General features: G+C 61.2%; 56 protein-coding genes and 1 tRNA gene (1 of these 57 only partly in view). 48 read left to right on the forward strand and 9 right to left on the reverse strand.

Annotated features, from left to right (window positions below; all coding sequences use genetic code 11):
• Nucleotides 1-68 precede the first annotated feature (68 nt).
• Both FJ959_RS07295 and smc read left to right on the forward strand, forming a co-directional pair.
• The gene (locus tag FJ959_RS07295) at nt 69-812 is read left to right on the forward strand and encodes a DsbA family protein (RefSeq protein WP_140494928.1); all 744 of its coding nucleotides are present in this window, start codon (nt 69-71) and stop codon (nt 810-812) included.
• A gap of 114 nt (nt 813-926) precedes the next feature.
• Entirely contained in the window at nt 927-4,385 is a 3,459-nt protein-coding gene (gene smc, locus FJ959_RS07300; protein ID WP_140629253.1) for a chromosome segregation protein SMC, read from the forward strand.
• A 78-nt stretch (nt 4,386-4,463) separates the two neighbouring features.
• On the opposite strand, the gene FJ959_RS07305 is transcribed toward smc, so the two are convergent.
• The gene (locus tag FJ959_RS07305) at nt 4,464-4,832 is read right to left on the reverse strand and encodes a VanZ family protein (protein WP_140555925.1); all 369 of its coding nucleotides are present in this window, start codon (nt 4,830-4,832) and stop codon (nt 4,464-4,466) included.
• Between the two features lie 201 nt (nt 4,833-5,033).
• Between FJ959_RS07305 and FJ959_RS07310 the strand changes: the two genes are divergently transcribed.
• The 21 genes from FJ959_RS07310 (at nt 5,034) to FJ959_RS07410 (ending at nt 23,140) form a co-directional block, all read left to right on the forward strand.
• On the forward strand, nt 5,034-6,821 hold the full coding sequence (locus tag FJ959_RS07310) for a site-specific integrase (protein WP_140629255.1): 1,788 nt from the start codon (nt 5,034-5,036) through the stop codon (nt 6,819-6,821).
• A gap of 163 nt (nt 6,822-6,984) precedes the next feature.
• The gene (locus FJ959_RS07315) at nt 6,985-8,175 is read left to right on the forward strand and encodes a phage portal protein (RefSeq protein ID WP_246678903.1); all 1,191 of its coding nucleotides are present in this window, start codon (nt 6,985-6,987) and stop codon (nt 8,173-8,175) included.
• Entirely contained in the window at nt 8,175-8,495 is a 321-nt protein-coding gene (locus tag FJ959_RS07320; protein WP_140629260.1) for a gene transfer agent family protein, read from the forward strand. The genes FJ959_RS07315 and FJ959_RS07320 overlap by 1 nt, the downstream gene beginning before the upstream one ends.
• The gene (locus FJ959_RS07325) at nt 8,492-10,048 is read left to right on the forward strand and encodes a phage major capsid protein (protein WP_140629263.1); all 1,557 of its coding nucleotides are present in this window, start codon (nt 8,492-8,494) and stop codon (nt 10,046-10,048) included. The genes FJ959_RS07320 and FJ959_RS07325 overlap by 4 nt, the downstream gene beginning before the upstream one ends.
• 5 nt (nt 10,049-10,053) lie before the next feature.
• Nucleotides 10,054-10,686: a hypothetical protein gene (locus FJ959_RS07330; RefSeq protein ID WP_140629266.1), complete on the forward strand. Its 633-nt coding sequence runs from the start codon at nt 10,054-10,056 to the stop codon at nt 10,684-10,686.
• The gene (locus tag FJ959_RS07335) at nt 10,686-11,024 is read left to right on the forward strand and encodes an HNH endonuclease signature motif containing protein (RefSeq protein ID WP_140629268.1); all 339 of its coding nucleotides are present in this window, start codon (nt 10,686-10,688) and stop codon (nt 11,022-11,024) included. Before FJ959_RS07330 ends, FJ959_RS07335 begins: the two co-directional genes overlap by 1 nt.
• A 175-nt stretch (nt 11,025-11,199) precedes the next feature.
• Nucleotides 11,200-11,586 carry a hypothetical protein gene (locus FJ959_RS07345; protein ID WP_140629270.1) on the forward strand — a complete coding sequence of 129 codons (387 nt, stop codon included), beginning with the start codon at nt 11,200-11,202 and terminating at the stop codon, nt 11,584-11,586.
• Nucleotides 11,583-11,840: a hypothetical protein gene (locus FJ959_RS07350; protein WP_140629273.1), complete on the forward strand. Its 258-nt coding sequence runs from the start codon at nt 11,583-11,585 to the stop codon at nt 11,838-11,840. The genes FJ959_RS07345 and FJ959_RS07350 overlap by 4 nt, the downstream gene beginning before the upstream one ends.
• On the forward strand, nt 11,837-12,142 hold the full coding sequence (locus FJ959_RS07355; protein ID WP_140629275.1) for a head-tail connector protein: 306 nt from the start codon (nt 11,837-11,839) through the stop codon (nt 12,140-12,142). Before FJ959_RS07350 ends, FJ959_RS07355 begins: the two co-directional genes overlap by 4 nt.
• A complete protein-coding gene (locus tag FJ959_RS07360) occupies nt 12,132-12,560 on the forward strand; it encodes an HK97-gp10 family putative phage morphogenesis protein (protein ID WP_140629278.1) in 429 nt (142 codons plus the stop codon). Before FJ959_RS07355 ends, FJ959_RS07360 begins: the two co-directional genes overlap by 11 nt.
• Nucleotides 12,557-12,976 carry a DUF3168 domain-containing protein gene (locus tag FJ959_RS07365; protein ID WP_140629281.1) on the forward strand — a complete coding sequence of 140 codons (420 nt, stop codon included), beginning with the start codon at nt 12,557-12,559 and terminating at the stop codon, nt 12,974-12,976. The genes FJ959_RS07360 and FJ959_RS07365 overlap by 4 nt, the downstream gene beginning before the upstream one ends.
• 1 nt (nt 12,977) lies before the next feature.
• Nucleotides 12,978-13,292, forward strand: a complete 315-nt coding sequence (locus FJ959_RS07370) for a phage head closure protein (protein WP_140629284.1) — start codon at nt 12,978-12,980, stop codon at nt 13,290-13,292.
• Nucleotides 13,289-13,675 (forward strand): phage terminase small subunit P27 family, encoded by a 387-nt coding sequence (locus FJ959_RS07375; protein WP_140629286.1) that lies wholly within the window; start codon nt 13,289-13,291, stop codon nt 13,673-13,675. Before FJ959_RS07370 ends, FJ959_RS07375 begins: the two co-directional genes overlap by 4 nt.
• Nucleotides 13,675-15,294, forward strand: a complete 1,620-nt coding sequence (locus tag FJ959_RS07380; protein ID WP_181171927.1) for a terminase TerL endonuclease subunit — start codon at nt 13,675-13,677, stop codon at nt 15,292-15,294. The genes FJ959_RS07375 and FJ959_RS07380 overlap by 1 nt, the downstream gene beginning before the upstream one ends.
• Nucleotides 15,295-15,304: 10 nt before the next feature.
• Nucleotides 15,305-17,968, forward strand: a complete 2,664-nt coding sequence (locus FJ959_RS07385; protein ID WP_140629292.1) for a hypothetical protein — start codon at nt 15,305-15,307, stop codon at nt 17,966-17,968.
• Nucleotide 17,969: 1 nt separating this feature from the next.
• On the forward strand, nt 17,970-18,323 hold the full coding sequence (locus tag FJ959_RS07390; RefSeq protein ID WP_140629294.1) for a phage tail protein: 354 nt from the start codon (nt 17,970-17,972) through the stop codon (nt 18,321-18,323).
• A 449-nt stretch (nt 18,324-18,772) separates the two neighbouring features.
• Complete coding sequence (locus FJ959_RS07395; protein ID WP_140629296.1) at nt 18,773-19,390, forward strand: hypothetical protein; 618 nt, start codon at nt 18,773-18,775, stop codon at nt 19,388-19,390.
• 261 nt (nt 19,391-19,651) lie between these two features.
• The gene (locus FJ959_RS31585; RefSeq protein WP_181171928.1) at nt 19,652-19,819 is read left to right on the forward strand and encodes a hypothetical protein; all 168 of its coding nucleotides are present in this window, start codon (nt 19,652-19,654) and stop codon (nt 19,817-19,819) included.
• A gap of 179 nt (nt 19,820-19,998) precedes the next feature.
• On the forward strand, nt 19,999-20,850 hold the full coding sequence (locus tag FJ959_RS07400) for a DUF3102 domain-containing protein (RefSeq protein WP_140629298.1): 852 nt from the start codon (nt 19,999-20,001) through the stop codon (nt 20,848-20,850).
• Between the two features lie 195 nt (nt 20,851-21,045).
• Nucleotides 21,046-22,161 (forward strand): DNA cytosine methyltransferase, encoded by a 1,116-nt coding sequence (locus tag FJ959_RS07405; RefSeq protein ID WP_140629301.1) that lies wholly within the window; start codon nt 21,046-21,048, stop codon nt 22,159-22,161.
• A complete protein-coding gene (locus FJ959_RS07410; protein WP_246678904.1) occupies nt 22,154-23,140 on the forward strand; it encodes an HNH endonuclease signature motif containing protein in 987 nt (328 codons plus the stop codon). Before FJ959_RS07405 ends, FJ959_RS07410 begins: the two co-directional genes overlap by 8 nt.
• On the opposite strand, the gene FJ959_RS07415 is transcribed toward FJ959_RS07410, so the two are convergent.
• The 3 genes from FJ959_RS07415 to FJ959_RS07425 form a co-directional block, all read right to left on the reverse strand.
• Nucleotides 23,127-23,531, reverse strand: coding sequence for a very short patch repair endonuclease (locus FJ959_RS07415; protein WP_140629305.1), 405 nt, complete (start codon nt 23,529-23,531; stop codon nt 23,127-23,129). The two genes, FJ959_RS07410 and FJ959_RS07415, sit on opposite strands and share 14 nt — an antisense overlap.
• Before the next feature lie 147 nt (nt 23,532-23,678).
• Nucleotides 23,679-23,753 (reverse strand) — tRNA-Gln (locus FJ959_RS07420).
• Nucleotides 23,754-23,886: 133 nt separating this feature from the next.
• Nucleotides 23,887-24,231, reverse strand: coding sequence for a VOC family protein (locus tag FJ959_RS07425; protein WP_140494922.1), 345 nt, complete (start codon nt 24,229-24,231; stop codon nt 23,887-23,889).
• A 214-nt stretch (nt 24,232-24,445) separates the two neighbouring features.
• Between FJ959_RS07425 and ppdK the strand changes: the two genes are divergently transcribed.
• Nucleotides 24,446-27,124: a pyruvate, phosphate dikinase gene (ppdK, locus tag FJ959_RS07430; RefSeq protein WP_140629307.1), complete on the forward strand. Its 2,679-nt coding sequence runs from the start codon at nt 24,446-24,448 to the stop codon at nt 27,122-27,124.
• A gap of 144 nt (nt 27,125-27,268) precedes the next feature.
• A complete protein-coding gene (locus FJ959_RS07435; protein ID WP_140629310.1) occupies nt 27,269-28,009 on the forward strand; it encodes a polysaccharide deacetylase family protein in 741 nt (246 codons plus the stop codon).
• 38 nt (nt 28,010-28,047) lie between these two features.
• Here FJ959_RS07435 and FJ959_RS07440 read toward each other — a convergent pair whose 3' ends face one another.
• Together FJ959_RS07440 and FJ959_RS07445 are read right to left on the reverse strand one after the other, a co-directional pair.
• Entirely contained in the window at nt 28,048-28,437 is a 390-nt protein-coding gene (locus tag FJ959_RS07440) for a DUF427 domain-containing protein (protein WP_140520795.1), read from the reverse strand.
• Nucleotides 28,438-28,577: 140 nt separating this feature from the next.
• The gene (locus FJ959_RS07445; RefSeq protein ID WP_140551013.1) at nt 28,578-28,934 is read right to left on the reverse strand and encodes a hypothetical protein; all 357 of its coding nucleotides are present in this window, start codon (nt 28,932-28,934) and stop codon (nt 28,578-28,580) included.
• 305 nt (nt 28,935-29,239) lie between these two features.
• Between FJ959_RS07445 and FJ959_RS07450 the strand changes: the two genes are divergently transcribed.
• Both FJ959_RS07450 and FJ959_RS07455 read left to right on the forward strand, forming a co-directional pair.
• A complete protein-coding gene (locus FJ959_RS07450; RefSeq protein ID WP_140494909.1) occupies nt 29,240-30,868 on the forward strand; it encodes a fatty-acid--CoA ligase in 1,629 nt (542 codons plus the stop codon).
• 175 nt (nt 30,869-31,043) lie between these two features.
• Entirely contained in the window at nt 31,044-31,829 is a 786-nt protein-coding gene (locus FJ959_RS07455) for a DUF1499 domain-containing protein (RefSeq protein ID WP_140494907.1), read from the forward strand.
• Between the two features lie 10 nt (nt 31,830-31,839).
• Here FJ959_RS07455 and FJ959_RS07460 read toward each other — a convergent pair whose 3' ends face one another.
• Entirely contained in the window at nt 31,840-32,748 is a 909-nt protein-coding gene (locus FJ959_RS07460) for an MBL fold metallo-hydrolase (RefSeq protein WP_140564248.1), read from the reverse strand.
• 117 nt (nt 32,749-32,865) lie between these two features.
• Here FJ959_RS07460 and FJ959_RS07465 point away from each other — a divergent pair, with 117 nt between their 5' ends.
• The 15 genes from FJ959_RS07465 (at nt 32,866) to FJ959_RS07535 (ending at nt 50,420) form a co-directional block, all read left to right on the forward strand.
• Complete coding sequence (locus FJ959_RS07465; protein ID WP_140494902.1) at nt 32,866-33,456, forward strand: biotin transporter BioY; 591 nt, start codon at nt 32,866-32,868, stop codon at nt 33,454-33,456.
• 400 nt (nt 33,457-33,856) lie between these two features.
• A complete protein-coding gene (locus tag FJ959_RS07470) occupies nt 33,857-35,134 on the forward strand; it encodes a sugar transferase (RefSeq protein WP_140629311.1) in 1,278 nt (425 codons plus the stop codon).
• A gap of 41 nt (nt 35,135-35,175) precedes the next feature.
• Nucleotides 35,176-36,450, forward strand: coding sequence for a nucleotide sugar dehydrogenase (locus tag FJ959_RS07475; RefSeq protein ID WP_140520790.1), 1,275 nt, complete (start codon nt 35,176-35,178; stop codon nt 36,448-36,450).
• Nucleotides 36,450-37,475, forward strand: a complete 1,026-nt coding sequence (locus FJ959_RS07480) for an NAD-dependent epimerase (protein WP_140514855.1) — start codon at nt 36,450-36,452, stop codon at nt 37,473-37,475. Before FJ959_RS07475 ends, FJ959_RS07480 begins: the two co-directional genes overlap by 1 nt.
• Nucleotides 37,476-37,521: 46 nt before the next feature.
• The gene (locus tag FJ959_RS07485) at nt 37,522-38,274 is read left to right on the forward strand and encodes a methyltransferase domain-containing protein (RefSeq protein WP_181167188.1); all 753 of its coding nucleotides are present in this window, start codon (nt 37,522-37,524) and stop codon (nt 38,272-38,274) included.
• 144 nt (nt 38,275-38,418) lie between these two features.
• Complete coding sequence (locus FJ959_RS07490) at nt 38,419-39,588, forward strand: glycosyltransferase (RefSeq protein ID WP_224684500.1); 1,170 nt, start codon at nt 38,419-38,421, stop codon at nt 39,586-39,588.
• The gene (locus FJ959_RS07495; RefSeq protein ID WP_181168503.1) at nt 39,545-40,720 is read left to right on the forward strand and encodes a glycosyltransferase; all 1,176 of its coding nucleotides are present in this window, start codon (nt 39,545-39,547) and stop codon (nt 40,718-40,720) included. The genes FJ959_RS07490 and FJ959_RS07495 overlap by 44 nt, the downstream gene beginning before the upstream one ends.
• 43 nt (nt 40,721-40,763) lie before the next feature.
• On the forward strand, nt 40,764-42,008 hold the full coding sequence (locus FJ959_RS07500; protein WP_140629318.1) for a hypothetical protein: 1,245 nt from the start codon (nt 40,764-40,766) through the stop codon (nt 42,006-42,008).
• Entirely contained in the window at nt 42,001-43,332 is a 1,332-nt protein-coding gene (locus tag FJ959_RS07505) for a lipopolysaccharide biosynthesis protein (protein ID WP_140629321.1), read from the forward strand. The genes FJ959_RS07500 and FJ959_RS07505 overlap by 8 nt, the downstream gene beginning before the upstream one ends.
• A 497-nt stretch (nt 43,333-43,829) precedes the next feature.
• Nucleotides 43,830-44,468 carry a glycosyltransferase family 4 protein gene (locus FJ959_RS32080; protein WP_224617871.1) on the forward strand — a complete coding sequence of 213 codons (639 nt, stop codon included), beginning with the start codon at nt 43,830-43,832 and terminating at the stop codon, nt 44,466-44,468.
• Nucleotides 44,469-44,495: 27 nt separating this feature from the next.
• Nucleotides 44,496-45,665 (forward strand): glycosyltransferase family 4 protein, encoded by a 1,170-nt coding sequence (locus FJ959_RS07515; RefSeq protein ID WP_140629325.1) that lies wholly within the window; start codon nt 44,496-44,498, stop codon nt 45,663-45,665.
• 314 nt (nt 45,666-45,979) lie between these two features.
• The gene (locus FJ959_RS07520) at nt 45,980-46,465 is read left to right on the forward strand and encodes a hypothetical protein (protein ID WP_140514866.1); all 486 of its coding nucleotides are present in this window, start codon (nt 45,980-45,982) and stop codon (nt 46,463-46,465) included.
• Between the two features lie 236 nt (nt 46,466-46,701).
• Nucleotides 46,702-47,070 carry a hypothetical protein gene (locus FJ959_RS07525; RefSeq protein WP_140629328.1) on the forward strand — a complete coding sequence of 123 codons (369 nt, stop codon included), beginning with the start codon at nt 46,702-46,704 and terminating at the stop codon, nt 47,068-47,070.
• A gap of 21 nt (nt 47,071-47,091) precedes the next feature.
• Nucleotides 47,092-47,994 (forward strand): polysaccharide biosynthesis/export family protein, encoded by a 903-nt coding sequence (locus tag FJ959_RS07530; protein WP_246675493.1) that lies wholly within the window; start codon nt 47,092-47,094, stop codon nt 47,992-47,994.
• Between the two features lie 47 nt (nt 47,995-48,041).
• Entirely contained in the window at nt 48,042-50,420 is a 2,379-nt protein-coding gene (locus FJ959_RS07535; protein WP_140629330.1) for a polysaccharide biosynthesis tyrosine autokinase, read from the forward strand.
• Here the strand turns inward: FJ959_RS07535 and FJ959_RS32085 are convergent.
• On the reverse strand, nt 50,404-50,679 hold the full coding sequence (locus FJ959_RS32085) for a hypothetical protein (RefSeq protein ID WP_224646749.1): 276 nt from the start codon (nt 50,677-50,679) through the stop codon (nt 50,404-50,406). The two genes, FJ959_RS07535 and FJ959_RS32085, sit on opposite strands and share 17 nt — an antisense overlap.
• Nucleotides 50,680-50,733: 54 nt before the next feature.
• Here FJ959_RS32085 and FJ959_RS07540 point away from each other — a divergent pair, with 54 nt between their 5' ends.
• From FJ959_RS07540 to rfbD, 6 genes are read left to right on the forward strand one after another with little or no spacing between them, the layout of a single operon-like run.
• Complete coding sequence (locus FJ959_RS07540) at nt 50,734-51,573, forward strand: hypothetical protein (protein WP_224656113.1); 840 nt, start codon at nt 50,734-50,736, stop codon at nt 51,571-51,573.
• Nucleotides 51,570-53,024: an O-antigen ligase family protein gene (locus tag FJ959_RS07545; RefSeq protein WP_140629332.1), complete on the forward strand. Its 1,455-nt coding sequence runs from the start codon at nt 51,570-51,572 to the stop codon at nt 53,022-53,024. Before FJ959_RS07540 ends, FJ959_RS07545 begins: the two co-directional genes overlap by 4 nt.
• Nucleotides 53,025-53,043: 19 nt before the next feature.
• Complete coding sequence (gene rfbA, locus FJ959_RS07550; protein ID WP_140514965.1) at nt 53,044-53,925, forward strand: glucose-1-phosphate thymidylyltransferase RfbA; 882 nt, start codon at nt 53,044-53,046, stop codon at nt 53,923-53,925.
• A complete protein-coding gene (gene rfbC, locus FJ959_RS07555; protein WP_140564241.1) occupies nt 53,926-54,480 on the forward strand; it encodes a dTDP-4-dehydrorhamnose 3,5-epimerase in 555 nt (184 codons plus the stop codon).
• Nucleotides 54,481-54,511: 31 nt separating this feature from the next.
• Nucleotides 54,512-55,582 carry a dTDP-glucose 4,6-dehydratase gene (gene rfbB, locus FJ959_RS07560; RefSeq protein ID WP_140564240.1) on the forward strand — a complete coding sequence of 357 codons (1,071 nt, stop codon included), beginning with the start codon at nt 54,512-54,514 and terminating at the stop codon, nt 55,580-55,582.
• Nucleotides 55,579-56,457 carry a dTDP-4-dehydrorhamnose reductase gene (rfbD, locus tag FJ959_RS07565; protein ID WP_140629334.1) on the forward strand — a complete coding sequence of 293 codons (879 nt, stop codon included), beginning with the start codon at nt 55,579-55,581 and terminating at the stop codon, nt 56,455-56,457. Before rfbB ends, rfbD begins: the two co-directional genes overlap by 4 nt.
• A gap of 75 nt (nt 56,458-56,532) precedes the next feature.
• Here the strand turns inward: rfbD and FJ959_RS07570 are convergent, their stop codons facing one another.
• Nucleotides 56,533-57,226, reverse strand: partial view of a glycosyltransferase gene (locus FJ959_RS07570; RefSeq protein WP_140629337.1) — the 3' portion only. 425 nt of this gene lie beyond the right edge of the window; 694 of the gene's 1,119 nt are visible here — the last part of the coding sequence; the start codon falls outside the window, past its right edge — the gene reads right to left on this strand; its stop codon occupies nt 56,533-56,535.

A 57,226-nucleotide genomic window follows, 5' to 3' on the forward strand; every position in this document is an offset into this window, starting at 1 on the left:
AATTCGCGCCAACTCTCGCCTTTTCGTGCCTTTGCGTTGCAAAATCCAACCCCTGTCAGGTGATTCGTATGAACCGTCCTCCGTTCGGCAAAAGCTTGTCCCGCAGAAACCTGCTGTCTTCGCTGGCCGCCATTCCGGTGGTGGCCGTGCTTGCGGCATGCAGCGACTCTGGTGAGGAAGCCAAGGCGGCCGATGTGAAGCCTGCCGCTCCCGCCGCACCCGCGACATCGGCCACGCCGGCCGCCGTCAAGGCGCCGGAGGCTCAAGGCACCGTCGACATGGCCGAACTGCTTAAGCCCGGCGCATTGCCCGACAAGCAACTCGGCAAGGACGACGCCAAGGTCACGATCGTCGAATACGCCTCGATGACCTGCCCGCATTGCGCGCATTTCGCCGAAACCACCTTTCCGGAATTGAAGAAGAAATACATCGATACCGGCAAGGCGCGCTATATTCTGCGCGAATTCCCGTTCGATCCGAGCGCCGAGGCCGGTTTCATGCTGGCGCGCTGCGCCAAGGACAACTACTTCCCGATGGTGGATGTCCTGTTCAAGCAGCAGGCGAACTGGGTGGGCGTGTCCAACACCAAGGATGCGCTGCTGCAAATCTCCAAGCTCGCCGGTTTTACACAGGAGTCCTTCGAAGCCTGCTTGACGGACCAGAAACTTCTGGACGATGTGAGGGCGGTCCAGAAACGCGGCGCCGACGAATTCAAGGTCGACTCGACGCCGACCTTCTTCATCAACGGAAAGACCTACAAAGGGGCGATGTCGATTGAGGAAATGTCGGCCATCATCGACCCTCAGCTCTGACGTCCTGGCGATGCCGAAGCGGCAGCGCTTCGGCATGCGTGGCCTTTGGCCGTGCTGCGCGCCGCCGCAAACCCGCGGCGCGTTTTCGCAAAAGTCGCTTTCAGGGCGGCGTGAATGAAGTTTTCGCGCCTTCGCCTCCTCGGTTTCAAATCCTTCGTCGAACCAGGCGAGTTCGTGATCGAACGCGGCCTGACGGGCATTGTCGGGCCGAACGGCTGCGGCAAGTCTAACCTTGTCGAGGCGCTGCGCTGGGTGATGGGCGAAAGCTCCTACAAGAACATGCGCGCGTCCGGCATGGACGACGTGATCTTTTCCGGCTCGGGCACGCGCCCGGCACGCAATACCGCCGAGGTCACGTTGTTCCTCGACAACAGCGATCGCTCGGCGCCGGCAGCCTTCAACGACGCCGACGAATTGCAGGTCTCGCGCCGCATCGAGCGTGAGGCGGGCTCGCTCTACCGTATCAACGGCAAGGAAGCGCGCGCCAAGGACGTGCAGCTTCTGTTCGCCGACCAGTCGACCGGCGCGCGTTCGCCCTCGATGGTTGGCCAGGGTCGCATCGGCGAGCTGATCCAGGCCAAGCCCCAGGCGCGCCGCGCCCTGCTGGAAGAAGCGGCCGGCATTTCCGGCCTGCATACGCGCCGCCACGAGGCCGAACTCAGGCTCAAGGCCGCCGAGCAGAACCTCGAGCGCCTGGATGACGTCGTTGGCGAGCTGGAAAGCCAGATCGAAAGCCTGAAGCGCCAGGCACGCCAGGCCTCCCGCTTCAAGAACCTGTCGGCCGACATCCGCAAGGCCGAGGCGACGCTGCTCCATCTGCGCTGGACGCTGGCCAAGGCCCAGGAAGGCGAGGCACGTTCGGCGCTGGCCGTCGCCACCGCCCTGGTTGGCGACCGCGCCGCCGCCCAGATGGCGGCCGCCAGGGAGCAAGGTATCGGCGCGCATCGGCTGCCCGATTTGCGTGACGCCGAAGCTGCGGCGGCCGCGGCCTTCCAGCGCCTGTCGATCGCCAGATCGCAGATCGAGGAAGAAGCCGGCCGCATCCGCGCCCGTCAGGCGGAACTCGAGCGCCGGCTCCAGCAGCTCGACGGTGACATCGCCCGCGAGGAGCGCATGGTGCGCGACAATGCGGATATCCTCGAACGCCTGCGCGCCGAGGAAGCAGCGCTCAACTCCGAAAATGCCGGCGCGGCCGAGCGTGAAGCAACCACCCGCGCCGCCTTCGAACAGGCAGCCGCGACGCTCTCGCAGAGCGAAGCCAGGCTTGCAGCACTTACCGCCGAGCGGGCCGAGGCCGCCGCTTCGCGCAATCAGGTCGAGCGGACGCTGCGCGAGACCGCCGAGCGTCGGGACCGTTTCGCCCGCCAACTCGCCGATGTCGACCGCGAATTGTCGGAAATACTCTCCAAAGTCGCGGGCCTGCCCGACCCGGCCGAGAAGCGACTTCTGGTCGAGGACGCGCTGGCGCGGCTCGAAGAGAGCGAGGCCGGCGCGATTGCCGCCGAACAGGCGGTCGCCGAGGCGCGCGCCGCCGAAAATGCCGCCCGCCCGCCATTACAGGACGCCAGGGCCGAACTGGCGCGCATCGAAACCGAAGCCCGCACGCTGGCCAAGATCCTGAACGCAGCCAGCGGCGATCTCTTCCCGTCCGTGCTGGAACAGATCAGCGTCGAGCGCGGCTATGAGACGGCCTTGGGCGCCGCCCTCGGCGAGGACCTTGACGTGCCGCTCGACCGCAGCGCCCCGGTGCATTGGGGCGAGAGCGCGATCCAGGCCGATGACGCCGCGCTTCCCGAAGGCATCAAGAGCCTGGCCAGCGTGGTACGTGCCCCGGCGCAGCTTGCCCGCCGGCTGGCGCAGATCGGCATTGTCGAAGCCGCCGACGGCCGCCGCCTGCAAGGGCTGCTCGCGCCCGGCCAGAGGCTGGTCAGCCCTGAGGGCGCGCTGTGGCGGTGGGACGGGCTGACCGCCAGCGCCGACGCGCCGACCGCGGCCGCGCAACGCCTGGCGCAAAAGAACCGGCTGGCCGAGCTCGATGCCGAAGCGGTGCAGGCGACGCTTGTGCTGCGCGAGGCCGAGGCGGTGCTCGCACAGGCCGAACAGTCGCTTCGCGAGGCCAGCGAGGCCGAGCGCGCCGCGCGTCAGGCCGGACGCGACGCCCAGCACGGGCTGGACGCCGCCCGCAACGCGCTGGCCGAAGCCGAAAAGGCCGGCGGCGAGTTGGCGAGCCGGCGCGCCGCCCTGGACGAGGCCCGCGCCCGTATTGTCGACAGTCATGAAGAAACTTCGGCCGCCTTTGCCGAGGCGGAAATGCTGCTGCAGGACGCGCCCGATCTCGGCGACCTGCAGATACAGCTCGAGCAATCCTCGGCCAATGTCGCCCGCGACCGCGCCACGCTCGCCGATGCGCGTGCCGTCCATGAAGGGTTGCGGCGGGAGGCCGAGGCGCGGTCGCGCCGGCTCGATGCGATCGGCGCCGAGCGCAGCAACTGGCTGGAGCGCGCCGAGAACGCTTCGACGCAGATCGCCTCGCTGGGCGAACGCAAGGCAGAGGCCGAGGCCGAACGCGAGAGATTGGCCGACGCACCCGACGAGATCGATGCCAAGCGGCGCGCCTTGCTGTCACAGCTCACCGAGGCCGAGACCTTGCGCAAGGCGGCGGCCGACCGTCTGCAGGAAGCGGAGAACAGGCAGGCCGAACTGGACAAGGCGGCCACCAGCGCCATCCAGTCGCTGGCCGAGGCGCGCGAGACCCGTGTCCGCGCCGAGGAGCGCTTGACCGCGGCCGACGAGCGCCGGCTGGAGGTCGAGGCGCGCATCCAGGAGACGCTGAACACGCCGCCACATCTGGTCATCCGCCATACCGGGCTGGAGGCCGACGATCCGATGCCCGAAATGGCCGAGATCGAGCGCCAGCTCGACAGGCTGAAGATCGAGCGCGAGCGGCTCGGCGCCGTCAATTTGCGCGCCGAGGAGGAGCAGAAGGAGCTTTCGGACCGGCTGGAGACCATCGTCTCGGAGCGCGAGGACATCATCGAGGCGATCCGCAAGCTCAGGCAAGCGATCCAGAACCTCAACCGCGAAGGCCGCGAGCGGCTTCTCGCCGCTTTCGACGTGGTCAACGGTCATTTCCAGCGGCTGTTCTCGCATCTCTTCGGCGGCGGCACGGCGGAATTGCAGCTGATCGAATCCGAGGATCCGCTCGAGGCAGGACTTGAAATCCTTGCCCGTCCGCCCGGCAAGAAGCCGCAGACCATGACGCTGCTGTCCGGTGGCGAGCAGGCGCTGACGGCGATGTCGCTGATCTTCGCCGTGTTCCTCACCAACCCGGCGCCGATCTGCGTGCTCGACGAAGTCGATGCGCCGCTCGACGATCACAATGTCGAACGCTTCTGCAATCTGATGGACGAGATGGCCAAGACCACCGAGACGCGCTTCGTCATCATCACCCACAATCCCATCACCATGGCGCGCATGGACCGGCTGTTCGGGGTGACCATGGCCGAGCAGGGCGTCAGCCAGCTCGTTTCGGTCGATCTGCAGGCAGCCGAAGCCATGCGCGAGGCAAGCTGACTTCACCTTCAACGTGCCGTGCTGAAGCCTGATTTTGAGCGTTGTCTTTCGCGGTAAGGCAGTCGGTTCGGCTTCTTCTCACCTTGCGCGTTGCACGATCCAGGTCGCCCAGATCGCGGCCAGCAGACCGCATGCAATGCCAATGCAATCGGCAACCCAGTCGAGCACGTCGAAATCGCGGCCTATCGCCGTGGTGCCCTGGAGAACTTCTATGGCAGCGCCGACAAAGGCGAGGAAGACGATCAGCGCCGGCTTGTGCCGCGGCCAGCCGAGGCTGCCCAGGAAAGCCAGCACGGCGAATGCGCTGGCGTGATTGAGCTTGTCATAATGGAAGCCGATATCGATTCCGAATTGCTTGAGGCGATGTGCCGGCAGCAGCGCGAGAACGAGGACGGCCAGGAGCGTGACGACAAAGGCAATCCGCTCGGCGACGGAATAGATTCTCATTCTGCTCCAACAACATGTCTCCGGTATAAACCGTAACCTATGTGTCCGGAACGGACCCTTGCGCGCTTGGCTGGGGCGCCAGGACAGTAATCCAACTTTTTTCAAGCGCCTGAAATCAAACAAACTATTGCTTTTCAATCGGTTTTCCGTCTAAGGCTGTTCCGGTTTAGTGTTCCGGAATGATGCTACGGAAGGGCGGAAATGGCAAGGCTTACCTACCTCGAAAGGCGCGGCGCGACTTATTATGCACGGATCGACATTCCCGTTGATCTTGTGCCGCTCTACCGCACCACGACCCGGAAGAAGTCGCTGCGCACGAAGGATGAGGCCACGGCCAAGTCGCGCCTGTGGCCGGTAATTGAAGCGTGGCGGGCTGAATTCGATGACGTGCGTATCCGCCGCCAACTCACCGCCGACGACAAGGCCGACGCGGTATGGCAGCACTATACCGGCACCCTCGACCGCGATGAGCAGGCCCGGCGCTCAATCCCTACCGCTGCCGACATCGATGCCGCGACCGAACGAGCCGTCGAGCGCGTCCAGCGCGAAGGCATCGACGTGCGCGACCCGCTGGCGGCGTTGGACGCCAGCCTTGACGTGATGGTGTTAAAGCAGAGCCGCGCGCTCGACGCACAGGCCCGGCGCGTGAAGCTCGACCACATGCGCAAGCATCTAGCGGACGGTGAGGTGGCGCTGATCAACCATGAGGTTGCCGACTACATCGACGGCAACAAGCTTTTGATTGACCCGCTATCCCCGGATCGTGGCGACATCGCCCGGAAGATGATGCGCGCCGAAATCGAGGGACTGGAGCGCACCCTTGAGCGCGACCAGGGCGACTACACCGGCACCCCGCGTGACCCTGTCGTGAAGCCTGCCATCGGCACGTCGCGCGAGCAGGCCGCGCCCGGCGAAACCATCATGGAAATCTTCGAGCAATACGCCCGCGAGAATCCAAAGGCCATTACCGCCGACACACTGAATCAGGCCCGCCGCGACATTGGAACCTTTGTCGATCATGTCGGCAGCACTTGCCCGGTTCACCGGATCGATAAGAAGGCAGTCCGAGAATGGAAGGCGCTTTTGATGCGCTACCCGGTGAAGGCAACCGAAAGCAATGCGTTCGCCGGCATGAAGCTTGCGCAGATCGTCCGGCACAACGAGAAGGTCGGTAAGCCGGTGATCACGCCGCGCACCGTCAATCGCTACCTGTCAAGCCTTGGCGCTTTTTGTGATTGGCTGGTTTCGCACGGCTATCTCGACCAGAACCCGACCACCGGAATGTCGCTGGCGAAGGAAAAGAAGCGGACCACGGTTCCCTTCACCACCGACCAGATGAACACTCTATTCAAGTCGCCGCTGTTCACCGGATGCCGTAGCGCCGACGAATGGCGCAACGTCGCCAAGCCGGGCAATGTGCGAATCCGCGATCACCGCTATTGGGTTCCGCTGATCATGCTCTACAGCGGCGCTCGACCAGCCGAGATCGCGCAGCTTGCCGTCGCGGACGTGCGGCAGGAACACGGCCATTGGATCATGCACATTACTGAAGAAGGTGACGGCGACAAGAGCACGAAGAATGAAGGCTCTATGCGCGTTGTGCCTGTTCATCCTGAATTGATGCGGCTCGGATTCATCAGGTATCGCGACGGCATGGAAACGGCCGGACAGCAGCGCCTTTTCCCCGAAGCAACGCGCAACAGTCGGGGGCAGATGATTGCGGAGTTCTCTCGCGAGTTCGGCCGCTACCTCACACGGCTCGGGATGAAGGACGGGCGCGGCCTGTCCCTCTACAGCTTCCGGCACGGCGCGGCCGACGCCCTTCGCCGGGCCGGCCATCTGGACGAACAGTTCGGGTTCATCCTTGGGCATACCAGCGCGACCATGACGGGCCGCTACGGCATCATGCCTCAAGGGATGCTTCAGCAGCGTGTCGAGCTTGTGAACTCCATCGCCTATCCCGGCTTGAAGATCGATCAACTTTTCTGAATGAAAAAGGCTTATCGATCAACTTTTTTGATTTGAGGGATTCACACCAGATTCGACCTGTGAGACAATAGATTCAGGTTTTGTTCTCACAGGTAGTTTTGCGTTGCGTAATGGGTTCGGCCGCGTAGTTAAGGCCCTCGGCTTCGGATCGGAACAGAAGGCGTTGCCTCTGTCCGATCCTGCCATCTTCGAATTGTTCGGCATCGTGCCGTCCGCATCCGGCGTCACTGTGTCGGCGAGCACCGCACTGCATGTGCCGGCGGTGCTTCATGCCGTCCGCCTCATTTCCGAAAACATCGGTGATCTTCCTTGCAAGCTCTACCGCGAGGAAGGGGACAGCAAGGAATCCGCCAAGGATCACCCCGGCAATCGCCTTGTGCATAGCCGGGCAAACCCTTGGACTAGTGCCGGCGAGCTTCGGGTTGCCCTCACGATGGATGCCCTCATGCACGGCGCGGGCTATGCCGAAGTCGTGCGCGTCGGCGATGACAGGCCGTATCATCTTTTCCGCCTCACTCCCGGCACCGTGCAGCGTCGTTTCGAGGATGACGGCGAACCCTATTACCTTGTGCAGCGCGAGCGCGGCCGGCAGGCGCGCCTGTCCTACCGCGACGTGCTCTATGTGCCCGCCTTTGGTGGCGTCTCGCCGATCACGCTCGGCAAGGATGCCATCGGCGTTGCCATGGTGCTTGAGCGCCATGCATCGAAGTTCTTCGGCTCCGGCGCTCGACCGTCCGGCACCCTGACCAATGACAAGCCGCAGGCGGGCGAAACTGGCGCGAAGACCGCTGCCAATCTCCGCAAGTCGTGGCTTCGCTGGCAATCCGATGCCAGCGGCGAACCGCTCATTCTGCCCGATGGCTGGAAGTATGACGCGCAGACGATGCCTAGCACGGATGCGCAGTTCATTGAAAACCGCCTTGAGCAGATCAATGAGATTGCCCGCATCTTCGGCGTCCCGCCGCACATGCTCTATCAGCTTGAGCGCGCGACCTGGAGCAACGCCGAACAGATGGCGGCGAGCTTCCTTCAGCTTTGCCTTCGGCCTTGGCTGGACCGCTGGCAGGACGCCTATGCAACCGTCCTTCTGACCGAAGACGAGCAGGACGCCCTCTATTTCGAATTCGTCATTGACGACCTTCAGCGCGCCGACGCGGCGGGCCGCGCGGAAATCTTCGGCAAGCTGGTCGCCATGCGCGCCATGACGCCCAACGAAGTCCGCGCCGCCATGAACCTGCCGGCCATCGAAGGCGGTGACGAGCTCGCCAATCCCTACACCACGACCACGCCGCCGGCCGGGAAGATTCCGACCAGCGACAACGACAATGCCGGCCCGGCGAAGGAAGCAGCCTAGTGAAGCACACCGCCTTTTTCGGGGACGGCGAGAAGACCTTCGCCCTCCCGGCCGAACAGATTCTTGAGCTTGAGCGGAAGACTGGCAACGGCGTCGGCACGATCTATTCCCGCGTCATGACCGGACAGTTTCAGTTCGGCGACATCATCGAAGTGATCCGGCTCGGCCTGATCGGCGGCGGCACGTCGCCGAAGGAAGCACAGGCGCTTGTCGATGCCTACGCCCGGCCGACGCCGATCATCGAGGCGTTCCAGCTTGCGGCCGACATCCTTGAAGCCCGGTGGACCGGCAAGGCAGAAGCCCAGGACGTGCGGGCATGAGCGAACGTCTCGAAATCAAGGCCGCGCTCACGGTTGACGACACCGGCGAAATCACCGGCATCGCTTGGCCGTTCGGTTCCCCGGATCGCGTCGGCGACGTGATCGAAAAGGGTGCGATCACCGGCCCGGCCACGCTTCCCATGCTTTTCGCACATGACCAGTCACAGGTGATTGGCGTTTGGGACAGCATCACCGAAACGGCCAACGGCCTGACCGTCAAGGGCCGGTTGCTGGTCGATGACGTGGAACGCGCTCGCGAAGTCCGCGCCATGATCCGCAGCAAGGCCGTCACCGGCCTGTCGATTGGTTTCGTCACCAAGGCGAGCAAGCCCCGGCAGCGCGGCCGGACGATTACCGCGCTCAACCTTCACGAAATTTCCGTTGTCGCCGTCCCGAGCCATCCGGGCGCGCAAATCACGTCGATCAAAGCCGCCGATGGCACGGCAAACCACAAGGAAAACCACATGGAAGATGAACTTGAGAATGCACCGGTGGCGAACGCCGATCCGGTGATTGAGAAGAAGGACTTCGACGCACTGAAGGCCCGGCTCGACAAGATCGAGGCAAAGGCCAATCGCCCGGTTGCGGCGAACGACAACCATCGGGCCGCCGACAATGACAACGATGAGCGAAAGGCGTTCATCGAGTTTGCCCGCAAGGGCATCGAGCGCATGGACCAGAAGGCAGCGGCAACGCTGACCGTCGCCACCGATGCGAGCGCCGGCTATCTGGCGCCGGAAGCATTCGGTGCTGAAATCCTCAAGAGCATCACCGAATTCTCGCCGGTGCGCTCCTATGCCCGCGTCATGTCGATCGTCTCGCCGGAGATCAAGCTTCCGCGCAAGCTGACCGGCACCGCCGCGACGTGGGTAAGCGAAACCGACGACCGCACCCAGTCCGACATGACGTTTGAACAGGCGACGTTCACGCCCTACGAACTGGCGACCTATGTAGACGTGTCGCACCAGCTTCTGGAAGACAACGCCTACAATCTGGAAGGCGAGCTTGCTACGGATCTTGGCGAGGCGTTCGGCAAGACCGAAGCCGGCGCTTTCGTGTCCGGCAACGGCACCGGCAAGCCGAAGGGCCTTCTGGTCGCCACCGGCATTGCGGAAGTGAAGACCGGTAACGCTGCCACGCTCGGCACCGATCCGGCCGCGACCATCATCGGCATGTTCCACTCCGTTCCGTCCATCGTGGCGCAGAATGGCGTTTGGCTGATGAACCGCAAGACGCTCGGTTCGCTGCGCACCCTGAAGGACGGCACCGGCCGCTTCATCATGCTCGACCCGATCACGGCCGGCGCACCGGTGACGCTGCTTGGCCGGCCGATTGTCGAAATGGTCGATATGCCGGACGTTGCGGCGAACGCCTATCCGATCATGTTCGGCGACCTTCAGGGCTACCGGATCATTGATCGCGTCGGCCTGTCTGTTCTTCGCGACCCGTATTCGCAGGCAACGAAGGGCACCGTGCGCTTCCATGCCCGCAAGCGCGTCGGCGGTGACGTGACGAACCCCGACCGCTTCCTGAAGCTCAAGGTCGCGGCCTAATCGCCATGACCTCGCGGCCCGCATATGACGAAATCACGCTTGCGCTCGGGACTGACACCGTGCGCTTGCGCCCGTCTTTGCGGGCCGCAGCCCATTTCGTTCGCCTCGACGGCTTTGCCGATCTTCCCCGGCGCATCACCGAATTCAATCTCGGCGCCATTCGCGACCTGATCACCGTCGCCGCGACCGACCGGCAGGAAGCATCCGCCTTCCTTGCTGCCGCCGAAAGTAAACCCCTTCTTACTTTTGCCGATGCCGTCACCGTGCCCATGCTCGCCCTTGTCGCCGGTTTCGTCCCGGCGTCCGACGATGACGCCAAGCCCGATGCGAAGGCCCAGGCGAAGCCCATGCCGTGGCCGAAGGTCTATCGCGAGCTTTTCCGCACCGCGACCGGCTGGCTTGGCTGGACGCCTGAAGCAGCATGGGACGCCACGCCGACCGAAATCAATGAGGCCGTCGCCGGCCTTTACGACAAGTTGAAGGCTACTCACGGCGCACCCGACAAGGACGCCGACCAGAAGCCCGACGCCTACGGTGCCGACCAGCTTCGCCAGATCGAGGAACAGGGCTTCGACCCTGCCTTTGATCGTGACGGCCTTCGGAAGCTGAAGGTCAGCCTTGCGGGAGGGAAGCGCTAATGTCCCGCCCGCCGCACCTTTGCAACTGTGGCCGCGTCGTCGCCTATGGCGTCCGGTGTGAATGCCAGCGCACCGCAACCCGCGAGCGCAACGCCCGTCATGATGCGCGCCGACCGTCCGCCCGCGAACGCGGCTATGACGCCAAGTGGGATCGCGAGCGCGCCGCCTACCTCTATCTGCACAACACCTGTCGGAAGTGCGGCCGGGAAGCGACGACCGTTGACCATATCATTCCGCACCGTGGCGACCGTTCCCTGTTCTGGAACCGGAGTAACTGGCAGCCTCTTTGCACGTCCTGCCACAACAGCGTGAAGCAACGGCAGGAGCGCAATCGATGAGGCCCTGCACGAAAAAGGTGAGGGGCACCCGTAAGGTGCCCCTCGTGTCACCCGGTGGGACTCGAACCCACAACCTCCAGTTTGGAAGACCGGTGCTCTATCCAGTTGAGCTACGTGTGTGCGGTGCGCGGAAAGTAGCTACTGGCTTGTGGATATTCAAGCGGAGACATCGCCAATGACGCCCGCCGAACGCGCCCGCCTTATCGACAAGCAGGAATTCGAAGCAGAGTGCCGCGCCGTCCGCAAGCGTGTCTATGCTCGGCTCGGCATCAAGCGGGTTGAAGATCGCGCCCATATGCAGCGCGCCATGTCGAAGCAGGCCCAGCCCGGACAGTTCAAGCGTCCCATTGCAGCACGACCGGCCGAACCGAAGCCGAAGCCGACGCACATGCGTAGGCACGGCCCTATCAGCCGACATCATACCATCGCCGGGCGCACTCTCACGCGCCGGCAGTGGGCCGCCGAACTCGGCATAACCAGCAACGCTATGGATCAAGCAGTCTACAGGCACGGCAGCGTCGAGGCCGTCGTGATCCGCCGTTTTGGAGGCCGCGACCAATGACCCGCCTCTATGAATTCCGTGGCACCCGATACCTGCTTCGCGAGCTTTCCGAAATGTCCGGCGTCGAGCGCAACGTGATCCACGCACGTCTTCATGACGGCTGGACGCTTGAGCAGGCGCTTTGCATCCCGACCCCGAAGCAGCGCCGGGCGGGGGTGGTCTTCAACTTTGCGCCTTTCGAGGGGACCGGCGCGGGGAGCACCGCGCAAGAGATTTCCGAAATAACTTTTTCTCAAAAGACCGAAAACGCATGAGCATCGTGACCCTTTCGCTCGCCAAGGCGCACATGAATATCGATGGCACGGCCGACGATGAGCTCATCACGCTCTACATCGGCGCGGCCGAAACCTTTCTCGGCAACTACATCGGCAAGCCGCTCGCCGACCTGGACCCGTTGCCCGATGACCTGAAGCTCGCGGTGCTGAAGCTGGTCGCGTTCTATTATGAGCAGCGCGAGGCCGTCGCCTTTGGCATCACCATGCAGATTGCGCCCTATGGCGTGACGAGCATCGCCGATTCCTATCGTGAGTATTGGTTCGGCGACGATGGCGAATAACGACAACGGCCTTGCCTCGACGCTCGCGGCCATTGAACGCGCCCGCAAGGCACCGCGCGCGGCCGTGCTGCCGGCGCTTCTGAAGTCGGCCGAAGAACTGGCGGGCGCACAGCGCGCGCTTGCCGAACGCTCGCGCGACACCGGCGCGCTTATCGACAGCATTGAGGTGACGCCGCCCGGTCACTCGACGCCGCCTTATTCGCAGCCCGGCGGAATGCGCGTGGCGGGCGAAACCGAAGTGCTTGTGACGGCCGGCAATGAAGACGTGCGCTATGCGCACCTTGTCGAATTCGGCACGTCGAAAACGGAGGCCGAACCGTTCTTCTGGCCCGCCGTGCGCCTGCTTCGCAAGCGCCTGCAGAACCGCATCAACCGGGCCGCCCGGAAGGCCGTCAAAGACGCTTGGAGCGGCCAATGATCGAACCGACCCTTGCCCTTCAGACTGCTATCCGCGCCGCGCTCATTGCCGCCCCGGCCGTCATCGCGCTTGTGCCCGCCGATCATATTCGCAGCGGCAGCACCCGGCCGGACAACCTGCCCTCCATTATCATGAGCGGCGGGCAGACCATCTTTCTCGGCAATGGTTCCGGCTCGCAATACCTCGCCCGCGTGTTCCTCGACCTTCACATTTGGGCGGTCGAGGATGGCGCGGACACGGCACAGGCAATCGGCTTTGCCGTGTCCAACATCCTCAAGGAAGCGCCCGACGCGGCCGGCTTCAGCTTCGATGACTTCGGCCTGCCGGCTATCCGGTGGATGCGCGACCCGGAGCCGGAGAAGTCTTTCACGCACGGCGTGCTCACCGTCGAGGCCGTCATGCGGTGGAGTATCTGACATGCGCGCCGGCAAGCTTGATCGCACCATCACCATCGAACGCAAAACCGAAACCGTTTCGGAAACGGGCGCGGTTGTCGCTGCCTGGCTGAATATCGCCACCGTGCGCGCGGAGATCGTGACGCAATCCGCTTCCGAATTCCTCACCGGCTTCGGCGAGGCCGAAAACGGCACCATCGTTTTCCGTGTCCGCTACCTCGCCGGTATCACTACGGCCGATCGCGTGACCTATGCCGGGCAGGTGTATGACCTGAAGGAAGTCACTGAAATCGCCCGCCGACGCGGCCTTGAGCTTCGCGGGGTGGCAACGGCATGACGCATCTTCGCGGCGTGAAGCCTATCCTTTCCCCTGATCGTGAACCGCTCACCAAGGCACCGCTCGCGCCGAAGTGGATGACGGCCGAAGCTCGCGCCGAATGGAAGCGGATCATGCCGCGTCTGATCGCAGATCGGATTATCACGAAGGCGGACCTAACCGGCGTCGAGAACTATTGCATCGCGACCGGCCGCGTTCGCGAGATCGAACGCCTGTTTGCGGCCGGCGGCTTGGACAAGACCCTTTTCGGAATGCAGAACCGCGCCATGCAGACGGCCCGGCAGCTTGCCGCCGAATATGGCCTGTCGCCGGTTTCCCGCGCTCGCGTCGGCTCGGCTGGCACCGATGATGATGACGACGACAACCCGCTCGCGGTGATGTGATGGCGAGCACCTATCCCGCATGGATTTTCGACGGCAGTCCGATTGATGACCCGTTCGGCTATGGCGAGCGGGCGGTTGAATTCCTTCGCCGCCTGAAGCATCCGAACAGCACCGCGCCGAAGTCTGCTTTCCAGCTTTACGATTGGCAGGAACGGATTATCCGCCGCATCTATGGTCCCCGGCACCCGGACGGCCGGCGCGTGGTCGAAACCGTCTTCTGGATGATTCCCCGCGGCAACCGTAAGACTAGCCTCGCCGCGGCGCTGGCGCTGCTTCACACCATCGGCCCGGAGAAGGTTCCGGCCGGGCAAGTCATCTTCGCAGCATCCGACCGCGAGCAGGCCGGCCTTGGCTTCAAGGAAGCGGCGAACATCGTGCGCATGGACAAGCGCCTTGTCGCCGCGACCCGCATCTATGACGCTCACAACAGCGCGAAGAAGATCGTCTTCAACGCTCAAGGCGTCGAGCTTCAGGCGATTTCCAGCGACGGTGCGGCACAGCACGGCAAGACGCCGGCCTTTGTGCTGGTGGACGAAATCCATGTGTGGAAGGGCCGCGACCTTTGGGAAGCGCTGAAGTCCGGCATGGTGAAGACCAGCGGCACCCTCATGGTGATCGCCACCACGGCCGGGCGCGGTTCCGAAAACATCGGGTTCGAGCAGTATGACTATGCCCGGCGCGTGGCGCTCGGCGAGATCGTGAACCCGGCCTATCTGCCGATCATCTTCGAAGCGGCCAATGATAACGATTGGCAGGATGAAGCCCTTTGGCGTCGCGTCAATCCTGGCCTGAAGCACGGCTTCCCGAACCTCAATGCCTTGCGCACGGCGGCGAAGGAAGCAGAGCACCGGCCGGCAGATCGATACGCCTTCAAGCAGTTCAACTTAAACGTTTGGATGGCGCATTCCCGCGACCCGCTTTTCGACATGGCCGTTTACGACGCCGGCGGGATCCCGCTCGACGTTGCCGACATGGAAGAACTGCCGTGCTTCATCGGCGTCGATATGTCGGTGAATGGCGACCTCACCGCCGTTGTTGCCGCGTGGCGGAACCCCGATGGCACGATCACGGTGCATCCGTGGTTTTTCGTGCCCGGTGAAGACCTGAAGGGCCGGGCCGAACGCGACGGGGTTCCCTATGAGCAGTGGCGCGACGATGGTCTGATTACGGTGATCGACGGCCCGGTGATCGAACCGGAGGAAGTCGAGAAGCACATTCGCGAGCTTTGCGCCCGGTTCGACGTGCGCGAACTCGCCTTCGACCCGCACCTTGCCCGCATGACGATGCAGCGCCTTCATGACGATGGCTTGCCCGCCGTCGAGATGAGGCAAGGGCCGCTCACCATGGGGCCGGCTATCGGCGTGCTCGAGCGCGTCGTGAACGGCCGGGCGCTTCGCCATAGCGGGCACCCGGTTCTTCGGCATCACTTCGATAGCGTCGTGGCGTCCCGCAACGACACCGGCCTTGTGCGGATGCACAAGGGCAAGAAGACCGACCGTATTGACGGCGCGGTAGCCGCCGTCATGGCCGTGGCGCGCGCCGCCGCGAACGATAACCGCAAGTCCTTCCTCGACATGGACCCCGACGAACTCGACCGGCTCATGGCCGAAGCAGCATAGGAACACCGGAATGCCCGACGACACTCAACGCCTTGTCGTTTCTCTTGAGGCCCGTCTGAACAAGTATGAAAAGGACATGCAGCGCGCCGGCAAGGCGACGAACGACAATTTCAAGCGCATGGAAGGCCGCGCCAAGCAGTTCGCCGACAACACCGAAAAGGCGCTCGGCAAGAGCTTCGGCAACATGGCCGAAAAGATCGAAGGCGCTTTTACGCCCTTCCTTCGCGGCGGCGTGGTGTTCGCAGGCGTGGCCGGCGCGGCGATGGCCGTGAAGGAAATCGCGGATTCGATTGCCGAAGTGGATCGCGAAGCCCGCAAGGCTGGCGTGTCGGCGAAGACGTGGCAGCAGTGGCAGTATGTGGCGACCGCCACCGGCGCGAGCGTGGACGGCGTGACCGACGCGCTCAAGGAACTGAACATCCGCGCCAACGAATTCGCGCTCACGGGGAAGGGGAGCGGCGCGGAATGGTTCGCCCGGCTCGGCTACACCGCCGATGAGGTGGGAAAGAAGCTCGCCGATCCGAACCGCTTCCTTGATGAGATCATCGGGAAGCTTCAAAAGCTCAACGCCGGTTCGCAGACGCGCGCTCTGGACGAACTGTTCGGCGGCACCGGCGCGGAACAGCTTGCCAAGGTGCTTGGCATGTCCGTCGAGGACATCCAGCGCCTTCGCAATGAGGCCGCGACCTTCACCGACGAACAGATTGAGGCCGCGAAGAAGATCGACCGCGAATGGGACACCGTGTGGCGGAACTTCACCGTCTACGCCAAGCAGGCCGCAATCGAAGGCGTCGGCGTGGCGCAGCAGATTTTCAAGACGCTCAATGGCGAATACCTGCCCGGTCACCAGAAGATGAAGGACGCGGAAGCCTATTACGCTTCCGACGGTTTCAAGCTGAAGCAGGCACAGAAGCAGCGCGAGCAGCTTTTGCAGGACATCGCCAATGTCGAGGCCGATCCGGCCTTGAGCGGCGATGGAATGGGAACCCTCGATGCCCTGAAGAAGGAGCTTGAGGCCGTCGAGACCGAGATTGTCAGCCTTGGCGGCGGCAGCGACCAGCTTAAGCAGGCGCTCAAGGAACTGTCGGACATCACCCAGCGGGCGGGCGGCGCGTTCAACGGTAGCGCGTCGTCGGCCGCGAACTTCAAGGCGGCGCTCGCCGACCTGAAGAACCTTGTCCCGGAACTCAAGGCCGAACTCGATGAGCTCGGCAAGCTCGACGCCATCGACGCCGCCTTTAAGAAGGCAGTCGGCAGCGCCACCACTATGTCGCAGGTGATGGGCGCGGTGGACATCGCGAACCGCGCCAAGACCATGGCGCGCTTCGGCAAGCACGACAATATTCTCGACCTGATCGGCGCGGCCGAAGGCACCGACAAGGGGCGCGGCTATAACGAAACGCTCGGCTATGGCGCGTTCACTGGCGGCGCGGTGAACCTGACCAGCATGACGCTCAGTCAGGTGCTCGCCCTTCAGAAGCAGATGCTTGCGAACCCGGCGAACACCTTCAACTCATCGGCAGTCGGCCGCTACCAGATCACCAGCGCCACGCTCAAGGACATGATGAAGGAGCTTGGTCTTACTGGCGACCGCACGTTCGATGAAGGCACCCAGGACGAAATTGCCCGCGCCTTGCTTCGCCGCCGTGGCAATGATCCGGCCGGCCTTCGCAACGAATGGGAAGGCTTGCGCGGCGTCGATGATACGACCATCAGCAACGCTTACAACGGCACCCCGACCGCCGCACAGGCGTTGCCGCCGACCGATGCGCAGCAGAAGCAGATTGACCTTGCAAAGCAGCAGACGGAAGCCCGCAAGAACCTGAATGCCACCATTCAGGACGGGTTGGACAAGGCCCAGTTCGAACAGCAGATTTCCGGCATGTCGGAAAGCCAGAAGCGCGTCGAGCTTCAGCTTTTCGAGTATCAGGCACAGGCCAAGCGCAACGGCATCACGCTCACGGATGAGGAAATCCGGGCGATGCGCGAAAAGCTGACCCTGACCGACCAGCTTGACCAGAAGAACCGGCAGGCAGCGCAGTCGCAGAACGCCTTGCAGCAGGCCGGCATGTTCTTCGGGCAGCAGTTCACGTCTAGCCTGTCGGGCTTGCTCACCGGCACCACGACCGTAACGGACGCCATTCGCAACATGGCGAATGCCTTGATCGACGCCAGCTTGCAGGCGATGCTGCTTGGACAGGGGCCGCTCGCGGCGCTGTTTGGCACGGCCGGCGGCGGTGGCCTGTTCGGCGCGATCTTCGGCTTTGCCGATGGCGGCTATACCGGACAGGGCGGCAAGTATGAGCCGGCCGGCATCGTCCACAAGGGCGAATACGTCATGTCCAAGCAGGCAACCGACCGGATCGGCGTCGGCAACCTTGAGGCGTTGCACCGTGGCGCGCTTTCGGGCTTTGCGGCCGGTGGATATGTCGGCAGCGCGCCGGCCGTCCATCGTGCGCACATGCCGGCGAACCAGAACGTCGCGCCGGTTGCCCAGCCGATCCAGATCAACAGCACCGTGAACGTGAACGCCAATGGCGGTGACCCGGCACAGAATGCCGACCTCGCCGCGAAGGTGAGCAAGCAGGTTGAGCAGTCCATGCGCGGTGTAGTCGCAGACGAGGTGAGGCGACAATCGCGTCCCGGCGCGTTTTTAAACACCCGGAGCCGCTGAAATGCCGATCCCGACCTTTGAACCGCCTGTCGGTCCGTCGCCGGGCACCGCGCACAAGCCGACCGTGAACCTTTGGGAAGCTGACTTCGGCGACGGCTATTCGCAGCCGACGCCGAAGGGCTTGAACCACGTCCGCCACGCCACGTCCCTGAAGTGGGCGGCGCTCACCTACGGCCAGATGCGCGAGATCCTCGGATTCTTCGAGCGCATGGGCGGTAACCTGCCGTTCTATTTCCGGCCCTATGGCGAGGAAGTCAGCCGCAAGTGGACGTGCAAGGACTGGACCGCCACGGCCGACAACGGCGTGTGGAACGTCACGGCCGAATTGGTCGAAAGCTTCACCCTGGCTGTTTGACTCAGGGAAGGCTGTGGAGAGGCTTTAGGCTTTCCGCGAGTCCCGAACGCCTCCGGCACCCTAAACGCGCGCTGGTGACTCTCCCTGTCCGTTTCTGGCGGCGGGCGGCACGGTTTCCCTACTCAATGCGGGATAGGTGACGGCCGCGAGCGGAGCGAGCGAGCCGGAGCCTTCCCTTTCTTGATTGTGGGAAGACTGTCACGCCTCACCTACGTGTGGAACCGGAGGCAGCTTAAGCGGGAACCGTCTCGTCATATATGTAATACTCTTACCTGTCTTTTAGATAACCATATAAATTTCCCGAGACGGTTCCCGCTTATTCTCATCCCCTTCCGGGAACGACGCTTGCCGCTCCCGGCTCGAAGAAGAAATGCCCCATCGTCTGCACTCCGGTTCGCATCCCGCTATAATTGAGCATGAGGCCATCACCGGCCCGATAGGAGCACAGAATGACCAAGAGCAAGCGCCGGTCCCTGAGGCACATGACGCCGGATGAAAAGGCGGAATACGTGCGCGAGCGCGAACGTCAAAAGAAGGCCCGGCAGCGTGACCGGGAGAAGGTTGAAGGAAAGAAGATGCGGGCTGAATCACCACAGGCGAAGGTCAATTGGCTGCGTGCCGCGCTCACCCCGGAGCTTGAGGAATTCATTGACGAGCTTGTCAGCCTGGAACTCGCCCCGGCTTCGCGGGCGCTCGCCATGTGGGAGCGTGAGAACCGGCAGCGGTTGGAGATTGATCCGCCCCTCGCTGTGTCGGCGATGACGAGGGGCGACCATGAGGCATACATGCGCCAAGCAAAGCGCTGGACGCGGTTTGGCCTGATCCGGATCTTCGCTCGCGATGCGCTCGACCGTGACGCCGCAAACGTGCGCCAGAAGCGCTATCTCGAAAAGGAAGCAAAAGAGGCGAACGCGCTCGGCATCTCTATCGAGGAATACCAGCGTCGCAAGCGGGCGAAGCGCGCGCCGAAGCGGCGTGAGGAACAGTTCATCATCGCCAAGGGCTTGCTGGAAAAGAGGATCGAAGACGCGAACGCGGCGGCGCTGAAGGACGGCGCGATTTTTTGAACAATCGACCGCAGTCCAGTTGCGCGGCTGCTATAAGTGGAATTGTCGGGCGGTCTTAAGCACGCCGACCCGATAGGCCCCTCATGCGTTTGGCATTTCACATGAGGGGCCGATTCAGGTCAGCATCACTGTCCAAAGTAAGTGCTTACTTATAATAAAATCAACGACTTATCTCATTTTCCGCTTGCGTCGGATGATTCCGCCGTGCGAATCTTTGCGTGCTGCTCCGGCGGCACAGGCAACCCCAATCAAGGAACCGACATGCAAGATACCTATCTCCCGGCCGATCAATACCGCGCCCTTGTGGACGCGCTGGTCGACGCTCACGCCGACCTCGATCCCCGGAACGCCGTCATCATTGCCCTGACTGAAGTCGGCTTCATCGTGCCCGACACTTGCCGGGAAGATGGCTCGGAACGGCACCGTTAGCGGCCTAGTCAAGCCCGAACGGAAATTTCGCAATGAAATCAATGATGGAGAGAGTTGCCAAATCCATTTCAGTAATGAAAACAACGGCTTGTCACTATCCTATATTAACCTACCCACTGCCACGATTTTTTGTGATAGCTGGATGGTCCCTTCAACCAGCCTGAGAGGACAAATCACCCATGACGCATCATGATATGACGGCCGACATCGCCAGCGGCCGGTCGACCCACATTGACGCAGACGAACTCACGGACTTGGACCTCGATACCTCCAACGTGCCGGCAGCCATCGAGCCGGCGAATTCCGAAACCGTTTCGGATTTCAACATTGCCGCTGTCACCGACCGCGTTCACAAGCTCATTGACGGTATGTTGGCCAGTAGGGTCGAAATCGGCCGCGAATTCATTGCCGTGAAGGCCAAGCTTGAGCATGGCGAGTTCGGCAAGTGGATTGCCGCCGAATTCGACATGACCGACCGGACGGCACAGAATTTCATGAACGCGGCCACGGCCGTTCAGGAACACCAGGTGCTCGCCGTCCTGCCCGACAAGGCGCTCTACCTTCTTGGCGCCAAGGGCACCCCTTCCGATGTCATCGAAAAGGCAGTGACGAAGATCAAGGCCGGCAACGTGCCGACGACGCGGGAAATCGAAGCCGAGATCCAGACGGCACGATGGAAGGCGGCAGAGGAGCGTGCAGAAGCGGCGAGGGCGGCGAAGAAGATCAAGGGCATGACTGCGGAGGATGCGGCAAAGGTCAAGGCGAAGGAGGAAAAGAAGGCTGCCGTGCAGAAGAAGAAGGACGACGCCCAGCGCGCCGAATGGAAGCGGAGGCAGGAGGAAGGCGAAAAGAGTGGCAACGATGCTATCGCCTTTCTTGTAGAGCACTTGGGCAGCCGGTTCCGGGAGTTCGCGGAACTGTATGAGAAGGCCGGTAGTGTCGATTTCCTTCAGGCAATGCGTCGCGCAGTGAAGTCCGGGGGTGTCCCGTCCAACGTGATCGCGCTCAATGCCAAGAAGGATGCCGCGTGATGGACGCCTAGCGGCCGGATCCTCGACACCAGCCAAGCCCGGCGGGGAAGCTTGGCTGGTGTCGCCGAAGCGGTCGATGCACATCATTTCTCAGTCGAACCATAGGCACTGACACCATCACTATGATATCGGCTGGGTGGGTCATTGGCAGGGCCGCCGAATCCTGATTCAATGGATGCATCGCGGGAAAACATTATGTCCTACCGAATCATCGATCTTTTTTGCGGCGCAGGCGGAATGACGCTTGGCTTTGTCGATCCGCGCTATGGCGGGGGGTTCGTCAGCGTTCTTGGCCTCGATAACGATGAATCTGCGACGAGGACGCACAGCATCAATTTTCCCGGCGAATCGATATGCGCAAATATCGAGGAATGGGTTGCGACAAGCGATATCCCAAAGGCGGATATCGTCGTCGGCGGTCCCCCCTGCCAGGGATTTAGCCTTTTGAATAAGGCCAGGTCCGGAGATGCGCGCCGCGCGCTTTGGGAACCTTACCTTGATGTCGTGAAGGCAAGCGGCGCACGGATTTTCGTGATGGAGAATGTGGCCGAGCTTTTTCGTTCGCCCGAGCTTATCGATATTCGTGCTCGCGCCAACGAACTGGGGTTCGAAACTATCGCTGCTGTTCTCAATACAGCCGACTACGGCGTGCCTCAAACCCGGAAGCGGACGATTGTAATCGGATGGGACCGCAAACGCCTTCCACACGGCGTTGAAATGCCACGCCAAAGCCACTTCGATCCTAACGGCAAAGAAAAAGGTGCTGCGGGCCTCGCCCCATGGGAGACAGTTCGACAAGCCCTTAAAGGCCTGCCTGCGAAAACGATTGGCACTGAAATAGGCAGGAAGGCTCCGCTGGATTTGCATTTCGGCCGGACGCCGACCGAGAAGAGCGAGAAGCGTTACCGAGCTGTGCCGCCGGGCGGCAACCGATTCGACCTTTTCAAGAATGCTCCCGAGCTCACCCCGGATTGCTGGATACGCAAGACAAGCGGCGGCACTGACCTTTTCGGACGCTTGTGGTGGGATCGGCCTTCAGTGACCATTCGGACAGAATTCTTCAAGCCCGAAAAGGGACGATATCTGCACCCGGAGGCGCATCGGCCAATTTCCCATCGCGAGGCGGCACGCCTGATGACTTTCCCGGATGATTTTAAGTTCGCTGGGAACAAGACCGATGTTGCTCGTCAGATTGGCAATGCGGTCCCACCCGTCTTTGCAGGGCGCATTTCTTCCGTGGTGAAGGATGCCCTCGACAGACTGGAAAGGGCTTCGACCGCGAGGCCGAGAAAGACGCACGAATTTGCCTGACGACTCGAAAGGCCATCTAGCAGACCTTCAACGGCTGCTGACTGATTTTGCAACGGAACTCGACAATCCGGAATTGCGGGAGCGGGTCAAAGCGCTCATTCCATCATTCGCAAAAATCAGGAAGCTCGGCATTTCTTTGATGCCAGACAAGGCGGGGGCTGGCGCACGCGATCGGATACTTGCCTACTTCAGGAAATACCCGCTTACGGTGATTGATGGCGACGAGCTTATGGTCGTTTCCGGCATCGGAGAGTGGGCTCGTCGGGTTCGGGAACTGCGTGTTCAGTTTGGCTGGCTTATCAACAGCGGAACGACTTTCAAGGACATGGGTCAAGAGCTGGAGAGCAGCCGTGATTCGGACGGACTAACCAGCCTAGCTGCAACGTTGGGCATGGACCCTCGGACGATGAAGCCCAGCCAGTATGTCATGATGTCGGACGAGCAAGACCGTGAAGCGGCGCTCCGATGGAATGTTCTCAATGAGATTCGGCGATCGAAGATAGCTGTCAAAGATAAAATTCTGCAGTTCCTACGACATAGCGTCGGCAGGCCGGTAATAGGCGAGGAGCTTCGCTATCTAGCGGGTGATCGAAGCGAGTGGGCGCGGCGAGTTAGGGAACTTCGAACTGAAGAGGGTTGGCCTGTTGTCTCTCAACAGAGTGGCAGGCCGGACCTGCCTGTCGGCGTTTATTTATTGGAACGAGACCAGCAGGCCCAACTGCACGATCGGCACATTCCCGATCCGGTTCGAGTTGCGGTCTTGTTACGAGATCAGTTCGCCTGCCGGAAGTGTGGGTGGAGGCGTGAGGATGCCAATCCGGCCGATCCTCGGCGGTTTCTAGAGCTTCACCACCTGAAAGAGCATAAGGACAAGGGCACAAACACGGCGGATAATCTTATCACTTTGTGCAATGTCGACCACGACCACGTTCACCGCGACAAGGCGTTCGCTGCGGAAATTGCAGCTATCGCACTCTAGCTCGGATCTTTGGGATAAGCGCTTCGGTCTGCGCCACGCGGTCGCAATTCCATATCACCTCGACATGCCAGCCAAGCTCACGGAGCGCTAAGGATGCGATTTTATCGCGTTCAATGTTTCGGTCGATCTTAGCATTCCAGAATTCAGCGTTCGAGACGGGTCGCGTTCCGCGCTTACACGAATGACCATGCCAAAAACAACCGTGGACAAAGATCGCGGTCTTTGAGCGCTTCAGAACAACATCCGGGCATCCTGGCAGCGTTTTGTCATGGAGCCGAAACCGAAGGCCCGCACGGAACAGACAAGACCGCACAAACCTCTCCGGCTCCGTGTCGCGATTCCTTACGCGCGACATCATCGCTGATCGCGCGGCTACATCCACCGTCACCATGGCTACCTCCTATATTCGATCATTAGGAAGCCGGGAACAGACCGCGTGGAATTTCCTGTTCGCTCCGGAACTAAGGCCCGGATAGGTGTTCCGGTAATAAAATTCTGCAAGTAGCTAAACGGTTGAATTTATTAGGTAAAAATAAGTTGGCTGGGGCGCCAGGATTCGAACCTGGGAATGTCGGTACCAAAAACCGATGCCTTACCACTTGGCGACGCCCCAGCAGCTGACATGCGTCGACTGCGCGCGGCCTTATAGGCTGTGCCGGTGGAAAGCTCAATGCCTGGAGATTGCGACTTTCCTGCTGATCCACGACTCCGTTGGCGACGGTCGTCTCATGCGCCGGTCGTGCCGCCTATTCTCCCCACACCGCCATCTCGTTTCCAGCCGGGTCGGCAAAGTGGAACCGCCTGCCGCCCGGAAACGAAAAGATCGGTTTGATGATCGTGCCGCCGGCATTCTCGACGGCTGCCAGCGTCTCTTCCAGATCCTGGGAGTAGAGCACCGGCAACGGCTTGGCGGTGGCGTCGCCGCTGTCGGCCTGGAAACCGCCGTCCAGTCCCTCGCTAAAGGCCGAATAAGTCGGTCCATAGTCGGTGAACGACCAGGCGAAGGCGGCGCTGTAGAAGGCTTTCACACTGTCCAGCGTCGCGCCGGTTGCCGGCAGTTCCAGATAGTCGAGTTTTCCGGTGAGCTTCATGATGCACCTCTTCGTTCCCTGTATGTTCTAGTCTTGGACCGTTGCACTGGCAAGTCCTTTTGCCGCAGCTTTTGCTTAATCGATTGTAGCGGCCAAACGGCTTTGCCGACGCCTTGCCTTTCGCATTGCAGCATCATATCCGTCCAAAGTCGGGATATGGCGGGGCTTTCTGTTTCGTCAATCTTTCCAATCTCCTGCAACCGGAGAGCAAAGCATGACCAAGTGGGTTTTCACCTTTGGCGATGGTGCGGCCGAAGGCCGGGCTGGCGACAAGAATCTGTTGGGCGGCAAGGGTGCCAATCTGGCCGAGATGTGTAGCCTTGGCCTGCCGGTGCCGCCGGGCTTCACCATCACGTCGGAGGTCTGCAACGCCTACTATGCCAACGGCCGCGCCTATCCGGCAGGGCTTGAAGCGGACGTCGCCGTGGCGCTGGACCATATCGGCCGGCTCACCGGCCGCCGTTTCGGCGATCCGTCGAAACTGCTGCTTGTGTCGGTGCGCTCCGGCGCCCGCGCCTCGATGCCTGGCATGATGGACACCGTGCTCAATCTCGGCCTCAACGACGAAACCGTCGAGGCGCTGGCCGCCGATTCCGGCGATGCGCGCTTTGCCTATGACAGCTACCGGCGCTTCATCCAGATGTATTCCGATGTCGTCATGGGGCTCGACCACGAGGTGTTCGAGGAGATCCTCGAGGATCAGAAGGCCAGCCTCGGCCATGAACTCGACACGGAACTGACAGCTATCGAGTGGCAAGGCGTCATCGCGCTCTACAAGGCCAAGGTCGAAGAGGAGCTCGGCAGGCCGTTCCCGCAGGATCCGCACGAACAGCTCTGGGGGGCGATCGGTGCCGTGTTCTCGAGTTGGATGAACAACCGCGCCATCACTTACAGGCGCCTGCACGATATTCCCGAAAGCTGGGGCACGGCGGTCAATGTCCAGGCCATGGTGTTCGGCAACATGGGTGAAACTTCGGCCACCGGGGTCGCCTTCACTCGCAATCCGTCGACCGGCGAAAAGCAGCTCTATGGCGAGTTCCTGGTGAATGCGCAGGGTGAGGACGTCGTCGCCGGCATCCGCACGCCGCAGAACATCACCGAGGCGGCCCGCATCGCCGCCGGCTCCGACAAGCCGTCATTGCAGAAACTGATGCCGGACGCCTTCCAGTCCTTCGTCACCATCTCGGACAGGCTGGAAAAGCACTACCGCGACATGCAGGACCTCGAATTCACCATCGAGCGCGGCAAATTGTGGATGTTGCAGACGAGGTCCGGCAAGCGCACCGCCAAGGCGGCGCTGAAGATTGCCGTCGAGATGGCCAGGGACGGCCTGATCTCGAAAGAGGAGGCGGTCGCCCGCATCGATCCCGCCTCGCTCGACCAGCTCCTGCACCCCACCATCGATCCGAAGGCCGCGCGCGACGTCATCGGCGTCGGCCTGCCGGCGTCTCCAGGCGCCGCCACCGGCGAAATTGTCTTTTCCTCCGCGGACGCCGAGGATCTCAAGACACAAGGACGCAAGGCTATCCTGGTGCGTGTCGAGACCAGTCCCGAGGACATCCACGGCATGCATGCGGCGGAGGGCATCCTGACCACGCGCGGCGGCATGACCAGCCATGCCGCGGTCGTGGCGCGCGGCATGGGCAAGCCGTGCGTTTCGGGCGCCGGTTCGCTGCGCGTCGACTATAAGGCAGCTACGCTGATGTCGATGGGGCAGACCTTCCGCAAGGGCGACATCATCACCATCGACGGCGGCAACGGGCAGGTGCTCAAGGGCGCAGTGGCGATGCTCCAGCCTGAGCTTTCCGGCGATTTCGCCGCGATCATGGAATGGGCGGACGCGGTGCGGCGCATGAAGGTGCGCACCAATGCCGAAACCCCGCTCGACGCGCGCATGGCGCGCTCCTTCGGTGCCGAAGGCATCGGCTTGTGCCGCACCGAACACATGTTCTTCGATGGCGCCCGCATTATCGCCATGCGCGAGATGATCCTGGCCGACACCGAAAAGGACCGGCGCGCCGCGCTTGCCAAGTTGCTGCCGATGCAGCGAGCGGATTTCCTGGAGCTGTTCGAGATCATGGCCGGCCTGCCGGTGACCATCCGCCTGCTCGATCCGCCGTTGCACGAATTCCTGCCCAAGACCGAGGCCGAGATAGCCGAAGTCGCGGCGGCGATGAATGTTGCGCCGGACAAGCTCAGGCAGCGCACCGAGGCGCTGCACGAATTCAACCCGATGCTCGGCCATCGCGGCTGCCGGCTTGCTGTGTCCTATCCCGAGATCGCCGAGATGCAGGCGCGCGCCATTTTCGAAGCCGCCGTCGAGGCTGGCCGCAAGGCCGGCGCGCTGGTGGTACCCGAGATCATGGTGCCGCTGGTCGGGCTTGTGAAGGAACTCGACTATGTCAAGGCGCGCATCGATGCGGTGGCCAAGAGCGTCATGGACGAAAGCGGCGTCAAGATCGACTACCTGACCGGAACCATGATCGAGCTCCCCCGCGCGGCGATCCGCGCCCATGTCATCGCTGAATCGGCCGAGTTCTTCTCTTTCGGCACCAACGACCTGACCCAGACGACATTCGGCATCTCGCGCGACGACGCGGCCTCGTTCCTGGAAACCTATCGCCAGAAAGGCATCATCGAACAGGATCCGTTCGTATCGCTGGACATCCATGGCGTCGGCGAACTGGTGCGCATGGCCGCCGAGAAGGGCAGGGCGGCGCGGCCAGGGATCAAGCTCGGCATTTGTGGTGAGCATGGCGGCGATCCGGCCTCCATCCGCTTCTGCGAGGAGGTCGGACTGGACTATGTGTCCTGTTCGCCCTACCGCGTGCCGATCGCCAGGTTGGCGGCCGCGCAGGCGGCCGTTCAGGTGGCAAAGGCGGGCCGCGGCTGAGCGCCTGCCGCCGATCGGAACGAGGAACTGCCGCAAGACGGTCAGATTGTCGCGTCTGGTGCTTTTCTGCTATCCAGCTCCGATTTTCGCCTTCATGCGGGTCTTGGGATGCCTCCGTGAAACGCCCGATTGGAATTGGATTTGATGCGCCTGCTGCAAAAAAATCTCTGCATTGTCGCCATGTCTTTGGCCGTCGTGTCCAGCGGCCATGCCGCATCCCTGATCGAACCGATCCTGCACATCAAGCGCGATACAGGCGGAGCCGGGCGCGTTGCCTTGACCCTCGATGCCTGCGGCGGACGGACCGACAACCGCATCCTCTCGGCGCTGGTGGAAAACAGGATACCTGCGACCATCTTTGTCACCGGCATCTGGCTGAAGCGGAACGCCGCCGCCGTCGAGATCATGCGGGCGCATCCCGACCTGTTCGAACTGGAAAACCACGGCGGCCATCACATCCCGGCCGTCGACACGCCGCAGAAGATCTATGGCATACGCAGCGCCGGCAGTCCGGAAGCGGTTCTGGCCGAGGTCGAGTCGGGCGCCGTCGCCTTGGCCGGGACTGGCGAGCCGGCGCCGAAATGGTTTCGTGGCGCGACCGCGGAGTATAGTCCGTCGGCGATCGCCATGATCCGCAAGCTGGGCTTCAAGATCGCCGGCTTCTCGATCAATGGCGATGGCGGGTCACTGCTCGGCGCCAGGGAAACCACAAGGCGCATAGGAGCTGCCAAGGACGGCGACGTCATCATCGCCCATATCAACCAGCCGACCCATGCCGCCGGGGAGGGCGTCGTGCAGGGCCTGCTGGCGCTCAAGCAGAAGGGTCTGACCTTCGTGCGGCTCGACGATGCCGAAGGCTTCGGCAATAACGGCACCACCGACTGACCGGCAGGACGGCAGGTCCGGCCTCCTCGTTGGTCCGTTCAGCCTGGCTTGGCTTCGATGCTGACCTTGCTTGCGTAGAACGCGCCGTGGTTGCGGATTTCAGCCATTTCGTCGAAAGGCTGCTCATAGGCCCACATCGCATCCTTGCCTGCCTCGCCGGCAGGCAGCACGCTCCAGTAGCTTGCGTCGCCCTTGTAGGGACAATGGGTGGAGGATTGCGTGCCGCTCAGCTTGTTGAAATCGATGTCTGCGAACGGGATGTAAAAGGCGGCCGGATAGGGCGCTTCCGTCAGCACCTTGGCGTTCGTCGATGAGGCGATAACAGTGTCGCCTGCACGCACGGTGACGGTGCCCTTATACGGTTCGACGGTGATGACCTTATCGGGATTGCGCTGGAAGCCGGGTGCCGGGTTGGCGATCTTGTCCATGCTGTTTCTCCTCGTCTCAACTTTAAGTGTGTCGACGAGGTGGTTTGCGCAAGGGCGACTGTCGCCGGCAATTCCGCAATCGGTCTCCAGCCGTAGGCGCTACCGACGGCATTTTTAGCGAAGACCTTGTCCGGCGAGGCTCAGGCGGCGGTTCTGAACGCGTCCATCAACCCGGCATAGGCGGCCGCGATACCGGCCACGGGATTGCTGCTCCTGGATGCGGTCTCGACTTTCAAGTGGCCGCCGCCGGTCGGCAGAGTGAGCAGCAGGAATTGACGATTGCCGCCATCGCCCACGGACGCCGCGGCGACGTGCTCGCCTTCCCCTTCGCTCTGGACGCACATCTTGAACAGCAGCGTGCCGCCGACCGCTTCGAGCGCACCGCCGACAACTTCAACAAATTCATCTTCGGAAACAGTCTTTGTATCCGGCACCAGATCGCCCAGGCTTTCGGCAAGCGTGCTTTCCAGTGCCTTATCGTCGAGCTGCGTGTCCATGCGAACCTCTTTCAGTCGCCAATCGCACCCCTTTGCCCATTAACGAAACTTAATGCCGACGATGGCCGGATTGTGGCGGATTCTCCTCTCGGTCGAGTAATTTAGACTTCTCTGATGTAATGGATTTCAAGGCCGCCGGTTCGATGGCATGAGCGCCAGGCATTCGGACCTCCAAGAAAGACGCGATTCGATCGCTTGCCTGCGCGACCGGCATTCGGATTTCGTTCGCCACCCGGCGGTGGCTGGACAATCCACCGGTTCGCTTCACAATGGCAAAAAAAGCGAGGAGCGTAAGGGAGGAACGAATGCTGGGGCTGATGCAGGAATGGCCGCTTCTTTGCCATAAGCTTATCGACAACGCAGAGCGGCAGCATGGCGCGCGAGAGATCGTATCGCGCTCGATCGAAGGTCCGATCGTGCGCACAACCTACGCCAGCATCCACCGTCGCGCCCTGAAGGTCTCCCAGCGCCTGGAGCGTGACGGCTATCGGCTGGGCGACCGCATTGCGACGCTGGCCTGGAACACGGCGCGCCACATCGAGGCCTGGTATGGCATCATGGGCATCGGCGCGATCTATCACACGCTCAACCCGCGGCTGTTTCCCGAGCAGATCGTCTGGATCATGAACCATGCCGAAGACAAGGCGGTCTTTGTCGACCTGACTTTCCTCCCTTTGCTCGAGAAGATCGCCGGCGCGGTCAAGTCCCTGAAACAGGTGATCGTGCTGGCCGACAGGGCGCATCTGCCGCAGACCATGCTGCCCAACGTCGTCGCCTACGAGGAATGGCTCGACGAGGCCGATGGCGATTTCGCCTGGAAGAGCTTCGACGAAGGCACCGCCGCCGGCATGTGCTATACGTCTGGAACCACTGGCGATCCAAAGGGCGTCGTCTACAGTCACCGCTCGAATGTCCTGCACGCCATGATCGCCGCCATGCCCGACGCGATGGGCCTGTCTTCGCGCGACACGATCCTGCCGGTGGTTCCGATGTTCCACGCCAATGCCTGGGGCCTTGGCCAGAGCGCACCGATGATCGGCGCCAAGCTTGTCATGCCGGGCTGCAAGATGGACGGCGCCTCCATCTATGAATTGCTCGACACCGAGAAAGTAACCTTCAGTGCCGCCGTGCCGACCGTGTGGATGATGCTGCTGCAATATCTGGAGGAGACCGGCAGGAAGCTGCCCTACCTCAACAAGGTTGTCATCGGCGGCTCGTCATGCCCACGCATCATCACCAAGAAATTCCAGGACAATTACGATGTCCAGGTCGTCCACGCCTGGGGCATGACCGAAATGTCGCCGCTCGGCACACTGTGTACGCTGAAGCCGGACTATGCAGGCCTTAAGGGTGACGCCCGGCTCGATGTCCAGGGCAAGCAGGGTTACCCGCCCTTCGGCGTCGAGATGAAGGTGACGGACGACGAAGGCAACGCGCTGCCTTGGGACGGCAAGACATTCGGGCGGCTGAAGGTGCGCGGCCCCGCGGTGGCCAGCGCCTACTACGGCGGCGCCGGCTCGGAGCAGTTCGACGAGGATGGCTGGTTCGATACCGGGGATGTCGCCCACATCGACGCTGGCGGCTATATGCAGATCACCGATCGCGCCAAGGACGTCATCAAGTCCGGCGGCGAATGGATTTCGACCATCGACCTGGAGAATCTGGCCGTCGGCCATCCCGATGTCGCCGAGGCAGCCGCCATTGGCGTCCCTCATTCGAAATGGGGCGAGCGGCCTTTGCTGGTGGTTGTCCGCAAGCCGGGGAAGGAACCGACCAAAACCGATATCCTTGGTTTTCTCGACGGTAAGGTGGCCAAATGGTGGATGCCCGACGACGTCGCCTTCGTCGGCGAAATTCCGCACACCGCCACCGGCAAGATCCAGAAGATCACCTTGCGCCAGCAATTCAGGGACTACCGCTTGCCGACGGATTGACGCGATATTGCGTGTCTCGGCCTGATGCGGTCGTAAAAGGACAGTGCAGCGACGTGCACCTTTCCGGCAGGGCACGATAGCATTTCCAACTGGCGCACGATCCTCCTCGAAAATCGATTCCGATTTTGGTGGCCATGCGCTAAGTCTTCTTCGGCTTGGGATGACGCAGAGAAACATGGTCAGCATTTCGGAACGGCAAACGTCGAAGGCTGCCGGATGGTCGCGGCGCACCGCTGCTTTTTCGGCGGTGCTTTTGCTGACCGTGTTCGTCGGCCATTATTTCAACCTCGTTGAAACGCCGGTGTTCCTGTGGGTGTTGGCTATCGTCGCGCTGTTGGCGGCGCTGGCGCTTCTGTTCGCCGGATTTGCCTTCTCGAGGGTGTGGAATTTTGGCGACTATGGCGGCCGCGACATCACGGTCGGCGTCTTGCTGGCAGTGCTGGTGCTGACCCCCTATGGCATCGCCGCCTATTGGGCGACAATCTTTCCGCCGCTCAGGGATATTTCGACCGATTTCGACGAACCGCCGGCACTCGACGTCACCGGTCGCACGAAGGACATGAACGTGCTCTCGCCGCCGACGCCCGGCGAGCAGCGGTTGCAGACCGACAGCTATCCGCTTGTCACCGCGCGCAGCTACGACCTGCCGTTCGAGACCGTCGTCACTGCCGTTGAAACCGTGCTCGACCGCCGCAATTGGGATCTTACCGGACCCTATCCCGAACTCGCCGGGCAAAGCGACGTGACGATTACCGCTGTCGCCAGGAGCTTCGTGTTGGGCCTCCCCGCAGACGTGGCAATTCGCATCACGGACGACGGGGATACGGTTCTCGTCGACATGCGGTCGGCTTCCCGCTACGGCCGCTACGACCTCGGCGACAACGCTGCGCGCATCACCGACTTTCTGGCGGAGTTGGACCAGGAAGTCGCCGGCCAGGTCGGCGCGGCTCCGGCCGAATAGATGCTCGGGCCTAAGGGGCTGGCCTAAAAATGCCGTCTATGGCCGGCGCGGCGTCTGTCGCGACCAGGCCGCGCGCCACCAGATCCTCCAGATGGGCAAGCACCGACAACCCGGCGGCGCCATGCAGCCGCGGGTCGGTATCCCTGTAGATCGCCTTGACCATGTCTGCGATCGTGCGGTCGCCCGCGCGGATCCGCTCCAATATGGCCCGTTCGCGCATTTTGCGATGGGTCTTCAATCCGCGCATGAAGCCTCGCGGTGCCGTCACCGGCCCGCCGTGGCCGGGCAGCAGCAGGCGGTCACCGCGTTCGATCAGCCGGTCCAGCGAGGCCATGTAGTCCGCCATCGCCCCGTCCGGCGGCGCGACGATGGAGGTCGCCCACGCCATGACGTGGTCGGCCGAAAACAGGATGCCGGTGCCCTCCAGCGCGAATGCCGCGTGGTTGGCGGTATGGCCGGGGGTCAGGACCGTGCGGATTGCCCAGCCGTCGCCGGCGACCAGCGCGCCGTCCGGCAGCGCGAGATCGGGAACGAAAGCGGTATCGGCGCTGGCATCGAGCGCGTTGATCTCGCCAATATGCAATGGCCTTGCCGGCCGGTGCGGCCCTTCCGCCATCACCTGGGCTCCGGTCTCCTGCTTCAGCCGTGCCGCCAGCGGTGAATGGTCGCGATGCGTGTGGCTGACGAAGATGTGGCTGACCGGCCTGCCGGCGATGACGTCGAGCAAGGTGCGAAGGTGAGCTTCGTCATCCGGCCCCGGATCGATCACTGCCAGCGTATCGCGTCCGACGATGTAGCTGTTGGTGCCGTGAAAGGTGAAGGGACTTGGATTTCGGGCCGTGACGCGCTGCACGTCGGGCGCGACGCTGACGCCCCCGCCGTAGCAGGGATCGAAGCTGGTATCGAATTCGAGGGCCATGACGGTGTCGATGCCTGTTGCGGGAATGGCAAAACCGATTGCCGCATAGCACGCAAGCCAATATAGGAAAACGCAAGACCGCGATCATCGGATGGCGGCACTCGGATGGGGAAGACCATGGCAACTGCAACGACGATGCGCCCGCTTGTTTCTCTGGCTCTGCCGCAAGATGGCGCGGCGCGGCTGGCAACGCAGTTCTTTCTGGCGATAGCCGGGACATTGCTCCTGACCCTGTCGGCCAAGACCAAGGTGGTTCTGGGGCCCGTCGATATTTCGATGCAGACGCTCGCCGTCCTGCTGATCGGGGCCGCTTTCGGCCTGCGGCTCGGCGTCGCCACCCTGCTGCTCTATATGGCCGAGGGCGCGATGGGCTTCCCGGTCTTCCAGAGCACGCCGGAAAAGGGAATCGGCATTGCCTACATGCTCGGCTCGACCGGCGGCTATCTCGCCGGCTTCGTGGTCATGGCGGCGATCGCCGGCTGGGCCGCCGATCGCGGCTGGGATCGCCATCCGATCAAGCTTTTCAACGCCATGCTGGTTGCCGAGTTCGTCATGATGGCCATGGGCTTTGCCTGGCTGGCGATGCTCATCGGTCCGGAAAAATCCTGGCAGTTCGGCGTCGTGCCGTTCATCGTCGGTGATCTGATCAAGGTTGCTCTGGCCGCAAGCCTGGTGCCAGCCGTCTGGTCGCTGCTGAAGCGCAACTGAATTTAGCGATCCACTGGGGCATTCCGGGGAAGAACCTGGTTCATCCAGGTCGGACGGATGTGACTGGCAGGTCCTGCCCAAGCAGCCAGCCAGTCACCAGAGATACGAACATCCATTTACCTTCATGCGTCCAGACATTCTCGATGGCCGGCAGTAAGCCTATCTATTAGCGATAGCTTTTTAAACCGCATTCAGGGACGCGATTGATAAAAAATCCTGCCGATTGCTACAGTGTAAATAGATACTTGCTGGTATCGTTACAGTGTCGTAGCTCTTGATCTTCGATTGAGTCGAACAGCCAGTAGCGACAGGCCCGATTTCGCTTTGCGAAGGAACGGCCAAGCCAAGCGCATTATTGCCATGGCAATCGCGGACATGGCAGCTTCGAGGGGGGAAGAAGTTGAATGTCGCAACATCAACTCTTGTCGGAAGCCGGCACTTCCTGTTCAGAATTCGCTTTCAACTTATTGGCGGACTGACGTTCGCGATCGTCGCGCCGGCCCTCATCCGGATCGCCTTCAAACCCGATGCGGTCTACGTCGCCAATCTCCAGGTAACCGTCGCTGCCGCGGTCATGGCACATGTAGCAGGCTTCCTTGCCTATCGGCGTATCGGGAATTTCCCCGGCGTGGCCGCTGCCAGCTACATCCTGCCGACGTTTGTGCTGTCCTACGGGCTTGTTTTCCTGACTATTTTCTTTTTTCGTTTCGAGTATAGCCGGTTTCAGGCGGCTGCCAGCTTCACCCAGTCCACGCTCTGGTATTTTGGCCTGAGCCTCATAACGCGGCATCTCGAACCGTACCGGCTGGTCGTCATTCCCGGCGGGGACGTAGAGCGCCTAAGGACACTGCCAGGAGTGCACTGGTTCTGGATCACTTCGCCCGGCACCGTCATCGAACGGGCGAATGGCGTGGTTGTCGATCTGCGGGCCGACCTTGACGCCGAATGGGAACGATACATCGCGGACCGGGCCCTTTCGGGCACGCCGGTCTACCACGTCAAGCAGGTCAGCGAGTCGCTGACCGGCCGCGTCGAGATCGAACACCTGTCGGAAAACACGCTCGGCTCGCTCAATCCGAACCAGGCCTATCTCAAGATCAAGCAGGCAATCGACTGGATCTCCGCGCTTGTCATGGTCGTGGCTCTTTCACCTTTCGTGGTGCTGATCGCGCTGCTGATCCGGCTGGACTCGGAGGGCCCGGTGCTGTTTCGCCAGCCCCGCATTGGCTACAGGGGCCGGATCTACACGGTCTACAAGTTTCGCTCGATGAGGCAGCAAGCCGGCATTGGCAGCGACAAGGACAAGGCGATCACGAAACGTGACGACGATCGCATCACCCGGATAGGGCGTTTTTTACGCAAGTTCAGGATCGACGAGCTGCCGCAGGCCATCAACATCCTGCGCGGCGAAATGAGTTGGATCGGGCCACGGCCCGAGGCTGTCGTCCTGTCGCACTGGTATGAGGCGGAATTGCCGTTCTATCGCTACCGGCACATCGTCAGGCCAGGTGTGAGCGGGTGGGCACAAGTAAACCAGGGGCATGTCGCGGCGGTCGACGATGTGATGGAGAAATTACACTACGATTTTTACTACATAAAGAACTTCTCGCCTTGGCTTGATGTTCTCATCACCCTCAGAACCATAAAGACGATGATTACCGGCCATGGTGCGCGATAGCGGAGGCCGTGGCTGATTAAGGCTTGCCGGATAGGAAGCAAATGGACCTCGGCTCCAGGAAAATAGCTGTCATCGGGCTTGGCTATGTGGGTTTGCCGCTGGCGGTGGCCCTCGGAGCGATCAGGGACGTCGTCGGCTTCGACATCAGCCAATCGCGTGTGGATGCGCTGAGGCGTGGCGAGGATCACACGCTCGAGGCCAGCAGAGATGAAATCGACGCCGCCACGCGGCTGCGGTTCACCAGCGACAAGGTCGATCTGCGGGATTGCGGAGTTTTCATCGTCACTGTCCCCACTCCGATCGACAGGGCCAACCGGCCGGACCTGAAGCCCCTTGTCATGGCGTCCGCCACGGTCGGCGAGGTGATCTCCCCCGGTGCGGTGGTAATCTTTGAATCGACCGTCTATCCCGGCTGTACGCAAGAGGTGTGTGCGCCGCTGATCGAGAAACATTCGGGGCTGCGCTACAACGAAGACTTCTTCCTGGGCTACAGCCCTGAGCGCATCAACCCCGGCGACCGCGAGCACCGGCTTCAGACGATCGTCAAGGTGACCAGCGGCTCCACGCCGGAGGTGGCGGACGCCATCGACGCGCTCTATGCCTCGATCGTTCCCGCCGGCACGCACCGCGCCTCGAGCATCGCGGTCGCCGAGGCAGCCAAGGTCATCGAGAACACGCAACGCGATCTCAATATCGCCTTGATGAACGAATTGTCGCTGATCTTCGGCAAACTGGGCATCGACACGTCGGAGGTGCTGGAAGCGGCCGGCACCAAATGGAATTTCCTGCGCTTCAGCCCTGGTCTCGTCGGCGGCCACTGCATAGGCGTCGATCCCTATTATCTGACCCACAAGGCTCAAGAACTCGGCTATCATCCCGAGGTGATTCTTGCCGGTCGCCGCATCAACGACGGCATGGGCCGGCATGCAGCGGACCAGACGGCCCGCCTTATGATGCGCAAGGGCATACCTGTCGTTGGCAGCCGGATTCTGGTCATGGGCGCGGCCTTCAAGGAAAACTGTCCGGACCTGAGAAACTCCAAGGTCGCCGACATTGTCGCGCAGCTGAGGCAGTACAATGCCGGCATCGATATCTGGGATCCTTGGGTCGATGCGCAGGAATGCGCGCGCGCCTTTGGCGTAACGAGCGTTAAAGAGATGCCCGCCGCGCGTTACGATGGCGTTGTCGTCGCCGTGGGGCACGGGCAGTTTCACACCCTGGGCGTTGCCGGTCTTCGGGCGCTTTGCAAGGACCCTAGCGTCGTCTACGACATCAAGGGTCTGTTCCCCAGGGATGTTACGGACGGGCGGTTCTGATGAAGGTTCTGGTCACCGGCGCTGCCGGCTTCATAGGCTATCACGTCGCCAGGCGGCTGCTCGAACGCGGCGACGAGGTCGTCGGCATAGACAGCATCAACGACTACTATGATCCGCAGATCAAGCAGGCGCGGCTGCGGCTTCTGGCCGAAGCAAGCCGCAACACCAATGCGGGCTACCATTTCATCCACGGTAATCTCGCAGAGCGAAACGTGGTGGACGGCTGCTTTGCCGATCACGCCTTCGACAGGGTGATCCATCTCGCCGCCCAGGCCGGCGTCCGCTACAGCCTTGAAAACCCGCACGCCTATGTCGAGAGCAACATTATCGCCTACGCCAACATGCTGGAGGCCTGCCGCAACAGCCGTGTCGGCCACCTGACCTATGCCAGCACGTCGAGCGTCTATGGCGCCAATACCGACATGCCGTTTTCCGAGCATCGCCCGGCGGATCATCCGCTGCAGTTCTACGCCGCAACCAAGCGCGCCAACGAGCTGATGGCGCACAGCTACAGCCACCTGTTCGGGCTGCCGACCACGGGCTTGCGTTTCTTCACAGTGTACGGCCCTTGGGGACGTCCCGACATGGCGCTGTTCCTGTTCACCAGGAACATCCTGGCCGGCGAGCCGATCAAGCTGTTCAACAACGGCAACCACACACGCGACTTCACCTACGTCGAAGACATCGCCGAAGGCGTGATCCGCACCAGCGACAGCCCCGCCGCGGCTAACCCCGCCTGGGATTCCGGTCATCCGGATCCTGCGACGAGCAGCGCGCCTTGGCGCATTTTCAACATCGGCAACAACAACCCGGTGAAGCTGACCGCCTATGTCGAGGCGCTTGAAAACGCGCTTGGCCGTAAGGCCATCGTGGAGCTCTTGCCGCTGCAGGCCGGAGACGTGCCTGACACTTTTGCCGATACTTCGGCGCTGCAGGCGGCGGTCGGCTATCGTCCCGGCACGTCCGTGACGGAGGGCGTCGGGCGGTTCGTCGAATGGTACCAGGCCTATTTTGAGCGGAGGTAGGGGGAGGTCACGTCTTGTCCACGAAATCGATGACGGGATAGCGTCTTTGCTGCGGGGTTTTGTTCGCACGAACGTGGCGGTCTCAGAGTGTCTGGACCGAGCCTTGCCGCTACGGCTGCGCGTGGATGGCAACCACGCCTTTGCTGCGGAAATCGCACCGGTGCTCTTTACACCTAACGCACTGGTCTATGATCTGGGCGGAGGAGCAAGGCCGCTTGTAAGCCTAGCCGAGAAGCGTCGTCTGGGGCTGGTTGTCGTCGGGGTGGACCGCGATGCCAAGGAACTGTCGAAGGCTCCGGGCGAGATCTATGACGAGCGGATCGAGGCGGACCTTACTTCGTTCAGGGGGAAGGGAGATGCCGATCTGGTCATATGCCAGGCCACTCTGGAGCACGTCCGCGACGGCGAAGGCGCATTTCGCGGCATTGCCAGCTGCGTAAGGCCGGGCGGCACGGTCGCCATTTTCTCGCCTTCACGCAACGCCGTTTTCGCCAGGCTCAATCGGGTCTTGCCCGAGGCGATCAAGCGTCGCCTGCTGTTTGCGGTCTATCCGGACAAGGGCAGGGGGCACGACGGCTTCCCAGCCTTCTATGACAGATGCCTGCCGAGCGAGGTGGAAAGGATCGCAGCGCAAAATGGCCTGGAACTCGTCCAGCGTCATCTGTTCTGGAGGAGTTCATATTTCTACGCTTTCGTGCCGGCCTTCCTTGTCTGGCGCCTCTGGCTAGGTCTCTCGGCTCTTCTCATCGGGAAGGATGCGGCTGAAACCTACGCCTATGTCTTTCGGCGAAGACATTGATCACCCGAAGATATTCTCCGCTTTCGTGGACCCGAGTGCGACGGCTGTCTCCCCGGTATCCGGGTGGAGCATCGCTCATCTCGCACGGTCAGGCGCAAGCAAAAAAGCTTTCGCCGTGACCGGCCAGGAAAGGTGGCGAACCGAGTGACGTGCACGCGCCAAGACAAGAGATCACCAGGCAGCCCAGACGCTCGGATTGCTATCTTCATTCCCTCTCTTCGTGCTGGCGGCACCGAGCGGGCAATGCTCACCCTGGCCAGCGAATTTGGCCGGCGCGGCTTGCCGATCGATCTGGTGCTTGGGTGTGCGACGGGCGAGTATCTCGCTTTGGTTCCGAAGACGATAAGGATACAGGACCTCCGGGCCTCGCGGTTGCTGTTTTCCGTATTGGCTTTGATCCGGTATTTGAGGCGGGAGCAGCCGAGAGTGATGCTGACGGCGTTACCCCATGCAAACATCGTTGGCATCGTCTCGTCCATGCTCTCGCTGCGCCGGACACCGATCGTGATATCGGAAAGGAGCAATCTTTCCAGGACCGTCGCTGATACGAAGCTGGTTCGTGAGAAGTTCCTGCCATTCCTCATGCGGCTGACCTATGGTCGTGCCGACACGATCATCACTGTATCGCATGGCGTCGCGGAAGACCTGATCCAGAGCATCGGGGTCCACCGGAGTTCCGTCAAAACGATCTACAATCCGCTGGACATCAAACATGTTGAAGAGCAGGCGGATGAACCGCTCGATCACCCCTTCGCGGTCGAGGATGGCAGGATCTTGCTGGTGGCCGTTGGGCGGCTTGATTTCGCAAAAGACCATGCCACGCTCATAAGCAGCTTCGCGCGGATTGCGACGAAGAGGGCCGTCAAATTGGCCATTGTCGGGGAAGGACCGCTGCGGGGATCGCTTCAAACCCTGATCGACGAACTCGAGCTGAATTCTTCGGTCGCTCTGGTCGGCTTTTCGAAGAATCCGTATCCGTGGATGCGGCGGGCAGCGTTGTTTCTTCAATCCTCCCGCAGGGAGGGATTTCCAAACACGATCATCGAAGCAATGGCTTGCGGGACCAACGTGGTGAGCACCAACTGCGAAAGCGGTCCGGCCGAGATTCTGGAGGACGGCAAGTGGGGGCGTCTCGCCGCGGTCGGAGATGCCCAGGGTTTTGCGGCAGAAGTGATGGCCGCCCTTGATGAAGCTGATCCTCCGGACGTCAGGCGTCGGGCGCGGGATTTCAGTGTCGAGAAGGTGGCCGACGCCTACCTGCTCGCGATGGGTGTCGATCCCACGAACGCCGTGGGGAAGGAGCGGTCGTATTAAGATCCTGCACGTCATCACCGGACTTGAGAACGGCGGCGCCGAGGCAGCGCTATACCGCCTGTGCACGGCCGAGCGCAGCCATTCCCATTTTGTCGTCTCGCTTTCGGGTGACGGAAAATATGGCCCGTTGCTTCGCGCGGCCAAAATACCGCTCGCCTGCCTGGCGATGCCAAAGGGAAGGTTGAGTCTCAAGGGGCTCGCCTCGCTCAGGCGCGTGTTCTCGACCTATCGGCCGGACGTGGTTCAGTGCTGGATGTATCACGCCAACCTCGTCGGAGGCGTCCTGGCGCGGCTTGGCGGCATCAGCCCGGTTCTTTGGGGGATGCACAATTGCGGACTGGATCCGCGGGCGGCCTCCTTTACGACCAGGACAGTGGACAGGATATGCGCTCTCATATCCGGTATCATCCCGGCTCGGATTGTCAGTTGCTCGCAAAATGCATCGCGGTGCCACATCCATGCAGGATATTCGAGCTCGAACTGGACGATCATACCGAATGGCTACGATCTGGCCGTGTTCGAGCCGGACGACCGGGCGCGCGCGCGGCTCCGTCGGGATTGGTCGATAGGTGATGGCCAGTTCGTTATCGGAAACGTCGCTCGCTGGCATCCCGACAAGGACCACCAGAATCTCTTCGCTGCCCTGTCCAGGCTGTCGATGCACAAGAGCCTTCCCTTCAAATGTGTTCTTGCCGGCCCGGGTATGACGGCTGAAAACACTGCGCTTGTCGTGCTGTTGGAGCGCTATGATGTTCGCCACAAGGTGAAGCTTCTCGGGCCGAGCGACGACATTGCCGGTTTGATGAATGCATTCGACATTCATGTGCTGGCCTCCAGCAGCGAAGCCTTTCCGAACGTGGTTGCCGAGGCGATGGCATGCGGCACGCCATGCGTGGGGACGGACGTCGGGGACATCGCGATGCTTGTCGGCAACACGGGATTGATCGTTCCGCCGCGGAACCCTGACGCGTTATCGCGTTCCATCGAGATTATGGCTTCGGAAATTCAGGATACCCGGTCTTGGGCGAGCAGGCGGCAAGCATGTCGCGACCGCATCGCTGCGGATTTCTCGCTTGAGCGGATGGCGCACTCGTATGGCTTGCTGTGGGAGAAATCGTCCCTGGGCCGCTAAGGGGTGAGAACAATTCGAATATTCAGATGGCGATGGAACGAAAGTGAAGCACCTCAAACGAGATTATTTTGTTTCGCCATTTGCGCTCACGCCGCAAATGTTGTTGCTTTTGTCGAGCTTGGTCTACTTTGTGCCATTCGTCACCGGGGGATTTCAGTATGTTGATGTCAGCAGAAGGAAGTATGATTTCATATATCACGCGGGCACTGGATATGCCATTGCGCTTTCTCTTTCTTGCATTGCTGCCGCGATGCTGGTCTTCATGCCAAGGCGTCAAGATTTCGAAGTCGAAGGCGACGTTCGGGGAGAGTCGATCGTAATAATTGTGATGCTGGTGGTGTTCGGTGGGATTTCGATAGCAAATCCGGCACTTTTTTCGGCCTCAAAGGCCGATGTTTTGTCATCTACCGGGCGGATCCAGTATGTATTTTACAACAGCTGCATCATCGGCATGGTGTTCGGAGCCCTGTCGGGGTGGAAGAAATCCAGGCTGGTCATCATCTTGAGCTGCCTGGGACTGATGCTTACGCTCTACATCGGGCATCGCTCTTCGGTTGCCATCGCGATTTTAGCTTGTTTGTACATAAGGTACAGGAACATTTCCCTGCTTTTGATCAGGAAAAGATACATAATTGGAGGAATTGGCGCATTCTTTTTTCTTGCAGTGTACAAGGCAGTATATGCAGCAATAAAAGCGGGAAATTTTGAACTTGTAGGTCAGAAAATACAATTCGACCAATTGTCCGATTCCGCTCTCGTGGGGCTGGAGCAGTTCGTGACATTGGCTCACCTGGATCTGGTCGTGAAATATGACTACACCTTGCCGTGCTCGAATCTTTGGCTGGTGCCTCTTTCTCTGTTTCCGTTCTCGGATACGGTCTTTGGCAAGGACGGATGCACCTACAACGAGCAGGTTCAGCCGTTCCTATTTCCGGGTTACAGTGGTGGCGTCGCTGCAAACATCTGGGCGGAGTTCTTTGCCAATTTCGGGTATGCCGGATTTCCGCTGCTCGTTGTCATTCTGTCGCTCGTGTGTGTTGCCGTCGAGGCGATAATCCCCAATGTGCGCAGCGCGACGCTCAAGGCCGGGCTGATCGTGGCCATCGTCCATCTCACATTCTACATCCAGCGCAAGGAGCTGCTTGGCGCCTTCATCTCCGCCAAGCGAGCCGTTCTCGTTGCGCTTTTCATTTTTGGCTTGGTTTATGTGCACCGGAAGTGTTTTCCACCGGCCCCCGCCGAGGTGATGCCGCAGGGGGCGCGGGCCTTGCGCCGAGACAATGGCTGAGGACGTGACGGCGGTCGCCAAGCCTTCCGGATGGATGCGCGCGCGGCGGGTTGTCCGCGACGTTACGTTTACGACGTCCGCAAGCGGAGTGGCCGCGTTGTGCTCCATCCTTGCACTGGCGCTCAACGCACGGTCGCTGGGTCCGGGGAATTTTGGCACACTCGCCGTAATTCAGGCCTATGTGGCGTTCGTTTCCGGCCTATGCACGTTCGAGAGCTGGCAGCTAGTGATCAGGCTGTGCGCGAGGTCGCCTTTGCGTCTGGGACCGGCGGCATCTTGCGGAATTGCCCTCGATGTTTCAGCCGCCCTTCTCGCCACGGTCCTGGCAATAGGCGGGATCTTGCTGTTTGGAGAAGCTGTTGGCGTGTCGCGGGATAATCGCCTTCTGGCGATTATCTACAGCCTCACCTTGTTGGCGAGTCTTTCGGGTACGCCGAAAGGTGTGCTTCGGCTGAACGGCCGGTACGACGTCATTGCCGGCAATCAACTCATGCAAGGGGTTGCCGTGGTGGTTGCCTCTCTCGTCCTTTGGATCCTCGATGCCTCATTGCCGGATTATGTAATCGTGCTGGCAGCGGTCGGCGCATTCTACAACCTGACGCTGTTCGTTCGCATACTGCTCTATGCCAGGCAGGAGCACATCGAACTGCTCAACCCGCTTCGCTCCCGGTCCAAACGCCGTTTCTTCTGGGCGTTTCTTGCCATGGCCACGGGGACCAGTCTGCTCTCGACGCTTGTGAGCGCCAGGCGGCATCTCGCATTGTTCCTTGTCGCGGGCCTGCTGGGAGAGGTCGCCGCGGGCTCCTATTCGCTCGCATCGCGCCTGGCGACGATGGTTTCCCGGCTGACCGGTCCCTTGAACCAGGTGATCTTTCCCGAAATCGCGAAACTGTCCAGGCAAGAGCCTCCTTCTCGTCTATACCGCTTGAACGCCCGCATCACCGTGGTTTCGGCATGCGCTGCCACCGGCATGGCAGTCGTGGGGGTGCTGCTGCAAAACCCCATCGTCCTTCTGGCTGGCGGTTCGGCCTACGCCGAAGCTTCGCTGCTCTTTGCCATTCTGTTCGCTTCAGAATGCTTCGGCCTGGCTGGAATGCATCTCAATCCGTTGATCCAGGTCCTGGCCGGGACGAAGCCGCTTTTGAAAATCACGGCGCTGGCGATCGCCATCTATGTTCCGCTTTGCCTGGCTTTGTCCGGATGGATCGGAATTTCAGGCATCGCCTGGGCCGGCTTGCTGGTATCGGCGGCGGTTTATGCAGCGATGATGGTGGTTTCGCATCTATTGTTGAAAAAGCGGATCCGCCCGGCGGAAGATATCTGAAGGCTGATGTTTTGAGATACCTGTTTTGCCTGCCAAGATACCACACCAATGCGGCACCCTGGGTTCGCATTCTGACTTCGGCGGGGCACCATGTTGCGGTCGACGTAGTCGAAACGAGCGTCACCGAGAATCACGCTCTTGTTTCTCCCAACGTGATGGCTCCATCCGCGCTGTCGCGGATGATCATGCGTCGGCGCTCAAGCAACATTCCGAATTCGCCTTTTTCCTTTCCCGGCGTCTTTTCCTACTGGAGGCGTTTGCAGGCCGAAGACCCCGACGTGGTGATCATCCGCGGAGTGACGCGATGGTTTTGCAGGGTCGCGGCACTCTGTTCAATCCTGCAAGGGCGCAGACTGGTCATCTACGACCAGGAGGACGCCAAGCCCCGCGCATGGAGTGGCACTTGGGTTCGAAGAGCCATCTTTCAGGGGCTGGGCATTCCGCATTTCACCTCGCGGCTCTCACCGAACCCTGGCCCGCTCAGGGTCGGCGATGCCATGTCCCTGCCATTCGGGAGCCCTTTCGAGCCGGCCCGGATCGAAGGCCTGGAAAGCAGGCCATTGCAGTGGCCGCCTCGAATCCTGATGGTGGCAAAATACCGGGAGCGCAAGGGGCACAGTTTGCTTCTGAGGGCGTTGTCGGCGATTTCATCCATGCCCTTCTCCCTGACATTCTGCGGCGAGGAGGCAACGAATGCCGACACGGCTTTTTGTCAGGCCTTGCGGCGCGAGGCTCAGGCGCTTGGCGTGGCGGACAGGCTTCGGTTTCAAAACAACATTGCCCATGACGACATGATCTCGGTCTTCTCCGGTCATGATCTCTTGATACTGCCCTCGCGGGCTGAACCCGCGGCGGTGTCTCCCATCGAGGCGTCCTGGGCGGGATGTGCCGTGCTGATGTCGCGAGACAGCGGCACGAGGCACTACATGCCCGAGGGGGCCGCTTTCGATTTCAACCCCGACGATCCGCAAGACATCGCACGCGCGGTCGCGAGGCTGATCGCTCGGCCACAGGATCTGGGGCCTGCAAGGGACGCCTGCTTCGCCCGCATCTCATCGCTCGCCAGTGACGACGAGATCTTGCGGCTGTTCGAGACCTTTGGGCCGGGCAGGGCACGACTGCATACAAGACGGTGAGCGAAACGGCATTGGGAGGCGGGGACGATGCTTGGGATCGGAAGAAAGATAATCATCTCCATCAACACGTCCTGGAATGTCGTCAATTTCCGCAAAGGCCTCATCGAGGCGCTGCAAGGGCGGGGCTATGAAGTGGTGGTTGCGGCGCCCAGGGACGAGTATTCGCGCCTGATCCCGCCGATGGGCTGCCGGTATGTCGAAATCGAGATGGATAATTCCGGCACCTCGCCGTTTCGCGACATGGTGCTTCTGTGGCGCTACTGGCGCCTGCTGCGCCGCGAGAGGCCGCTGGCGTTTGTCGGCTTCACCATCAAGCCCAACGTGTTCGGATCGCTGGCGGCAAACCTCAATGGCATCCCGGTCATAAACAATGTTTCAGGGCTCGGCACGGTTTTCGTCCGTGGCGGCCTTCTCCAGAAAATTGCCAAGGTCCTGTACCGGCTGGCGTTGGCCCGTTCGAAAATAGTCTTCTTTCAGAATGACGACGACAGGATGCTGTTCGTCGGCGAGCGCCTGGTCCGCAAGGAACTGACCGCGCTGCTGCCGGGCTCCGGGGTCGACCTTATTCGCTTCTCTCCGGCGCCCCGCCAAAGCCAATCGTCCGGCGCGATCGTCTTTCTGCTGGTGGCCAGGCTTCTCTGGGACAAGGGCGTGGGCGAGTTCGTCGAGGCAGCTCGTGAGATGCGCCGCAACATGCCCGGCGCGCGCTTCCAGCTTCTTGGATTCCTCGATGTCGAGAACCGCACAGCGGTCAGCCGTGCGCAGGTCGAGCGATGGGCAGGCGAAGGCCTGGTCGAGTATCTCGGAACCACCGACGACGTCCGTCCCTTCCTGGACGCGGCCGATTGCGTCGTCTTGCCCTCCTACAGGGAAGGAACGCCGCGCTCGCTGCTGGAAGCAGCCGCGATGGGCAAGCCGCTGATCGCGTCAGATGTGCCCGGCTGCAGGGAGGTGGTGGACCACGGCGTCAACGGCCTGCTGTGCAAGGTGAAAGACGCAGGCGACCTCGCAAGCAAGATGCTCGAATTCGCAACGATGGACGCCGCATCCAGGAACAGGATGGGTATGGAGAGCCGAAGCAAAGTGGAGCGGCAGTTTTCGGAACGGATCGTCATAGAGTGCTACATGACGCAGATAGGGAAGCTCAATGCCTCGCCATGCGATGAACCGGGCCGGCGTGTAGTTGAACGCGGTTGAAGTTCGAGCGGCGCTAAGCTTGTCTTGCTGCATTGCAGATCGGGACTCAGCTTTCGAGGGTGCTCGGCCTTGATCAAGTTGGCTCGGTGTAATCAGCATGAAAAGGGAATCGTAACTTCTCTTTGGAGGGCCAGACATCCATCGCCGACAGCTCGGGATTATTTATACGTAATTGCTAAAATGACGTGTTGTTCAGGTCAAACTTCTCCGCATCGTGCGACACGGGTTGGAATTGTGGCAAAAAAATGTTAGGCGCTGATGTCACACCTTTTGATCTGGCATATCCGGGATGATTTGAAGGAAAGGCGAAGCGGATGAATGTCATCATTAGAACCGCAGTGAGCGCGTTGGTTGCCGCGAGCGGTTTCACTTCGGTTTCATCTTTCGCCCAGGACGTATCCTGCAGCTGCGCTGCCGCCTATCGCGGCCCGGCGAGTGCGATTGGATCCATTCGTTCCGCCGATGGCGAGGTGATGGTCTCGCAGTCGGTCGGCTATGGTCCTGCAAAGGCGGGGAGCACTCTCGGCCTTGGCAGTCGGGTGGTAGTCGGTACCAAGGGTTCGGCATCCGTACTTGTTGGCGGCTGCAACATGAATGTACCGGCGAATTCCAGTCTGGATGTTTCACGCGTGGGCGGCAACATCTGTCTGAAACTCGTGGGTTCAGAACGGACGGCGGCCATCCAGCCGTCCGGTGGCACAAGTGGGTTTGGCCTGCCCGAAGGGATTTTCGCCGGTGCGCTTGTCACCAGCGGTGTGTTGGCGGCGACGCAGGATGACGACAAAGCGGTCAGTCGCTGAGGGGCGGACCACCGTGAGTGCTGGTGAGTTCTTTGAGTGTTGTTGATCGAAGGGGTGCGTAAGCGATCCGTTCCGGGGGCGGGTCGTTGGTTCGAAGGGGGGTAGAAATGACCGGGCGTCATCGGGTTGGGGTTGTCTTCGCTTTTATCACGCTCGCCGGGGGAGGTGCCTGGTTTACAGCGTCCGATGCTGTTGCCCAGTCGGCACAGACATGTTCGTGCCTGGCCGCTGCGCCCGTGTCTGGCATTGTCGGCCAGTTCACCCAAGTCCGGGGTGATGTGCAGATGTCGCAGGCCGGCGGTTACGCCGGGGTGGGCGCGGGAGCGCCGATTTATCCAGGCGCGCGCATCATGACCGGGCCGCAAGCATCGGCTTCCTTGGCCATCGGCGCCAATTGCGCGCTTGATGTTCCGGCCAACGCGACCGTCAGCATCAATCCGGTGCAAGGCGGTATGTGCGTCTCGCTTGATGCGCAGGAAGCTGCTACCGGACCTGCCAATTCCGGACCTGGCATTTTGCCGGTGCTGTTGGGCGCCGGCGCGGTTGGTGGCGGCGCCGCACTGGCTATTGGACTACAGGATGACGACGACGCAGTCAGCCGCTAGGCAAGGTCTGGTCTCGCCGGTTTGCGCAAGCTCGGGCGCGATAGTGCAGAACCAGTTGCTCACGCCATCGGAAAAACGAGCGAAGAAGCCGGGAGCCAGCTGTGCGGGCCATTTCGATGGGCCGCCCAAGCTGTTCAAAAGTGGGGCTCTGTGATGGGCATTCTCGATCTCGGGGGAAGTGGCGCGGGGATGCCGGCACTGCTTGTATTGCTCGCCCTCTCTGCTTGCGCGAGCAGTTCATCATCGTCCACGGGCTCTGTCGATGCGCTGCAGCCGACATCGTCCTCAACGGCGCTTGCCGGGGGCGGCGCGCTACAGATGGTGAAGGATCTGCCGGCACCGCAGAATACACAAAACGGCAGCGAGCAGCCGCTGTCTGCCAACGATGTACTCGAAGTCAGCGTATTCCAGGTCGACAACCTGAACAGGACGGTTCAGGTGGACGCCGGCGGCCAGATTTCCCTTCCGCTTATCGGGACGATGACAGCGGCCGGCAAGACGGTCCGCCAGCTCGAAAAGGATATCGAGACAGCCTATGGCGCAAAATATCTGCAATCGCCGGATGTCACAATTTTCGTCAAGGAATCGATAGGCCAGCGCATCACGGTCGACGGTGAGGTCAACAGGGCCGGCATCTATCCGGTGTCCAGCAGCGCCTCCTTGCTGGATGCGATCGCCCTTGCCGGAGGCTTCAACGCCATCGGCGATGCCGGCAAGGTCTTCGTCTACCGCAATGTCGGTCAAAACAAGCTGGTCGCAAACTACAATGTCGAGGAAATCCGCGCCGGCAAGAATCGCAACCCGCGTATCTATGGCGGCGACGTGGTCGTGGTTTTCGCTTCGAAGTCGAAAATCGCAATGAACAATTTGAAGGATGCCCTGGGCCTCGCGTCGAGCGCGGCCCGAATTGCGGTCATTCCGTAAGGGAGGCCTGGCCGGCCAGGGTACGGACAACCAGGATCACCTCGCGCATGCTCGATCGCCACAGGCAGCCCCAAATCGCCGGTCCTCGACATGGCCAGGCTTTGTCCGCGGACCTCTATTATGACGGGGCGCAGAATTATAGTCCTTACGGTCGAGACTATGCCGCTCACGACGAGAGATTCAATCCGCTCAAGCTGCTTTTCTATGTCGTGCAATATCGCTGGCTGATTGTCATGATGGCGGTGGCTGGCCTAGTTGCCGGTATCATAGTGACAATGATGCAGACGCCGAAGTATCAGGCAACGACACAGCTGGAAGTCCTGGTCCCTTCGGCAAAGGTTTTTCAGGACATCGAAGTGGTTTCTGAAAACAGCGACTTACGCGCGTTTCTGACCGCTCGCGAGAAACTGAAGAGCCGTGCGCTGGCCCAGCGCGTCGTGTTTCAGCTGGGGCTCTCCGAAAAACCGGATTTCCTGTTCCCAACCCCGAGCTTCTCGCTCAGCAACATCCTCTACCGTGCATTCGGAATTTCCAAATCGCCTTCGATCCAGGAAAAGACCCCCGAAGAGCGAGAGGCAATGGCGATCAAGCGCGTTCTGAAGGATCTGACGGTCAACCTTGTGACCAACACCAGCTTGCTGTCGATCACCTTCATCGACCAGAAGCCCAGATACGCAAGCGACGTCGCCAACCAGGTCGCGCAGAGTTTTATCGATCAACGTCTCGACCAGACCAGCGAGACGTCCGATCTGGCGAGACAGTTCATCCAGGAACAGGTCCTGCAGGTCAAGCAGAAGCTGCAGAAGTCCGAGGAGGAGCTGGTCACCTATGCGAAGGATGCCGGTATCACCGTCACCGGCGACGACAAATCGCTGATCGGATCGAACATCGAGGCGCTGAACACAGCGCTCGCGACCGCTATCCAGGATCGTCTTGATGCCGGTCGCGTCGTGGACCAGATAGACAAGGGGCGAGGCTCCAGCCTGTCGCCGGTTCTGGAGAGTGATGGCTTACAAAAACTCAGCGAAAAACTCGCGGACCTCAAGAGCCAATATCAGCAGAAACTGAGCATTCTGAAGCCTGGCTTTCCGGAGATGCAGCAACTTCAGTCGCAGATCAAGGAACTGACGCGGCTCTATAATAACGGCGTCCTGGCGATAACCGATTCGCTGCGCCTGAAGTACCAGGAAGCGCAGAACAAGGAAGCCGACCTCAAATCCAAGCTCGCCGAGATGGAAAAGCAGCAGGTCGTCTTCAATGACAAGAACATAAAATACACCATCCTCAAGCGCGAGGTCGATTCCAACCGGTCGCAATATGACAGCCTCATCACCAAGCTGAATGAAGTAGGCGTCAGCTCCGAGCTCAAGACGCAAAGCGCAGCCATTGTCGATTTCGCGACCCTGCCCGTAAGTCCCTATTCTCCGCGCCTGATCATCAATCTGGCGATCGCGCTAGCGCTGTTCATGGCTCTCACTGCATCGATCATCTACATCATCGAGTTGCTGAACAACACCTTCACCAACCCCGAGCAGGTCGAAAGGGAGCTGGGGCTGGCCATGCTCGGCATCCTGCCGCTCGTAGATGACCGCGAACTGACGGCCAGCATCGCCGACCAGAAGTCCGGGCTATCGGAAGCTTATCGTTCGCTGCGAACGTCGCTGCAATTCTCCGGCGCGGAGGGCGCGCCGCGTTCGCTGCTGGTGACCAGCTCCGAGCCTTCCGAAGGCAAGTCGACGACCTCGTTCAAGCTCGGCCAGGATTTTGCCGCCCTCGGTGCGAAGGTCTTGCTTATCGACGGCGATCTGCGCAAACCGAATCTTCATCGGCTGTTCGGTCTCGACAACACGATCGGGTTGAGCAATCTCCTGACGAATACCGTGCGCAAGGAAGATGTGGCGGGCATATTCAGGACGACCAAATATCCCAACGTGACCGTGCTGACGTCCGGAACGATCCCGCCCAACCCTGCGGATCTGCTTTCATCGCCGAAGATGGCGCTGATCGTCACCAATCTCGGCAAGCGTTTCGATCTCGTCATCATCGACGCTCCGCCGATCGTCGGCCTGTCCGATGCGCCCATTCTCAGCCGGCTTGCCGAGGGCACACTGGTGGTCATTTCCACGAACCAGGTGACGCGCAAGGCGGCCAAGACGGCGCTGAAACGCCTGCGCGCAGCCGGAGCGAACGTGATCGGGGCGGCAATGTCGAAATTCGCGGTGAACAAGTTCGACTACAACTACGCCTATAAATACATGAACTACCAATATTACGAACATGGCGCGGGCACGCCGAAGATTGAGGGCAAAGTCGATGACGGAGCAGGCCAGCCCTCTCATGCAAAATCTCCTGCGTTCAAGCGTTTGGTTCGTCGCCTCCGTTCTGGTGTTGATGGCTTCGTCGATCGGGCTAAGTCGGCTCCTTGAGGAGGGAACGCCGAGCGTGTCTCTGGCACTGGACCCGCTGAACGCAGATGCCTTGATAGACGAAATTGCCGGCGAGCTGAACGAAACGAGCGTCGATCTCGGCGCCTTGGCCGCCAAGGCCAAGAATGCGCTTCGCTTCAATGTCGCGGACGCCCGTCTCTACAGCCTGATCGGTGAGATCAGATATCGGCAAGGCGAACAGGCCCAGGCTTTCGAACTTTTCGACCAGGCGCGAAAACTGTCCAAGACTGAAATCCATGCGCTGCAGAGGTCCATCGATCGCTCGATCGCGGCAGGCGATCTGGCGAGGGCCGTGGGCGAGATCGACACCTTGCTGCGCCGGTGGCCAGACCAGTTTTCGGCCATCGCCCCAGGCTGGCCTGCCATCCTTTCCAATTCCGACGGCTATCAGGCCGTGCTGGCAGCCCTGGAGGCAGAGGCGCCGTGGCGTGGTAAGCTTTTTCTCGCCCTTGGCCAGAACCCGCAAAGCCTGGGACCTGCAAACCAGCTGCTGCTCGATCTCGGACGCACGGATGCGCCCCCGAAATCCAGCGAATTGTCCGCCGTTATCACCGGTTACATCAAGCAGAAGGACTATGGCCCGGCCTATCGGCTGTTTCTTTTCAGCCTGTCCGATCGGGAGCGGAAGCTGGGCGGCTATATCTTCAATGGCGGCTTCGAGCCGCTCTTCAGCGGCAAGCCGTTCGACTGGGTGATACACGACCGATCTGGGCTGGAGATCACCTTTGCCGGATCGCAGGGCGCGGGTGAAAGTGAAAGCGACAGCAACAGCGGGGCGACGGTTCGATTTCTAAACACGCCGGTCAAGAACGCTGCGCTTCAGCAATATGTCGAATTGCCCCCCGGTTCTTACCGGATGTCCATGACCGTGTCCGCAACAAATCTCAAACTGCCAAAGCAGCTGTTCTGGTCCGTCAGATGCGCGGACCCGTCAAGCGAGATAGCGCGCTTCAACATACCGGAAGGCACATTCAACCGGCGAAGCCTGAGCCTGGATTTCACCGTCGGACCGGCTGCGTGTCCGATACAGTTGCTGAGGCTGGAAACAGCCGCAATTGCCGAGAGCTGGCGGTTTCGATACGTCGGCACGCTGGTCATGCACAGATTGAGCATCGAGAGGGTGTCGTCGTGAGAGCACGGTCACGGCAGCCCGGGCAGTGGGACAAATACCTGCTTGGGTCGGTTCTTTTCCTGTCCCTGCTGATTGGCGGCGGCACCGCGAGCGGCCTCTACACCGAAACGCTGATCGAGATCGCGGCGATTCTCTCGGCCGCGGCCATCCTGTCGCGGCCCAGCGGACAAACAATTCCCCGGGCGATCTTGTGGCTGATTGCTCTCGGCCTAGCCGTGTTCTGCTTCCAGATCGTTCCGCTGCCCGGGGCCTTGCTGGACGGGTTGCGGCCCGAGGTGCTGCTTGTCAGACCCTGGCTGGATGGTGAAACGCAATCGCGCTTCGTCAGCGTCGGCGTCGGGCGCACGATCGAGTGCATGTTGTATTTCGCCGCCGCCGCGGCATTTTTCCTCGGCGTCACCCGCCTGCGCACCGAGGAGGTCTACGGCCTTGTTCCCTTCTTTTTCATGGGCGTCATCTGCAATGGCCTGGCCGCGGCGATCCAGTATTCGCTCTCCGATACCGTCGCCATAGAAGGATTGCTGCCGTTTACGATCAATGCGGGCCTGTTTGCCAATCAAAATCACTTTTCGGCCTTGCTCTTCGTCTCCATCCCATTCGTGGTCTACTATGGCTTGTTCCGTGGACATTTTCTGTCCGGATCGCTTGGGCTGACGATGCTCTTGCTGCTTCTTCTGGCAGCCGGCTCGCGCGCCGGCATTCTGATCGGACTGGTGATCACCGCGATATCAGTTGTCTTCCTGTCCGCTCGCTCAAGGGCGGGCGGATATGGCATTCTTGCGGTTTTCATCGGGCTTTCCGTCTACACGATCGGCGCATGGGCGAAGATCGATGCGAAAGTGGTCGATCCGGCTTTCGGCAGGGCGGAGTTTGCTCGCACCACGATCGATGGAATGAAAGAGAACTGGGTGACTGGCGTTGGTTTCGGCAGCTTTCCGAAGGTCTATCAGATATACGAAAAAGCCGGAATGATTTTCAGAACTTATGTAAATCATGCCCACAATGACTACCTCGAATTGGCACTTGAGGGCGGCATACCGGTCGTTTTGTTAATGATTGTGTATGCCATATTGCTTTTCGCCTCGTCGGTCCGGATTCGCCGGGAGCCGTTACAGAAGGCTGCATTTCTGTCGGTGTCGTTTTTGCTCGTTCACTCTCTTGTCGACTATCCCTTGCGAACCGCAGCACTCGCGATGACGTTTGCCTATTTGAATGCGATCGTCTTTCACAAGGGTTTTGCCGAGCGGCTGAACCAAAGGCGCGAGATGGGCGAGATAGGCCATCACGATGAAGACGATCTGCTTGTCCCGGCCAGGACCTCGGGCCCGGCAAGGCAAGGGCGGTTGGCGGGGGCCGGGGACACTCGCTCGGCCCCTTCGTCGGGCACCAGATTGACAAGCCACGGCATGAAACCTAAGCACGGGCGGCTTGTGTCAGGGGAGGGGACTTAGGCATGTCAAGGAGAGTTTCTTGAAAGGAATTATCCTTGCTGGGGGCAGTGGAACGCGCCTTTATCCGCTAACGTTGGCGGTCTCCAAGCAAATCCTCCCGGTATACGACAAACCGATGATCTATTACCCGCTGAGCGTTTTGATGCTTGCGGGGATTCGAGAGATTCTGGTCATATCCACGCCGCGGGACCTGCCCGTTTTCCGCGAGCTGTTGGGCGATGGATCGGAATTCGGGCTTGAGTTGTCCTACGCCGAGCAGCCGCAGCCCAACGGGCTTGCGGAAGCGTTCATTATCGGCCGCGATTTCATCGGCGCGGACAGCGTTTCGATGATACTGGGCGACAACATCTATTTTGGCGACGGATTGTCCAAGCTTTGCCGCACCGCGGCATCGCGCGAAAGCGGCGCTTCGGTGTTCGCCTACCATGTCGAGGATCCGGAGCGCTATGGCGTGGTGTCCTTCGACAAGACCACTGGAACCGCGCTCACGATTGAGGAAAAACCACAGAAGCCGAAATCCAACTGGGCCGTCACCGGCCTTTATTTCTACGACAACCAGGTTGTCGATATCGCCTCAAGGATTCGGCCCTCGGCTCGAGGCGAGCTCGAAATCACGGCGGTCAACAATGCCTACCTCGAGCGTGGCCAGTTGCAGGTGCATAGGTTGGGGCGCGGTTATGCCTGGCTCGATACCGGCACTCATGACAGCCTGGACGATGCTTCTTCGTTCGTGCGTACAATCGAACGTCGCCAAGGCATCAAGGTCGCCTGTCCGGAGGAAATCGCCTTCGAACAGGGCTGGCTGCGGGCTGACGAAGTGTTGCAGCGCGCAACCCGATTGGGAAAAAATGAATATGCCGCCTATCTGCGCCGCCGGGTGGTCGAGTTGTCGGAGGACTAGATGCTGGAGGTGAGACCCCTTGGCATCGAAGGTCTGCTCGAAATCATTCCGAAGCGGCACGGCGATGCCCGTGGCTACTTCACCGAAACCTGGAACGCCGCACGCTTCGCCGAGGCCGGCCTCGAACTCGCCTTCGTCCAGGACAATCACTCCTATTCCGCCGCGGCCGGTGTCGTCAGGGGGCTGCACTATCAGTTGCCGCCACGCGCCCAGGACAAGCTGCTGCGCGTTGTCAGAGGCAGTGTCCTTGATGTCGCGGTCGATATCCGCCGCTCCTTGCCGACATTCGGAAAATGGGTTGCCCTCGAGGTCTCGGCCGAGAAGGGCAACCAGATCCTGGTGCCCAAGGGCTTCGCCCACGGCTTCATGACGCTCGTGCCCGATACCGAGGTGCTGTACAAGGTGACCGACACCTATTCGCCCGAACACGACCGCTCGATCCGTTTCGATGATCCGGCCATCGGCATCGAATGGCCGCCGCCGGCCGGCGGGTTTCAGCTTTCTGACAAGGACCTCAAGGCGCCGCTGCTCGCCGCCGCCGAGGTGTTTGCCTGATGAACATTGCCAGATGCGCGGGGATAGCGGCATGAATTTTCTGGTGACGGGCGGGGCCGGCTTCATCGGTTCGGCGGTGTGCCGGCATCTGTGCGCCAACCCGGCCTACCGGGTGACCAATCTCGACAAGCTGACCTATGCCGGCAATCTGGCCTCGCTGCGGCCGATCGAAAATGCACGAAATTACAGCTTCGCCCAGGCCGACATCTGCGACGAGCGGGCGGTGCTCGACATATTGCGCCGCGGCGATATCGACATCGTCATGAACCTCGCCGCCGAGAGCCATGTCGACCGCTCGATCGATGGGCCGGGCGCCTTCATCGAGACCAACATCGTCGGCACCTACCGGATCCTCAATGCAGCGCTGGAATACTGGCGCGGCCTTTCCGACGACAGGAAGGGCCGTTTCCGCTTCCATCACGTCTCGACCGACGAGGTGTTCGGTGACCTGCCCTTCGATGGCGGCATGTTCGTGGAAGAGACGCCTTACGCGCCGTCCTCGCCCTATTCCGCCTCCAAGGCGGCCTCCGACCATCTGGTGCGCGCCTGGCACGAGACCTATGGCCTGCCGGTGGTGCTGTCCAATTGTTCGAACAATTACGGGCCCTACCATTTTCCCGAAAAGCTGATCCCGCTGGTCATCCTCAACGCGCTCGACGAGAAGCCGCTGCCGGTCTACGGCGCCGGCGCCAATGTGCGTGACTGGCTGTTCGTCGAGGACCATGCGCGCGCGCTGGAACTGATCGCCACCAAGGGGCAGCCGGGCGAGAGCTACAATGTCGGCGGCAATTCGGAACGCACCAATCTGGGTGTCGTCGAGACGATCTGCGATCTGCTCGACGCCAGGCGCCCCCGGGCCGCCGGCAAAAGCTATCGCGACCTGATCTCTTTCGTCACCGACCGTCCCGGCCATGATCGCCGCTACGCCATCGACGCGTCCAAGATCGGCCGCGAGCTCGGCTGGACGCCGAGGGAGAATTTCGACAGCGGCCTGGCAAGGACGGTCGACTGGTACCTGGACAACAAATGGTGGTGGGGACCGATCCGCGAACAGCGCTATGCCGGCGAAAGACTGGGCGAAGCGCGCAAGGAGGCGGTGTGAGGCTCGTTGTCACCGGACGCGAGGGCCAGGTTGCGGCAAGCCTTCTGGAGGCTGGGCGCGAAGACGTCAAGGTCATCGCCATCGGCCGGCCGCAACTCGACCTCGCGCGGCGCGGGACTGTGATCGAGGCCATCACCGCCGCTAAGCCCGATATCGTCGTGTCGGCCGCCGCCTACACGGCGGTGGACCAGGCCGAGGACGAACCCGAGCTCGCCTTTGCGGTGAACGCCGCCGGCGCCGGCGAGGTGGCGCAGGCGGCGGCTCGGCTCGGCGTGCCCGTCATCCATCTGTCGACCGACTATGTCTTCGACGGCACCAAGGACGGTCCCTATCTGGAAACCGACGCGACCGCGCCGATTGGCGTCTACGGCGCCTCCAAGCTTGCCGGCGAACAGGCGGTGGCATCAGCCAATTCGCGCCACCTGATCTTGCGCACGGCGTGGGTCTACAGCCCGTTCGGCAAGAATTTCGCCAAAACCATGCTGAGGCTGGCCAGCGACCGCGACGAGATACCGGTTGTGGCCGACCAATGGGGAAATCCCACTTCCGCGCTTGATATCGCTGACGCGATCCTGCATGCGGCAGCACGGCTGCACCGCAACGAGGATTTCGCCGCGTGGGGCATCTATCATCTGGCCGGCACGGGCGAGACCAACTGGAGCGGCTTCGCCCGCCATATCCTGGACATAAGCGGTGGGCTCGGTGGCCCCTCCGCGCGGGTGCGCGATATTGCTGCGACGGACTATCCGACCAAGGCGCGCCGCCCCGTCAATTCCCGGCTGTCGAGCGCGAAGTTTGCCTCCGTGTTTGGATGGAGTGCGCCGGTACTGCAGAAATCGGCGCGAGAGGTGGTCCGTCGTCTCCTGAGCAGGTGACCTGACGGGGATTTGACTGCATCAACAACCAACAAATCGCGGGGATTCACCGGCTGCCACAGTGCGAAACCGTATTCAGCGTCGGCGGTTATCGAGTTGGTGATAGAGATCGGCGTATGTTTTTCCCATCCTGTCAGCTGTAAAGAGGCGAACGTAGCGATCGCGAGCAGCTCGCCCCCAGTTCGCTGCCTCGACCGGCGAATCGACGATCTGGTTGATGGCTTCGGCAAGGCGTGCTGGATCGGAAGGCGGTACGACCAACCCGGTCTCGCCGGCTTTGTTCACATAACTTGTTCCCGTTCCGATCTCGCAAGAGATCATCGGTTTACCGCACATCGCAGCCTCGACGAGAGAAAGCCCGTAGGCTTCCGACCTCTGGTTTGACGGAAAAACGAACCCCAGGCAGTTGTGGAGGAGCGCCATCTTGTGCCGCTCGGCCACCTCGCCGAGGAATATCACATTGTTGCGACGCAACGTCTTGGCCTGAAGCTTCAGGCGCTCTTCGATAGGCCCTGATCCGGCAATAACGATCTTGCACCTGACTTTGTCGGCCGCCTGAATCAGCACGTCCAGCCCCTTATAGTAGCGCAAGACGCCGACGAAGAGCACGAAAGGCTCCGCCACTGCCGTTTGGCACCATCTGTGGTCGGCTTCGGTTGGCGCGGGGTAATCGGTTTCATTGATGCCGATTGGAATGATCGCCGATTTGCCCTCCAATGCTCTGAGAACGGGGCTCGATTTCAAATAGTCCGGAGATGTCGCGACGACA

Source organism: Mesorhizobium sp. B2-2-4 (assembly GCF_006442375.1).
Classification (GTDB): domain Bacteria; phylum Pseudomonadota; class Alphaproteobacteria; order Rhizobiales; family Rhizobiaceae; genus Mesorhizobium.

Excerpts from the sequence above, each read along its gene's own strand:
- FJ959_RS07350 (WP_140629273.1), top strand. The coding sequence starts at position 11,583 with ATGACCCGCCTCTATGAATTCCGTGGCACCCGATACCTGCTTCGCGAG.
- FJ959_RS07400 (WP_140629298.1), top strand. The coding sequence starts at position 19,999 with ATGACGCATCATGATATGACGGCCGACATCGCCAGCGGCCGGTCGACC.
- FJ959_RS07295 (WP_140494928.1), top strand. The coding sequence starts at position 69 with ATGAACCGTCCTCCGTTCGGCAAAAGCTTGTCCCGCAGAAACCTGCTG.
- FJ959_RS07450 (WP_140494909.1), top strand. The coding sequence starts at position 29,240 with ATGCTGGGGCTGATGCAGGAATGGCCGCTTCTTTGCCATAAGCTTATC.
- FJ959_RS07425 (WP_140494922.1), bottom strand. The coding sequence starts at position 24,231 with ATGAAGCTCACCGGAAAACTCGACTATCTGGAACTGCCGGCAACCGGC.
- ppdK (WP_140629307.1), top strand. The coding sequence starts at position 24,446 with ATGACCAAGTGGGTTTTCACCTTTGGCGATGGTGCGGCCGAAGGCCGG.
- rfbB (WP_140564240.1), top strand. The coding sequence starts at position 54,512 with ATGAATTTTCTGGTGACGGGCGGGGCCGGCTTCATCGGTTCGGCGGTG.
- FJ959_RS07535 (WP_140629330.1), top strand. The coding sequence starts at position 48,042 with ATGCTCGATCGCCACAGGCAGCCCCAAATCGCCGGTCCTCGACATGGC.
- FJ959_RS07325 (WP_140629263.1), top strand. The coding sequence starts at position 8,492 with ATGAGCGAACGTCTCGAAATCAAGGCCGCGCTCACGGTTGACGACACC.
- FJ959_RS07365 (WP_140629281.1), top strand. The coding sequence starts at position 12,557 with ATGATCGAACCGACCCTTGCCCTTCAGACTGCTATCCGCGCCGCGCTC.
- rfbC (WP_140564241.1), top strand. The coding sequence starts at position 53,926 with ATGCTGGAGGTGAGACCCCTTGGCATCGAAGGTCTGCTCGAAATCATT.
- FJ959_RS07375 (WP_140629286.1), top strand. The coding sequence starts at position 13,289 with ATGACGCATCTTCGCGGCGTGAAGCCTATCCTTTCCCCTGATCGTGAA.
- FJ959_RS07380 (WP_181171927.1), top strand. The coding sequence starts at position 13,675 with ATGGCGAGCACCTATCCCGCATGGATTTTCGACGGCAGTCCGATTGAT.
- FJ959_RS07310 (WP_140629255.1), top strand. The coding sequence starts at position 5,034 with ATGGCAAGGCTTACCTACCTCGAAAGGCGCGGCGCGACTTATTATGCA.
- FJ959_RS07415 (WP_140629305.1), bottom strand. The coding sequence starts at position 23,531 with ATGGTGACGGTGGATGTAGCCGCGCGATCAGCGATGATGTCGCGCGTA.
- FJ959_RS07515 (WP_140629325.1), top strand. The coding sequence starts at position 44,496 with ATGCTTGGGATCGGAAGAAAGATAATCATCTCCATCAACACGTCCTGG.
- FJ959_RS07440 (WP_140520795.1), bottom strand. The coding sequence starts at position 28,437 with ATGGACAAGATCGCCAACCCGGCACCCGGCTTCCAGCGCAATCCCGAT.
- FJ959_RS07390 (WP_140629294.1), top strand. The coding sequence starts at position 17,970 with ATGCCGATCCCGACCTTTGAACCGCCTGTCGGTCCGTCGCCGGGCACC.
- FJ959_RS07435 (WP_140629310.1), top strand. The coding sequence starts at position 27,269 with ATGCGCCTGCTGCAAAAAAATCTCTGCATTGTCGCCATGTCTTTGGCC.
- FJ959_RS07395 (WP_140629296.1), top strand. The coding sequence starts at position 18,773 with ATGACCAAGAGCAAGCGCCGGTCCCTGAGGCACATGACGCCGGATGAA.
- FJ959_RS07370 (WP_140629284.1), top strand. The coding sequence starts at position 12,978 with ATGCGCGCCGGCAAGCTTGATCGCACCATCACCATCGAACGCAAAACC.
- FJ959_RS07330 (WP_140629266.1), top strand. The coding sequence starts at position 10,054 with ATGACCTCGCGGCCCGCATATGACGAAATCACGCTTGCGCTCGGGACT.
- FJ959_RS07345 (WP_140629270.1), top strand. The coding sequence starts at position 11,200 with ATGACGCCCGCCGAACGCGCCCGCCTTATCGACAAGCAGGAATTCGAA.
- FJ959_RS07445 (WP_140551013.1), bottom strand. The coding sequence starts at position 28,934 with ATGGACACGCAGCTCGACGATAAGGCACTGGAAAGCACGCTTGCCGAA.
- FJ959_RS07475 (WP_140520790.1), top strand. The coding sequence starts at position 35,176 with ATGGACCTCGGCTCCAGGAAAATAGCTGTCATCGGGCTTGGCTATGTG.
- FJ959_RS07455 (WP_140494907.1), top strand. The coding sequence starts at position 31,044 with ATGGTCAGCATTTCGGAACGGCAAACGTCGAAGGCTGCCGGATGGTCG.
- smc (WP_140629253.1), top strand. The coding sequence starts at position 927 with ATGAAGTTTTCGCGCCTTCGCCTCCTCGGTTTCAAATCCTTCGTCGAA.
- FJ959_RS07465 (WP_140494902.1), top strand. The coding sequence starts at position 32,866 with ATGGCAACTGCAACGACGATGCGCCCGCTTGTTTCTCTGGCTCTGCCG.
- FJ959_RS07385 (WP_140629292.1), top strand. The coding sequence starts at position 15,305 with ATGCCCGACGACACTCAACGCCTTGTCGTTTCTCTTGAGGCCCGTCTG.
- FJ959_RS07460 (WP_140564248.1), bottom strand. The coding sequence starts at position 32,748 with ATGGCCCTCGAATTCGATACCAGCTTCGATCCCTGCTACGGCGGGGGC.
- FJ959_RS07520 (WP_140514866.1), top strand. The coding sequence starts at position 45,980 with ATGAATGTCATCATTAGAACCGCAGTGAGCGCGTTGGTTGCCGCGAGC.
- FJ959_RS32080 (WP_224617871.1), top strand. The coding sequence starts at position 43,830 with ATGTCCCTGCCATTCGGGAGCCCTTTCGAGCCGGCCCGGATCGAAGGC.
- FJ959_RS07405 (WP_140629301.1), top strand. The coding sequence starts at position 21,046 with ATGTCCTACCGAATCATCGATCTTTTTTGCGGCGCAGGCGGAATGACG.
- FJ959_RS07480 (WP_140514855.1), top strand. The coding sequence starts at position 36,450 with ATGAAGGTTCTGGTCACCGGCGCTGCCGGCTTCATAGGCTATCACGTC.
- FJ959_RS07505 (WP_140629321.1), top strand. The coding sequence starts at position 42,001 with ATGGCTGAGGACGTGACGGCGGTCGCCAAGCCTTCCGGATGGATGCGC.
- FJ959_RS07355 (WP_140629275.1), top strand. The coding sequence starts at position 11,837 with ATGAGCATCGTGACCCTTTCGCTCGCCAAGGCGCACATGAATATCGAT.
- FJ959_RS31585 (WP_181171928.1), top strand. The coding sequence starts at position 19,652 with ATGCAAGATACCTATCTCCCGGCCGATCAATACCGCGCCCTTGTGGAC.
- FJ959_RS07335 (WP_140629268.1), top strand. The coding sequence starts at position 10,686 with ATGTCCCGCCCGCCGCACCTTTGCAACTGTGGCCGCGTCGTCGCCTAT.
- FJ959_RS07305 (WP_140555925.1), bottom strand. The coding sequence starts at position 4,832 with ATGAGAATCTATTCCGTCGCCGAGCGGATTGCCTTTGTCGTCACGCTC.
- FJ959_RS32085 (WP_224646749.1), bottom strand. The coding sequence starts at position 50,679 with ATGGATTTCAGTCTTGGACAGTTTTCGCGCCTGGTCGAAAAGTTCGAA.
- FJ959_RS07360 (WP_140629278.1), top strand. The coding sequence starts at position 12,132 with ATGGCGAATAACGACAACGGCCTTGCCTCGACGCTCGCGGCCATTGAA.